Here is a 57671-nt window from a genome sequence, read left to right as displayed (position 1 = left end):
TATAAATAAACATAAAGAAAATAGTGCGACAAGTCCGACAAATCAGCAATCCGCTTTAAAAAAAGACGACAAATCGAAGAAAGAATTTGTCGCCTTTTTTATGAGAAGGTAGAACTAACTTTTGGAATAGGGATCTACTAGGGCTTCCTAATTCATTCAGTCAGAAACTTCTATCTCTAGTTTCAATTTCGTGTTTATAAGTCTTCCATTTGTCCTAATTCAATAATGACTTGGGTGTAGAGTCGGAGCAAGTCTTCTAAATTACCTAAATCAATCCATTCATTGGCTTGGTGGGCAACCGTCGGATCATCAGCCATAGCTGCCCCAAAGCCCACACAATTAGGGATAAATTTACTGTAAGTCACCCCGCCACTGACAGCTGGTTCTTGGCCTTCTGAGGGGAAGACCTCTTCAAATTGTTTGAGTAAGGCTTGAATAGCGGGACGCTTAGCATCGACCAAGGTCCACGGCACATCAAAAGTGGTCTCAAACTGAGCTTCTGGAAAATGAGTCTTAACTTGATCATAGAGTTGGTCACTGGTCCAGGCATCAGGATAGCGGATATCAACTTCCATCTGGTAAGTCCCCTTGCCATCAAGGACTAAGGTCCCTAAGTTAAAGGTTAAGGCCCCCATTTTTTCTGTTGCTGAGTCAATCCCTAAGCCAGAGCCATCACTTGACCCAATGCAGTCAAGAAGCTGGCTAGCGTAGTGGTCGCCGTAGGCATTAGCTGCAATATCTAAGGCCCGGACAATGGCATTGGCCCCTAATTCAGGTACCGAAGAATGGGCCGCCTTGCCTTTGACCTGGATAACGACCAATTCGCTGTCGCTAACCACCTTGGCTGGCCAGCCCTTGGCTTGGCAATAAGCTTCAGCCGCTTCAGGATTATTGGCCTTAAGGGCTATTTGGCAGGAAGAAGCCACCACATTAGCTCCTTCTCCGCCCTTTAGGCTATGGACCAAAGAATCTGCTGGCCATTGCCCGCTAATGGTCCAAGTGAGCGCCCCCTTTTCCCCAATAGACAGGGGAAAATTTCCATCAGGGGTAAAGGCAAAGCTCGGCTCAGGAGCCAGTTGGCGGAAGTATTTCATATCATCCATATTACATTCTTCATCCGTCCCGTAAACCCATACCAATTGATTTTTGAGCGGAATTTGATAGTCACGGATAATCTTTAAAGCATAGTAAACCAGCATGTCGGCCCGTTTCATGTCATCACTACCCCGCCCGTAAAGACGGTTATCCACAATTTTACCGGAGAAAGGGTCATCCTCCCAGCCGGCAGCCACGTCAACTACATCCAAGTGACAGGCGATTTCCACCCGCTGACCTTGACCATTATTTTTAGGCTCAATGGTTAGGACATGGCCCTGGTGGTTTTCCGTCTGAAACCCATCTACCTGGGCCTTTTCCTCTAACCATTCCACCGCTTGAGCGATAGCGGGGCCATAAGGGCCCCCTTCACTGGCCTGGTCCAAATTTCTGACCGAAGGAATTTGGACTAAGTTTTGAATATCTTTTATTAATGCGTCAACATATTGTTCATAATCTATTTTTACCATGATTTTCACTTCCTAATTAGCGCTAAGCTAGGTCTTTTGAAACGCTTACTTTTAATTCCCAGTTTAGCACATCTTACTGACTTTGAATACCTGTAAAGACCAGACTAATTTATGCTATAATAAGCCAAATAGTCTGACAACGGAGGCTCTTTTCAGACCTTAAAGTCTTTAGTTAAGGGCTCATTGTCAAGCACAAAAGGAGGAAAAAAATGACTAATCATAGCTACCGACGTTTAGACATTTTACAAGACAATATCAAATCTCAAGGCATTAGTCGCTTAATCATTAGTGACCCCTATGCCATTTCTTATTATTATAATATTGAATTTGATCCCAATGAAAGATTCTGGTTAATGATCGCCCAGGCTGACCAAGAGCCGGTTTTAATTGCCAATGAACTCTTTGTCTTTGAAGAACCTGATAAGGGCCAGGTAGTTTGGATTAAAGACGGCGATAGTATTGTCGAAGCCTTTGAAAAAACCCAGGTATTTAAGGAGCTAGCAGAAGGTGCAAAAGTTGGCGTCGATAAACACCTGATTGCAGGATGGTTACTGCCCTTGATGGAAGCCTATCCAGCCTTTAACTGGTTACTGACTAGTGATATCGTTGACCAACAGCGGGCCATCAAATCAGAAGCAGAAATGGAAACCATGCGTGAAGTTTCTGCCATTACCGACCGGGCGATGAAGCGCGTGATTGAAGAAGTCATTCCCTATGGCTATAGTGAGATTGAGGCTTGCGAACAGTTGAAGAAAATCTTTGTCGAAGAAGGGGCTAACCAGGGCCTGAGCTTTGAACCTATTATTGCCTATGGGCCTAATGGAGCCGACCCCCACCATGTGCCTGATCACTCTAAACCAGAATTAGGGGACTCTGTGGTGATTGACATCGGCTGCCGCCATAACTATTACTGTTCCGATATGACTCGGACCGTCTACTATGGCCAGCCCTCTGAGGAAGCCCTAAAAATCCACCAAATTGTTGAAGAAGCCCAAGCTCGTGGGATTAAGGCGGCCCAAGTGGGAGAAGCCTTGGCCGAAGTTGACCTAGCAGGACGAAACCATATCGACCAAGCCGGTTATGGTCCTTACTTTACCCACCGGATTGGCCACTTTATCGGCCGAGAATGCCACGAAAAAGGTGACGTTTCAAAAGTCAACCAGACCCCTATCCAGGCTGGGAATATCTTCTCCGTCGAACCAGGGATCTATCTAACCGGTAATACCGCAGTCAGAATCGAAGACTTGGTCATCGCCCATGAAGATGGCCCTGAAGTCATCAACCACTACCCCCGTCAAGCACAAATCCTTGACCCTAGATAAAAGGATGTGAGAACGCCGCCAAAGGCTTGAATTGCTGGAGGAAAATACCATAAGCACAGGAATCTGTGCGTTGGTATTTTCTGAAGCAACTTCAAGACTGGCGTTCGAACTCGACTGAAAAGGATGTGAGAAAAAAGGAGACTGGAACATTTATTCCAGTCTCCTTTTTGCTTGGTATTTATTTTAATGTTGTTGGCTTACTAAATAAAAGTAACCACCTGGCGGAAAAAGTTGACCAAAATGGGCATCACTAAAACAGCCACAATAATCGCTAGGATAGCTAAGAGTAAAACAATGAAACGGGAAGCTCCCTTGTTAGGTGACGACCATTGCCATTGGCGGCGTTTTTGTTTTTCAAAGAAAATTTCATTAGTATCTTGGTCGTGGAGTTCTTGGTCATCAAAAGCTAAGTCACGAAAGTCATCACTATTAAACTCGGTGGTTGCTTGGTTATACAAAGGATCATTCGCTTCACTTTTGCCCTTTGCTTGGTTTTGTTTTTCTTTTTCATAAGCTTTTTTTGCTTGTCTGTAATCCCGGCGTTTCATCCACACACCACCCTTAAATAAAAGCTGTGACTTTAAACATTAGTATAGATTAGTTTACCTTTAATTTCTTGGAAATTCAACACAGGCCCTATCAAGGCAGACAGAAAAATTCTCTACTTGACTCCAAGCGTGAAATCACTTTCTTAGATACAAATTGACCCTTGTATGCTATGATACTAGAGAAATCAAGAGAACTAGGAGGTTCCTATGTCTAAAGAAAAAAGATTATTTACTAGTGAAAGTGTCACAGAAGGACATCCTGACAAGGTAGCCGACCAAATTAGTGATGCTATTCTGGACGCCGCTATCGCCCAAGATCCTAACAGTCGGGTAGCATGTGAAACCATCGTAAATACTGGCTTAGTTTTTATTTTTGGAGAGATCTCTACTAAGGCCGTCCTTAATTATCAAGAAATTGTTCGTAATACCGTTACCAAAATTGGTTACCGGCGCGGTAAGTTTGGCTTTGACGCTGAGAACTTATCCGTGATGGTAGCCATTGACCAACAATCTCCTGATATCGCCCAAGGGGTTGACATTTCCCTAGAAGCCCGGGAAGAAGACGATAGTTTGGCAGCAGAAGAAGCCATTGAGTCCCTAGGCGCTGGCGACCAAGGCTTGATGTTTGGTTACGCTTGTGATGAAACCGAGGAATATATGCCGCTTGCCATCACCCTAGCCCACCGTCTGACTGAACGTTTGGCCTATGCCCGCCACAGTGGCTTACTGCCTTACCTACGTCCCGACGGCAAAACCCAAGTGACGGTTGAACTGGATGATGAAGGCAGACCCTTCCGTGTGGACACGATCGTGCTTTCTACCCAACATGCAGAAGAAATTACCCAAAAACAAATTCACCAAGATGTTAAGGAATACATCATTAACCCGGTGATTCCAGCTTCCCTATTGGACCAAAATACCAAGTACTACATCAATCCGACTGGCCGTTTTGTCATTGGTGGACCTAAGGGGGATTCCGGCTTAACTGGACGCAAGATTATTGTGGATACCTACGGTGGTGCATCCCGTCATGGTGGTGGGGCCTTTTCTGGAAAGGATGCCACTAAGGTAGACCGATCAGCCTCCTACATGGCCCGCTATATTGCTAAAAATATTGTTGCTGCAGGCCTAGCCAAGGCTTGTGAAGTCCAACTCGCCTACGCCATTGGAGTGAGCGAACCGGTATCTATCGCTGTCGATACTTTTGAAACCGGGACTGTTTCCAAAGACCGCTTATTAGAAGCTATTCGTGAGATCTTCCCCCTATCACCATCAGGTATCATCAACAGCTTAGATCTACGTCGGCCCATCTACCAACCAACTGCCACTTATGGCCACTTTGGGCGCCCTAGTGACAATGGCTACTTCCCTTGGGAAAAAACCGACCGGGTCCAAGCCCTATTAAAGGCTGTCCAATAAAAATTCATTGAATATTTACGCCAAGCGAAAAGGCTCCATCTCGACCACTCGAGGGGAGCCTTTTTATCACTTTAAAACTTATTGTCAAAACGATTGATTTAATTGCTGGGGATAATTCTCCTTGAGATAGTCACAGAGGCCTTGGATGCCTTGGCTGACTTTCTCGAAAGTTAATTCAAATTTTCCGGTATACCAGGGGTCATCAATAATGCCGCCTTGGTCAGTGAAATCCATGAGGCGAAAGACCTTTTCGGGGTCGGCGCCTAGCCGCTTGATATCGGCAATATTTTGGTCGTCCATCCCAATTAATAAATCAGCCTCTTGAATGATTTTTTCAGTTAAGGGGGAAGAAATCAAATCTTCCCATGGAATGCCTTTCCGCTCCAAGATTGCGCGGCTGCCTGGGTGGACGCCGTTGCCTATTTCCCAGTCAGAAATAGCTGCAGATTCAACCTGAACCACATTCTTCCAGTGGTTCTCTTTGACTGCTTCACGCATCAAGGCTTCGGCCATGGGTGAGCGACAAATATTTCCTAAACAGACAAAACAAATTCTAATCATATAGCCTCCCTCTACGCCTCGACAAATCTAATGCTCCTAACCCGATTTATGCTAAAATATAGCTACGATGAAAAGTCTTTGAAAGGAGAATTTTTATGATTTGTGGCGAACATCGCCCTACTCGGGTTGTTGTTTCAATTCCAAATATTGTTGATAACTACCTACTATTTAAACATGCCTTTAGCCCTAAAGCCAAGACATATGCAGTCATTAAAGCGGATGCCTATGGTCACGGCTCTATTCCTATTGCTAAAGCCCTCACCGAAGCAGGGGCAGAGGGCTTCTGTGTCGCTGTCACTGATGAAGCTCTGGCCCTCAGAGAAGCCGGTATCCAGGCTCCTATCCTCATTTTAGGGATCACCGAGGTTGAAGATGCCTGGCTTCATGCCCAACACGATATCAGTCTGACCATCTCTTCGTTAGATTGGTTAAAGGCGGCTTACGCCCAACGCCCTACAGACCGGGAATTAGCGCCTTTAAAACTACATTTAAAGGTGGATTCAGGAATGGGTCGGATTGGTTTACGGGATAGTCAGGTAGGCCAGGAAATTATCGACTATATCAGTGACCACCAAGAGGCCTTTGCATTGGAAGGGGTCTTTACCCATTATGCCACGGCAGATAGTGATCGCGTTCAGGATCAAGACTATGTTGCTAAGCAATCCCAACGCTTTGAAGACTTTATCCAAGACCTAGATTTTTCTCGTCTTGACCATAAACCGCTCATCCACCGGTCCAACACGGCACTGGCCCTCTGGTATCCAGAAAAAACTATGGACATCGTTCGCCTAGGGATTGGTTTATATGGGGAAAGCCCAGCCGGTCCCGATTTTGACCTTCCAGATGATATGCCACTAAAACCGGCCTTCACCCTAGAAAGTGAATTAGTCTATGTCAAAAAATTACAAGCTGGTGAATCGATTAGCTATGGAGCGACCTATACCACTGAATCCGATCAATGGATCGGCACCCTTCCGATTGGCTATGCTGACGGGCTGCCTAGGTCTTCCTCTGGCTTTGAAGTCTTGATTGCTGGTTACAAGTGCCCCATTGTGGGGCGGGTATGTATGGACCAATGCATGGTCGCTCTACCTAAAGAACTCCCCCTCCACGAAAAGGTCACCTTGATTGGTAGCGATGATTACGGCAATCACATTTCGGCCTGGGACTTGGCTTTGTATAACCATACTATTGCTTATGAAATTACCTGTGGGATTAGCGAACGGGTTCCCCGCACCTATGTCTACTCATAAAGACAATTGACAAAGCCCTAATGGCGTGCTAAATTAATTGTTAATAATATTCCACACAATTATAAAATATAATAAATATACGGAGGGGTTAGATATGTCAATTTATACTGGTTCAGGCGTTGCTTTGGTGACACCCTATGAGGATACCGCAGAAAAAAAGGTTAATTTTGATGTATTCAAAGAATTAATCGACTTTCAAATTGACGCTGGTACTGACGCCCTCATTATTGACGGCACAACTGGTGAAGCTTCCACTCAAACCGACGAAGAACAAGTTGAAGTCATTAAGTTTGCGGTGGATTATGTTAATGGACGTGTTCCTGTTATTGCCGGTGCGGGCTCTAACGATACCCGCCACGGGGTGCAATTAACCAAAGACTGTGAAGCAGTTGGTGCGGATGCCATTCTTTCCGTGACGCCCTACTATTTAAAAACCAGCCAACAAGGCCTCATCGAACACTACCACGCCATTGCTGGAGCGGTAGACATTCCTGTTATCCTCTATGACGTACCAGGAAGAACAGGAATGACCATTCAACCGGAAAGCCTTAAAGAATTAGCTAAGGTAGATAATATTGTCGCTTTAAAAGATGCTACCGGTAACTTTAACCATTCTGTCGATAACTTACATGCTGTCGGTGAAGCCATCGATTTCTATTCAGGCAACGATGATACTATCGTGCCATTAATGAGTTTAGGCGCAAAAGGGGTTATTTCTGTTTTAGCCAATATTGCTCCCAAAGCCGTTAACCAAATGACCCATGCGGCACTAAAGAGTGACTTCAAAACCGCAAGAAAGATTCAAGCCGACTACAAACCATTAATCGACTTGCTCTTTGCTGAACCAAATCCTATTCCAATCAAGGCAGCGGTAGCCTTACTTGGTTTTAATGTGGGACCTACCCGCCTACCTTTAACGGCTCCAGCTACGGAATTAGTCGAAAAAATTAAAGCTGAAATGCATTCCCTAGGCATCATTTAATGTAATGCCTTCAAATTATACGAAGGGGCTGAGGCAAAAGTCTCAGCCCTTTTATTATCAATTTACTTGACTCGGTATTTATATTAAAATACTTTATTAATAATAGAACACAAAAAGGAGTCTCTCTTTATGTCACTCTTATCAGTTCCCTACCGGATCAAAGTCACTGCCTTAAAAAAAGACAATTTGCTGACCTATAATCGTTCCCTTTATCACCGTCAGGAGATGCTCTTTAGCCAAAAAGCTTTAGAAATCCAAACGCCCAACCAAAGCTTAACTCTCCAAAGCCAGCAGGTCGTTTCCCTCCCTGCCAATATCCGGGTCAACTTTAAGACTGATAAGATCGACAAGGACCAGGAACATCTGGGCTTTCTTTTAGCTATCGGTGACCCCTACTTGGAAGCGGTCAGTGATAGCTTTATCGCTACTCCTGAAATTAATCAACTATTTTCTAAAATGCAGATTTTAAGTGTTGACCGTCACGATTGGAAATACCTCAACCAGGTACTTACTGAAATGAACCAAACCCAATCCTATGCCAAGACCCAGCTCCAACAAAAGCGACTTTTCGCCTTAACCTGCCAATTACTGGTGGACTGCTGTCACTTATTTGAGCAAAAACACCTCCACCCCCATATTCGTGACCAACGCTATGAATTAGCCACAGCCATTGCTCAATTTATTGACAGCCACTTGGCTGAAGACTTACCCTTATCGCTCATTTCCAAGCGCTTTGGTTATAGTAGTTCCACCCTCAATCGTTTGTTTGAAGAATTTTACCATTCTACTCTCCACCAATACATCATCAACAAAAGATTGAACCGCGCTCAGGAATTAATTAGTCAAGGGGAGTCGATCCAAAACACTTGGCAAAAGGTGGGCTTTAATGACTACTCCTCTTTTTATCGCGCATTCAAAAAGCACTACCACTACCCACCCCACGATCTTCGCAAACATTAAGAAACTAGGACTCAATTTCCATATTTAAAAGCAAAATAAAAGTGCTCCAAGCTAATCCAACTTCCCTATTGGAAAATCAGGCTAGCTTGAAGCACTTTTTATTATCTATTAATTGACATTCACTGGTCCATGGTCCTATTCACAATCCTAGTCACCTTTCAAACGGTAATCCAGTTCGCGTATCATCTTAACAATATAGTCTTCGGGTGAATCGACCAAGTCCATGTAGAGGCCGTAATAAACATAGGCGGTTTCATAGGAATGCAGGGCCATAGCCCGACTGGCTGCGGCCTTGAGTCCATTCAGCATTTCTGCATTCGGATAGTTGTTAATACGGTAATCTTTCTTGAATTTTTGAAGGTCTTCACCTTCAAGGGCGGGGTCTAAGTGACCCAATTCTTCTTCAATAACTGCCAAACGTTCTTTAGCCCGGGAATTATCCGACCAAGCCAAACTCAGGTAGTATAACTGAGTCGCAGTTTTTAGGTCATCTTTTTTCTCATAGAAATACGCCAGATAGGCATAGCCCCGGGAGAAGTCTTCCCGTCTTACTGCGTAGCGAAAACCATTCAAAATCGTTGCAAAGCTCATCCCATATTGTTCCATCAATTGGTAAACCCCTGCCAGATTAAAAATAGTTTTGGCATTATAGGGATTCCAAAGCAGGGCTTGCTTATAGGCTTCGGCGGCCTCCTGCCATTCATTGGCAGCCATCAGCACTTCAGCGTAGGAAGTATAGATTTTGGAATAATCACGTTTGGTGGGACGCAATTCGAGTGTTTGAGGTTCATACCAAGTAAAAATAAATAAGTCGATCCAGTCATTGATCGAATAATATTTTACATTCGGCTTAGGCTTATATTCGATAAAGTCAGCTTCCATGGCATTGATAAAGAGATTCATCTCAAACTGGGCATCAGTGGCCTTCCCTTCATCAATTAATTCTTTCATATGTTGGATGAAATCATCATCAGAACGATCCGTCAAATCTGTCCATAAACGTAAAATCGGTTCCTCTTCTTCAGGATAAGCATCCAGGAGGACTTTCTCAATTCGCTGACGTAATTCCTCATCCTCTTGTAAATCACGGAAATGATCCTTGACCTTGCTAACAATATAGGTCATATCATCTTTAAAGTTTCCCGTAAAGTTTTTACTTAAATCATTTAACAGACTTTGCTGTTGTTCGTCCATACTAATCTCCTCAATTTTTCCCATTTTCAGCATTTATCACTGTGCTATTTCCTTATTTTTGGTTCTGTCATGCTCTAGCTTAGAATTTAATGTGGTCATTATTCCCTATTCATCGTCATGGGGATAACGTCCCTCTAAATGTTCAATCATTTCTTCATAAGGACGTACTTTAACAAAAGAATCCGGTGTAAAGCGGGGTTGATAATCCTTAGGGAAGTCTTCAAACTCTGCCGTATTAAAAAGATAGGCATTGAGTTGTTCATCGTTTAGGGTGCGAAAGTAAGCCATCGGAATCATTTCATCGGTTAAGCGGCCATTGCTCAAGCGTTTAATATAATGAGAAATGTTATTCAAATCATTATAATAGGCAAAATATAATTCACTCTGTCGCCGGTTAACGGGTGTAGAGGCGAATTCAACTAAGATTTTGAGTAGGGCTTGCTTTTCTAAAGGATTTCTGGCATCAAAACCACCATAGCTGGTTCTTAACATGTAAGGTTTATCAATATAGATCTCAGCTAATTTAAATTCATCATCATAGATTTTGAGCACACGTTCCGTTTCTGGTTCATCATTATGCTTCTTATTGACGACATAATAATTTTCGATAAAACCTAGTTCATTGAGTTTGGTATATAGTTCATCAATTCGCATGATAGAGCCCCCTTCAAAGTCGATTACTTTAATTATAACATAGCTACCTGCAAAGCTATGTCGAAATTATCGATCACGCTTAGTCTTTACCCTTTCTCAAGTCAAGTTTACAGATTTATTATACCATTAATCTTTTTCCCTTAAAGCTAGGTTCCCTTGGCTAACTAGTGTATGATAGGCATAAGCAAAGGGACCTCGTGTCCTAACTTTTCACCTTGAAAGGAGACTCCTCATGCCTCAACTTGCCCCCAAAAATTGGGAACCCCAGCTCTACCATAGACTTGACCAGCTGATTAAAACTCACCAACAGCCAAGGGATACTCCCCTAGCTCAAAAAAACTATGTCGTTTTTGACTTTGACCATACCAGCATCTTTAACGATATTGAAGACCATAGCATGGTCTATACTGCAGCCCACCTAGCCTATCAATTAAGCCCTAGTGAAATGAGAAACTGCTTAAGCCAAAATAAAGCGGCTCTTGACCAAGCTTTAAGTGACCAAGAACCGCAAATCAGCTTTCAAGAGCTCATCGATGATATTATTGCTGACTACCAAAAACTCTATCCCGAACGAGATGACTATCAGAAAAGCCAAAAGTCTCTAGAAGAGCGACTTGAGGCTGACCCCTTATTCTTCAATTTTTTCTGTAAGATACGGACCTTTTACTTGGCTTATAACCAGCACTTCCCTAAGCAAGCAGGTGCTTCCTGTCCAAGTTTTCTTTATCACAACTTCACTGAAATCGACTTTGTCGACCTCGGTAAAAAAGCCCTAGCTTATGGCTTAAGGGCTCCAATTAAAGACTTCACTTGGACCTACTCCTTGTCAGGAGACCCAAGACAGTGTCTCAGCACTCACTTTAGCCAGGGACTACGGATTCCCAATGAATTGATTAAGCTCTACCAGAGCTTGCATACGGCTGGGATCGCCACTTATATTGTGAGCGCTAGTCCCCAAAGTCTGGTTGAAACGGCCGTCAAATATTTCTATCCGATTGACCTGCCCGAGATTATTGGCATGTCCTATAAACGGGATGAAGCCGGCATCTACCAAGCCCAATTAAAAAGCGATGCTCCTATTACTAAGGCGGCGGGTAAGGTTCAGGCTATTCAAAAGCTCATCCAGCCCCGTCATCAAGGCAGAGACCCTTTGGCAGTCTTTGGCGATAATATGGGGGACTATCAGATGTTTCAAGCCTTTTCTCCCTCCACTACCCGGGTACTTTTCAACCGTTTATTAAGGGACAAGACCCAAGATTTTGTCAGCCAGGCCCAAAAAGAATACGCCAAGCCTAACCAGGTGTATTTTATCCAAGGACGGGACAATAATGTAGGAGCTTTGCGTCCTTTCCAAGAAACCATCCCCTTTGGTCAAGACCAGGCCTACCTCATTCCAAGTCGAACACTTAATCAGTAGGCAAGGAGGGATCGACTTGGTAAGTCAGTTTTTGCCCCTGGCGGGCGGCTAATAAGACTAAATATTCTTCTAAAGTGAGCTGGTATTTCTTAATGTATTGGGCTGTGGAAACCCCCACATAGCGGTAATGCCAAGGCTCAAAATCATAACCCGTGACAGCTTCCTTGCCTTCTAAGTAGCGGAGGATAAAGCCATAATCTTGCGCATGGTCCCTAAGCCATTGGGCTGAAGCCTCTTTGGCATAGTCAGTTTCCAACCCCCGCTTAGCTTGAACCCAATCGGTCCCCAAGAGGTCTAGGGCTAAACCGGTGCTGTGTTCTGAGGCATGGGTTGGGGCAACGTAGGCATCAGTTTTAGCTTTAGCTTCCTCTAAACTTGCACCCCCTGCCTGATACATCTGAATCATGCTTTGCCGGTTCTTTTCCTGGCTATTGACATCCCGATAAGCGGAAACAATAGTCAAGGGGTAGCCGGCTTTTTGAGCAGCTTCCATTAAATGGTTGAGAGGGTCTTCGATACGCTTATCATAAAGCTGACCGTTGGAGGCAGTGGCGGTCTGAATATCCACTGGCTCAGTCAAGGGAAAAAGCGGATTAACCACTTTTAGCCGCCAATCCCCCGGCTGGTCTTCGGTCGGGATAGCTTGGATAAGCTCTGTGAGTGAGTATTGGGGGTGGTGGGCTTGGACATCTGCTAGGGTCACGCCCTGCATACGTTGGTCCTTTAAATCAGCCACTCCTAGCTCTTTCTCAGTTAATTTTTGTTTCAATTGGGCCAATTCAACGTCTGGGCTAGCTTTATCCTCCTGCTGGGCTTCGTTAGCAGCTTGGAAACTGGGATAATAAATATCTACTCCAAGTAAGATGATTGCATAAAGTAAAATAAGTGCCAAAATATAGGCTTTAGGGTGGTTTTTTAACCAATCTTTCATTTTTTACCCTCCCTTTTTTGATTATGCCTAGTATACCACCATGCCAGCTAAATATTAGCGCCTAATTGTAGGAAATTATGCTACAATTATTGGCAATGAGTTAAGAAAGTAGGTAAAGATCTTGCACCGTGATTCTCTTAAAGACGCTAAGCGAATTGTTATCAAAGTGGGTACCAATTCCCTGATGACGTCGACCAATAATATTCGCTACCAACGCATTGACCGCCTAGCTTATGTGATCTCTTCCCTGACTCAAATGGGAAAAGAAGTCATCTTAGTCTCTTCCGGGGCCATGGGGGTGGGGTGTGCCCAACTCAACCTCCCCAAGCGCCCCAAAAATATTCCCGACCAACAAGCGGTTGCCGCTGTCGGTCAAGTGGCTCTAATGAATACCTACGCCCGTTTTTTCTCTTATTATCATAAATCAGTCGCCCAAATTCTCATGACTAGAGACGTGATTGATTTCCATGATTCCCTAGCCAATTTGAAAAATAATTTTGCCAGTTTACTCAAGCACCAAATTATCCCTATCGTGAATGAAAATGACGCCATTGCTGTCGATGAAATGGACCATAAAGTCCGTTTTGGAGATAATGATAACCTCTCCGCCTTGGTGGCTTCCATTGTTGAAGCTGACCTGCTTATCTTATTAACCGACGTGGACGGCTTTTATGATGCTAACCCGAATACTGACCCCCAAGCCCAACGCTTCTCTACCATCCATGAAGTTAATGCAGACTACCTGGCCATGGCTGGTGATAAGGGATCGACCTTCTCTACCGGTGGTATGCATAGTAAGCTGAAAGCAGCTGCTAAAACCCTAGAAGAAGGTCGTCGCTTAGTCATTATGTCTTCCGAAGAGCCCAGTCAAATCTTTGATGTCTTAAAAGGCGCCGATATCGGCACTGCTTTTATTCCTAAAAACTAATAAGATCATTAACTAAGGAGTGAAAAACCATGATTAATTCAGCTGATTTAGTGCAAATGGGCCAAGAGGCCAAAGCAGCAGCCCGTCAACTCAGTAATCTACCTCGGGCTAAAAAAGACCAAGCCCTGGTCCAAATGGCCGAGTCGCTAAGAAATGCCTCAGAAAATATTCTCCAAACCAACCAGACAGAGTGTCAAAAAGCCCAAGAACAAGGACTTAAGAGTGCTTTTGTGGAACGGATGACCTTAAATCCAGACCGCATTGAGGCCATGGCCCAAGGTCTAGAAAAAGTCGCCCAATTAGACGACCCCATCAACCATGTCGATGAAATGTGGGTCAATGAAAATGGTCTAAAAATTGGTAAGCGCCGGGTGCCTTTAGGGGTTATTGGTATTATTTATGAATCTCGTCCTAATGTCAGTTCGGATGCCGCTGGGCTTTGCTTTAAAACAGGTAATGCCGTGATTCTACGTGGGGGTAAGGAAACCATTCAAACCAACCAGGCCATCGTCCATGCCTTACAAGAAGGCCTGGAAGCAGTCGACTTACCTAAAGCTGCCATCCAGTTTATCGACAACCCCAGCCACGACTTAGCCGGGGAAATGATGACCATGAATGACTCCATCGATTGCCTCATCCCCCGGGGAAGTAAGAACTTAATCCAAAGAGTCGTCCAAACAGCCACCATCCCAACCATTGAAACCGGAGTGGGAAACTGCCATCTCTATGTCCATGAAGCCTGCGATTTTGATATGGCTTTAAAAATCCTAATCAATGGAAAAGCACAAAGAGTTTCTGTCTGCAATGCCCTAGAAACTCTCCTGGTCGACCAAGCTATTGCCAAAGATTTTCTACCCCTAGCTGGCCAAGCACTTAAGGACCACCAGGTGAAAATCCATGGTGACCAAGTCACCGCCGACTATATCGATGGCGTTATCCCAGCCACTGCAGCCGACTATGACGAGGAATACTTGGACTATGAAATTGCCATTAAGGTGGTTAAGGATTACCAAGAGGCCGTTGACCATATTGCTGAACACTCTAGTCACCATTCCGAAGCCATTGTAACCAATGATTATGCCATCGCTAACCGCTTTATGGATGACGTGGACTCGGCCTGTGTCTACGTTAATGCCTCGACCCGCTTTACCGACGGTGAGGTCTTTGGCTTTGGTGGTGAAATCGGAATTTCCACCCAAAAACTCCACGCCCGAGGCCCCATGGGCTTAGAAGCACTCACCTCCTATAAATACACCATCTTCGGCCAAGGCCAAATCAGGGAATAACAGAGTGTGACGAGTGCACTAAAGATCGATAGCACTGGAACTAAAGCGCAAAAATTCTTAAAAAGAATTTCTTGCACTTTAGTGAAGTGGAGATCGATCTGCACTCGGAGCAAATTTAAAGAGTGCGACAAGCGCGTCAGAGAGCAAGACCGCTACGCATACTATATCTGTAACTTGCTGACGCTTCGAACAGCTATAGCAATTGGAAGAAGTGCGCAGTAAATCCTCATAGAGGATTTACAAGGACCTCTGAAATGGAGCTCACCTCGCGCTTGGAACACGTTTAGGAGTGTGCGACAGTCACAACAAAGGACGAAGCCTAGCAAACGCTCAAAAAATTAAACAAACAAAAACGGAGTTGCCCACAGTCAGGCTACTCCGTTTTTTCTAATAGATAAGAATTCGTCCAGACTTATAGCCACCCTTATCCATTAACTACTGTAACATTGGTTACTGATAGTTCAATGTCATCAAGAAGATAGCTCGCCTTGGTCGGTTGCCCTTGCATAGGGATGTCATCGACTACCATAATGGCATAGTTAGGCGCCCAACTCCCTAGAAAATCACTTGGAATTTCCCAGTCTACCGGCTCGAATTGAAGGTCAAAGTCATCAATTTTAAACTCTAAATGCGCATTCATTTCTGTAATGGTCTTGCCAGTTAAATTAATCATGACAAAGGCCGTACGAGCAGTATGATTCCGTAAATTAGGTTGGGCCTCAATGGCGAACATATTAATTTGCCCATCCATAAAGTATTCTTGATAGTTATTAATAAATTCTTGGATTGTTTTTAACACTTGGCTGACATCATTCTTGGCATATTGGGTATTCAAGCGTTTTAATTCTTCGTTCTGCGCATAAGTTAAAGCAGCATGTATCGATTTAGCCACGTTATCTACCTCCATTGGTTAAATTTTTCTTACTAGATTCTTTGCCTTTACTATAGTCCATTTTTTCTTGGTCACTTAGGCAAGGAGCCTTAACTTGGGAATGACGCCAGTCCCAAAGCTGCAGTCCAGCTAAGCTCAGTAAAGTTAAAGCTAATTTATTCATCTTATCGATCTCTCCCAATTGATTAAGAGCTAGGATTGTAAATCCTCACTATCAATATCTTCATCGCGGTAACCATAGCCATAATAGGCATTCATCCCTTGGCCATCGGCTCCATTATAGATGGCCCCAATCACATTAGCATCAACGCTTTCCAAGAGGCGCTTGGATTTTTGAATATCCTGGTAACTGGCCACACCCTCCCGCAAGACGAAGACACTGGCATCTGTTCGGCTGGCAATAATTTGGGCATCAGTCACTGGTAAGAGTGGAGGCGCATCAATGATAACTAAGTCAAAGACAGCCGTCACATCTTCCAATAAGTCACTCATCCGTTGGGAACTCAAGAGCTCAGCCGGATTAGGCGGGATAGGACCAGCTGGTATCACATAGGTGTTCACTTCAGCCACATATTGGGCGACATCCATGTAATCGACGTCGCAGTCAGTAAGATAAGTTGTCAAACCCTTGCGGCTATGAATATCAAAGGTTTTATGCACTGTAGGCTTACGTAAATCGCAATCAATCATCAACACGCGTACCCCATCCAAATGTGCCATGGTCGTCGCCACATTGGCTGCAATGGTAGACTTTCCTTCCCAAGGGCCTGATGAAGTAAACATTAGGGTCTTCAAATGATAAGCATCAATAGCAAATTGGATATTGGTACGAATCGTGCGAAACTGTTCTGAAATCACGTGGTTAGGATCGGACGCTGTGATTAGGCTCACGCCACGCCGTTGTTCCTTATTTTTCTTGTCAATTTTTCGTTGTTTGAAATTAAACATAAAACTTGATCACCTTTACTAAATTCGCCGTTTGGTCTCATCAGTGTCATCCTGGCTTCTGTAACGACGTTTAAAACGGGTCACCTCAATGGACTCCTCACTCATTTGCGGTAAGACGCCAATTAAGGACCAACCCATTTCTTCAACCACAGCTTGACTCCGTACCGTATCATCGTTAAGCACCCGAATCGCTTGGATGACTAGACTGACTAAGCCCCCGAGTAGAGCTCCTAAGAGGAGATTCAACCAGTAATTGGGACTAACCGGTTTCTCATTATAGCTGGCTGGGCTTAATAAGGTCACTTTTTCAACAGCGAGGACTTGGGGCAGTTGTTGGATAAATTCTTTACTGATATCGGAGGCCAAGCTTTGCGCTTGACTAGCATTTCCGTCTGTCACAATCACATTGAAGACTGCCGATTTTTGATCGGCTTCTAAATGGGTATTCTCACTCAAAGTTTCAACGTCCCTTTGATGAGCTTGGGCCACTGGTTGTAAGATAAGTGGCGTATGGAGCAGGTCGTCGTAGGTTTTTAAGCCCGCTTTCTTTTCGTCCGCCTTGTCCTTATCACTGTCCTTAGGGGTGACCACGATTTGAGTTTGTGAGGCGTATTCTGCCTCTGCCCATAAGAAATTATAAGCACTGGCCACCACGATCCCAAGCAGGACCCCTAAGAAGATAAACAGCCACTGCCGCTTAAGCCCCCGGAAAAAAGAAGCCAATGATCGTCCTTTGTACTGCTTCATGGTTAACTGTCACATCCTCATTTCTTTAAAATAATTATAGCAGCCTTTCTAATTGATTAAGAAAAGGCCCGTTTTAACTTTCTAGAAGAACCAGAAACGCTTTTTCTTTTTAATTTGAAAATGATCGATTAAAGGATCCCCATTAATTAAAGCCCTAGCGTTCTGCTGGATATCAAAGCTAATGCTCTGTCCATAGCGGTTTTCCAAGGCAGCATAAGCCTGGCGTAATTGGTAATCGTCACTGCTAGTGGAAAAACTCCCCAGCAAGTGGGCTAAACCGGCTTCCAATAAGTAATGGCATTGCTTCTTTACCTGTTTGCCCTGGCGGCCTAGTAGATTTCCCGCCGTCAAGGCCGTGTAGCAGCCTTGGTCAACCCACTGATAAACTTGGTCAATATCGCGCATGAGGGCCTGGTTCTCCTCAATTTGGACTAAGACTGGGCGGATATCATGCTTCAACCATTCGAAAAGTAAGGGTTCAAAGTAGCGCTGGGGATCCTCTTGATTTAATTTAACTAGAACATAACGCTGGTTGAGATCAGCATAGAGAATATCTTGGGATAAGTCATCCCAGGAAATCGCCTGGGCTAAGTCAATAATCTGACCCGGGTAGACCATTAAGGCAATTCCCCGCCGGTCTAGGTCCTCTTGAAAAGCTTCGGCGGCCTGTACTAAGTCCCCCCCAGTAGCTGCTGGATCAGTCGGATAAGAAGCAGTGGCTAGGACATGGGTCACACCACTTTGCCAAATGGTATTAGCCATGGCTAATTGCTCTTTATTAGAGTCTGTATGATCCACTTTGGCAATGTGACAGGCCATATCCACTAACATCTAGCATCCTCCTTTTTATTGACGGTTATCCTCATAAGCCAGTAGCTGACTGTTTTCATCGTATACTACCTTAATATCAAACAGGTCATTGCTAGTCATTAAGGGCTCTAAGAATAAGCGGTCGCCTTCCCAAAGCGGGAGGTCTAAGACTTCATCTTTAGGGATCCAAGCCATAACCCCTTCATCATTCTCCCTGACCTCATCACTAGCTAGGGTTCCCGTATAAACAAAAATATACATGGGCTCATCATCGGCATAGATAAAGGTAACGACACCGCGAAATTCTGCTGCTTCAAGTTCCCAGCCGGTCTCTTCTTTTACTTCCCGCTTAGCACATTCTAGGGGAGCTTCTCCTAGTTCGAACTTTCCCCCAATACCAACCCATTTACCCTGGTTAATATCATGTGCCTTCTTGATACGGTGTAACATTAAAAAGCGCTCATCACGCTCCAAATAGACTAAACTGGTTAATTGCATCCTTCCACCCCTTCTGTCTTACTTATTATAGCGTGTTAAGCCCTATTTTAACAGTTATCCACTAAGATATCTTCAAAGAGATCTTAAATTTAGGCAACCAAGTACTTTTTTCAGCAGAGTGTTTAATAAAAAAAGTCTCCCAACTTGATGGTTAAGAGACTTGATAATTGATGCTTATTTAGTGAGTAAATAATTCTTTAAACTTGGTAATACGGCTGTAGCTAGGGTACCTGTCCCCCCGTGAGTCCCCACTACTGGGGTTAACCAATCAAATTCGATTTCAATGTCTGGTAATTTCTCGCGGATTAAATCTGCCAGCTCTTTGGCCCCTGATTCATCATCAGCATGGGCAATGGTCCCTTTATAGCCCTGAGAATATTTCTTGGCTTCTTCGATAAAGGCATCGGCCAGCTTCATTAAGGCCTTACGTTTGGTCCGCACCTTGGCTAAGACGGAAATATTTCCTTCTTGGTCAAATTCAATCAAGGGAACGATTTTTAATAAGGACCCCAGTAAACCTTGAGCCCGTGAAGCCCGGCCGCCCTTAACTAAGTTATTAATATCCCCTACTAAAGCCCAGATGGTCGTGTGTGCATTTAACCATTTAATCTTAGTCACCACTTCTTCAGGCTCAGCCCCAGCTTCCACTAAATCTAAAGCCTGACTCACCAGGTAACGGAGAGGCGTTGCTGCCCGACCAGTATCAATCACATAAGTTTTAATTTGGTCTTCAAATTCACTAGCTACCGATTGTCCGGTCTGGCTAGTCCCACTTAACACAGCGCTCAAGGGGATAAAGAAGACGGTATCATAACCTTTGTCCACTAATTCTTCATAAATGGCATAGAAGTCTTGGGGGCGGGGTTGAGAAGTCTTAGGTAGCTCTTTGGCATTTTTTAAGCGATGATAAAATTCCGGTAGGATGCTACGATCTTCACTCTCAATAAAAGTCTCTCCTGAGGAAAAATGGAGCTGTAAAGAAACATAATAAATATCAGGATGATTAAGCAAACGATCATTGAGTGTCGCCGTAGAATCGGTTAAAATTGCTGCTTTCATTTAAACAACCTCCTTATTTAAGCTTTGCTTATATTATAACTTAAAATTTTCAACTTTGGGGAGTACACAAAAAGCGACACTATTACAGCCCAAGTGGGTGCCAATTACCGGGGGAATCAAGCCTTGACGGATAGGATATTGACTTTCATCCTTAGCAATCATTTGCTCAAACTCCTCGGCTAAAGGGCTATCTGGAGTGGTGATAAGAGCTAATTCCAAGCCTTCTGGATAAGCCGTCATCTCTTTTTCCATTAATTCTTCCATCCGTTTGAGGGCCTTCTTTTGGGTGCGAACTTTTTCGACCATTTCCAAGGCCCCATTGCGTTCGATTCGGACAATGGGAAATATCTTCAATAAATTACCTAAGAGCGCCATTCCCTTACTTGCTCGGCCCCCTTTAACAAGATTATCAAGATTGCCAACGATGACATAGATCACCATCGCCTCATCCAAGTGGTTCAAAAGGTCAACAATCTCAGCTAGCGATAATTTCCCAGCCTCGATCAAGTGTAAAGCGACTTCAACCAAGTAGGCTAGGGGAATGGAGGTTTGCCGAGTGTCCATCAAATAAACGGATAGACGGTCTTGGTAATTTTGGGCCACGCTTTGACAATTTTGAAAGGTGCCACTCAAGGCCGAAGGAAAAGTCATGATTAAAACCTCATCATAACCCTTGGCTACTAAGTCATCCATCACTTGGACCACTTCTCCCATGCTGGGTTGGGAGGTTCTTGGTAAAGTGTTCATACTTGCCAGACTATGATAGTAGGCAGTCACTTGGTCTCTATCACTGGTGTCAGTCATAGTCGACCCATCAGCTAAATTAATTTGTAAATAGACTTGGTAAACATCGGGATGTTTGGCTAAAGATTCCGGTAAGGCCGCTGTACTATCGGTAATAATTGCAGTTTTCATAAGGTTTTCCTCCTTAATTAGATAAAGCTTCTCATGTGCCTCTCATTGCTAGTGCAGCAGAAGAATAGCGTCCGCGTACTTTTGACAAAATAACGATCTCTCCTGGTAATAAGCTCATCATTAGGCTGATTAAGCAATAAAAAAGGGCCGAAGTTTTCCTCCAGCCCTCAATTTCAATACCGTATTAATCTCCATTATAGATGCTTGGAATGACCACATAGTCAACTGTGCGTAATGCACCTAAATCCCTACCACCTGCGTAAGAAATACTACTTTGTAAGTCTTCTTGCATTTCTTTCAAGGTTTTGAAGATGCTGCCGCGGCTTTCAATTAAAATTTTCTTGCCTTCAACATTCTTATATTCGCCCTTTTGAAATTCAGAAGCAGAGCCAAAATATTCCTTATATTTTTGTCCATTTTGAATGACTTCTTCACCTGGTGATTCTTCATGGGCTGCGAGTAAGGAACCAATCATCACCATGGAAGCGCCAAAGCGGAAGCTCTTAGCAATGTCACCATGGGTACGGATGCCCCCGTCAGCAATAATTGGCTTACGGGCTGCTTTAGCACACAGGCGAATGGCCGCTAATTGCCAGCCTGCGGTCCCAAAACCCGTTTTAATCTTAGTAATACATACCCGACCTGGCCCTACACCAACTTTGGTAGCGTCAGCGCCGGCGTTTTCTAAGTCACGGACGGCTTCTGGAGTGGCGATATTACCTGCAATGACAAAGGTATCAGGTAGTTGTTTCTTGATATATTTAATCATATCAATAACCGTATGGGAATGACCATGGGCAATATCAATGGTGATATAGTCTACTTTTTCACCAGACTCTTTCACTTCATCGATAAAGTCATATTCTTCAGGCTTCACCCCAACACTAATCGAAGTATAAAGTCCTTTTTGATTCATACGACGGATAAAATCTAAACGTTTTTCCGGTTCAAAGCGGTGCATAATGTAGAAATAGCCATTAGCAGCTAATTTTTCGGCTAAGGATTCATTAAGGACCGTTTGCATGTTAGCAGGGACAACCGGAATCTTGAACTTATGAGGTCCAAATTGAATACCCGTATCACATTCCGACCGGCTCTGTACAATACACTTAGCAGGGATTAACTGGACTTGCTCATAATCAAAAGTTTGCATTTATTCTCTCCTAATTTCACTAAATTATTCAAACTATTAAAATAAACCTTTAACATTGTAACACCACGCCATTAAAAATCAAGGCTAATCGGCTATTTTAGAGAAAAATATTCGTTTTATAGAGAAATTTAAGGAAATAACCCTTGATTATAATCACTAATTCCGAACATTAATCTTTTCCGTGTGTTTTCTTGAACTTAGCAATAATGGCCTGATTGACACATTCAGGCACTAAGGCAGACACATCCCCACCGAAATAGGCGGTCTCTTTGATAAGGCTAGAAGAAACGAAGCGGTATTTTTCATCCGACAGCATGAGTAAGGTTTCGACATCATCCGCTTGCAGTTTATTCATCAAGGCAATGTTAGTCTCATACTCAAAGTCTTTGACATTGCGAACGCCACGAATGAGGGCACAGCAATTCAGAGATTTGGCTAAGTCAATAGTCAACCCCCCCGTAAGACGCATGACTTCCACATTATCCAGCCCAGCTAAGGCTTCTTTAGCCAGGGCTAATTTCTCTTCATTGCTAAAGAGGGCTTGTTTAGTGGTATTCACTGCTACAGCAACATAGAGGGTATCAAAAATACGGCTAGCGCGCTCAATCATATCAACATGTCCCTTAGTCATTGGATCAAAACTACCAGCATATAGTGCATTTCTAATGCCCATGATCGACTTCCTTTCTTTTATCGGTTTTCAATTTTTCATTCAATTAATAGCTTCCCGGAGCTGGTTGAGCGGGCACTGTGTTTTCTGGTGCCACTGCTTCTCCTCCCCCTGCCGGTTGTTGGGCTCGGTTGGCTCCTAGACCTGGAGCTTGGGGAGCCGGAGCTTGAGGGAGAGGTGCGGGAGCTTGAGGCTGGGGGGCGGGAGTCGGACTAACCGGTGCTTGAGGCTGATAGGCAGGCTGTTGACTTTCAGCTTGAGGCAAACCATTTTCGCTTGGTCTCACCGTGTCCCCTGAAGCATCGTCAACTTGCGGTTGATTTTGGGCCTCATAATTTAAACCTTCTTCTCCAAATTCTTTTTCAATCAGACGGTCGAGTTTATCTTTCTCATAAACGCCCGGTTTAATGGCCATTTCTTCGTCTTCAAGAATGCCATTACCATTTAAATCCGAAACAGGGAAATAGACTGGTGGAATATTAAAACTTACCGGGTAAACAATGGCCGACTGGGTCGGTTCTAATTCCAATAAGGCCCGAATCCGATTAGACATGCGGATGCGGTCTTCTTCCTCTATCGCCAAATACCAACCAAAAGTTAAATTCAAATCTAACCAGTCATCAAAGACTAAGTGGGTAGGATTCTTAAGGGCTTGTAAATAATTTTGTTGGAGAGCCAGCATGTCATTGGGCCGTAAATCAGTCCGCAAATTATCACCGAGAGTATTTAAAATTTCTTCATAATTAAAGACCGTATCCATGGATAAGAGTCGGTCAATAACCGCTTGAACCAATTGTTGTTGGCGTTTTTGACGGCCAATATCCCCCTCAGGATCCATTTTACGCATCCGTACATACATCATGGCTTCCTTACCAGATAAGGTCCGTGTTTCTCCTTCAGTAAAACTGACCCCATCTTGTTCAAAAGTCATGGGTGACGTAATCTCAATACCGCCCATGCCATCAATAATATCAATGAAGCCTTGCATATTGACTTCAACATAATGGTCAATAGGAACATCAAGAAAACGTTGGATGGAATTAATGGAGTCCTCCATGCCCCCGTTCATATAAGCATGGTTCAATTTATTGAAGTCATTAGTCTTTCCTTGGGGAGCCAGGGTGTCGCGAGGGAGGCTTAGGATGGTTGATTTGCCTTCTTTGGGGTTGATGGTAATCACCATCATGACATCCGAACGGCCATCCTTAACATTTTCATACATTAAAGCACCATTATCGATCCCCTCGAGTAAAATATTGACCGGGTCGCCATTCTTGAGCGATATCCGACTATCACGCATATTTTCCCGGTCAACATTCTGATAGATGGCCCCGGAAAAATTAAAGAAATTAAAGGCTAAGCGAATAATAAAGACGACTACAATAATTCCTAAAACCAGGCCCAGTCCCTTAAAAATTTTCCTTGCTTTACCTTTATTCTTATCATCATCCGGTTGATGGTGGCGGTAGCTCCGTCGATTTTCTTGAATTGACGATTGCTTCATATTTTCACTTCCTTAGCTGTTAATTTCCTCGATTAAAATCAATTTGCAAGGAGTCGATGCCTAAATCTTCGTCACCAGCTTCTGCTTGTTGCATGGTCAAAATCTTGGGTTTATTTGCAGTGACAACTAGAGTATGCTCATATTGGGCACACCAGGAGCCATCCACTGTGCGTGCCGTCCAACCGTTACTATCCACCTTGGCTTGATAGCCACCCATAGTAATCATAGGTTCGATACAAATCGTCATGCCCTCACGAAGACGTTGACCACGTCCAGGACGACCATAATGAGGGATTTGTGGATCTTCGTGCATGGTGGGTTGGATGCCATGACCGACAAAATCTCTGACCACACCAAAGCCTTCTGCTTCTGCATAGCTTTGAATGGCATGGCCAATGTCTCCAATCCGGTTACCAGCCACAGCTTGTTCAATTCCCAAGTAAAGACTCTTCTTAGTGACATCTAAGAGGTGTTGAACTTCAGGATCAACCTCTCCAATCTTAAAGGTATGGCAAGTATCGGTAAAGAATCCATCCAGAGAGAGGACGGTATCCACCGAACAAATATCGCCCGCTTTTAAAATGGTCTTTTTATCCGGGAAGGCGTGGCAAATTTCATCGTTGGTTGAGGTACATGATGCATAAGGGTAGCCCTCAAAACCAATTTCTTCAGGAATAGCTCCTGCTTGACGAGTACGTTTTTCAATGAAATCATTAATATCCATGGTAGAAATACCAGGTTCGATAATATCGCGTAATTCTTCCATAATGCTTGCCACTAAACGGCCAGCTTCTGCCATAGCTTGAATTTCGCGTTCAGATTTGATGGTAATCATTGATTTCTTCCTTTCATAAATTATCATAGCTAAGTATACAATAAAAGCCTTAAAATAGATGCTTATTTCTCGGCCTTAAGGGATTTATTAACAATTTATGAAATAAATTAGTTTTTTTCAAGTTTTTCTGGTCTTTTTTAAACAAATCATATACAATATCTTAAGCAAGATATGATTAGCTATGTCAATATAGTAATATTTTCTACTGATACTTTATATCCTGCAATCAAACTTTTTTTTGAATACCATAGATGGGGAGATGAATTATGGGAAAACAACAAAAGCTTGAGCAAATCGCCTACCTATATATGAAAGACCAAATTATCCAAGGCAATTGGCCAAATGATCATCATATTGTGGAAGCAGCTATTTCAGAAAAATTAGATATGAGCCGTAGCCCAATCCGTGCTGCCCTAGCCATATTAGCGGATGAAGAGATTGTAGAAATGCGGCCCTACCGAGGATTTTTTGTCAAAACCAGTTTAGAGGATGTCGACTTGGTCGCTTTCCGTTTGCGTTATTTTGCAATTTGCTATTTCCGCTTAATGGACCGTGCTTTAAAGCACAAAGCTAGCGCCAAAGACTTGCCAGCTGACCTTGACCAAAACTTAAATAATTTAATCGCTGCCTTTGATAGTGATAATTATTTAGACTGCATCCAATGGGAATGCGCGATTATTAAGAGCTTGCTCAATTTATCCCAACATGACTTCTTAGTGGAAGAAGCCATTAAATGTTATGCTTCTGTTTTGGAAAGAGTCCATAACCACTTACAAGCTGGTGATAACAAAACACATTGCGCTTACCAAGCTAGAAATATTATTTACATTCAAGATATTATTTTCCTAGCCAAACGTAATGAATTTGACGAAACACGTACCTTAATTGAGTTATTAACCCTACACCAATATCAATATTTCAATGACCAAGAAAAAGCGGTCTTTGACCAAGCTTCGCCTTACGCCATGAAATAATGTCAACCAACCAATAACCTCTTTTAACAAGGAGTTATTGGTTTTTCTTTCATCTGATAAGCTTAAACTAGCGCTGCTTAGTCGTTTTTGCTATACTTGGTGGGATTATTAGTCAAATGAATAAATTAAAGGAGAATAAGAATGAAAGCCTTAATTGCTTATGCCAGTATGACTGGTAACACAGAAGAAGCCTGTGACGTTATGGCTGAAGCTTTGGAAGATTTAGGGGTAGAAGTTGATATGGATTCCTCCTTAAACCTATTTGGCGAAGACTTTCTCGATGTGGATATCTGTGTTGTAGGCACCTATACTTACGGCTCAGAACTCCCAGACGATGTCGTCGACCTCTATGAAGATTTAGAAGATTTAGATTTAACTGGCAAAGTTTTTATCAGCTTAGGCTCCGGAGACCACGATTACCCGGATTATTGCCAATCCGTCGATGACTTCTATGACCAATTCCTACAAACAGGGGCTCAGGCAGCTTATCCAGCCATTAAAATTGAAATTGATTGCAATGCTGAAGACATTGAAACCATTGAAGCCGGTGCTCAGGCAGCGGTCAACTTAGTTAAGCAAAAACCACATTAAATCAGTGCCCCCCTAGACCGTAAGACAGCTAGCGAGTTTATTGAAGGGCGGAAAGGAGCACTATGAATAAAGTACCCAAAAAGAATCGTTCAAAATTTATTGATGATATCGAAAACCTTAATATTGATGAAACCTTGGAGAACTTAGATAAGGGATCTCCTCACTTGAATTGGGGCTACCTATTAATCGGCCTAATCGTTCTCTTTCTCTTAGTTTGGGGTGTCTTGGAGATCTTCTCGCCTAATGAGACAGAAGCCCACTTTCAAAGCCAAACTGAGCAAATTAAGGAACTCGAAAATAGAGTCAACCACTTAGAATATCGCATCAAACAACTCGAAGATAAGGAATAAGGCTGGGAGTGAAAACCCAGTCTTTTTTATGCTTTTTAAGCTTTCCTTAAACCGGGAGAAATTGCGAGTGCATCTTAGTCATGCTAGAATATGAACATCATGGAATAAAGAGGTATATTATGCAAAAGAAAATCATTCCCTTACTCCTCCTAGGAGGCTCACTAGTTCTGGTGGGCGGTTGTGATCAAATCCGCTTCACTGACCCTAAAAAGCCGGAAACAAGGACCGAGGAAAAAGTGGAACCACAAGCCCAACATCCCCGTGAAGCCTTGGGACTTACGACTACTCATAAATTAAAATCCCTTAACCCCAATAAGCTGCAAACGGCCTATGAACTCAGTGCCATGAATATGGTGGGTGAAGGGCTCTTCCGCTTAGAAAAAGATGGTTCTATCCGTCCAGGGGTAAGTAACGGAGAGATTGAGCGTAATGATAGGGATGTCATTATTCATTTAAAAACAGAGGCCCAATGGAGTGATAATGATCCTGTAACTGCCAGCGATTTCGTCTATTCCTGGCAAGAATTAGTTAATCCTGACCACCATAATTTTTATGCCTATAAATTGCTAGCCTTAATTGATAATGCCTCCGCCGTACTAAGTGGCCAAATAGGTATCGATCAACTCCATGTTCAGGCTTTAGATGACCACCGGCTAAAAATCACCTTAAAAGATCCGGACATGGATGATAACAGTCTCAAGCAGGCTCTAGCCTTTCCAGCGCTCTTTCCCCTGCCGAAAAACTTTATTGGTCAAATTAACTATGACCTCTACGGGCAAAAATCAATCAATACTTTGAGTAATGGCCCCTACAATTTAAGCGCTTGGGAGAGCGGTTGGGATACTTGGACCTATGACCGCAACGAAGAATACCACAATTGGACGGACTATCCCACTGAAAAACTCAGTGTCCAATATGTCAAAAATACTGAAACAGCTAAAAAATCCTACCAACAACGCTTAACCGATATTTTGATTAGTCGTACACCAGAAGAAGATTGGACCGCATTAAAACGGCCCTTTAACCAAAATCTCCTCTACCATATTAATCAAGCCGATAAGAAAAACATTCTCAATGACCAGCGGCTAAGAGATCTCCTGGCACAAAATATCGATCGGCAGGCCCTAACTGATACTGTGCCTAGTTTACAAAGCAGTTACTCCTTAGATCCCCAAAGTGAGGGCCAAGGCCAAGAAAAAACTGAGGTTGATAATGAAAAAAGTATGCAGGCGCTCTTAGACGATTATCAATTTGAGGCCATTGAGCTGGACTTGATTACCGATGACAATGCTCTGTCGCAAAAAATAGCTAAGGAATTACAAAGTCAGTGGGAAAGTAAAATCCCTCACCTGGTTATTAATATCTTGCCCTTGTCGGAAAAAGTCTTGATGGAGCGGTTCCAAAAAGGAGATTTTGATCTTTACCTCAGTCAACAACAAGCCTATGATAATTATTCTAATAGTGAGCTCTACCTCCCCTATACGGCTCCAAACTACCAAGCAGCCTGGGGAGATGACCTGGAAGCTTTCCAAGAGTTAATGAAGCAGAACGCTAGTGGCAAATTATCTGATGAAGACAGAAGTCTAGCTGATCAATTAATCCAAAAACATCAGCTTGCCACACCTATCCTTAAAGGCGATTACAGCTATCTCTCAAGAGAAGAAGTCATCAACCAAGCCCCTTACTCAGATAAAGGTTTTCTCTTTGACTTTAAAAATATGGCCTACGAGAAGAGTTCCCAAACCATTCCAATCAAAGCAGATAAGAAAAAAGTCAAACAATAGTAATGTAAATACCGACTTGACGGCGAACTTAGCTTTTCACAGCTGAGTTCGCTTTTTTAATATTTTTTGCCTTATTTTTCATAATTTTTTCATATTTTTTAACGGGATATGGTTATAATATAAAGCATTAATTAAAAAGGAATAGTGTATCATGAAAGCTAAATCAAAAGTTCTTATCCTGGTTTTACTTAGTATTATTTTATTAACCTTAGGCCTGTTTTCCTATCATCACCACCTAATCAATAAAAAGCACCAAGCCCAAAGTACTATCACTATGGATGCCCTCTTTATTGATGACGATCACGCCTATTTAAACCCTGAGATTGATGAGGATATGATTCAAGCGGCCAAAGATAATGCCAATAAATTAGCACCCGAGAAGAAAGAGAAGGCTCTTAAAGAAATTGCCTTTGTCGAACAGAAGCAAGCGGCTATCCAAGCCGTTGACCAAATCTACCAACATGACGATTCAGAAGCTTTTGTGGTTGGCGATAAAGTGAATCCTCGTGATATTTTAAATAATAGCGTTAGCCTGGCTGATCTCAAAAAGCTAGCTCCCAACTTTGATTTCGCAGTTGGGGATGCCCTATCCGATGAATTAAAAATTCATTATAAAAACGCCTTAGAAATTGTCCAATTAGATGATAAACTCCAATCAATTCTTAATGACCTGCCCACCAGTTTTCAAGCTGATCAAATCATCGCTAATTTAAAGAAATTTAACGAAATTAGTCAACTCCTTGAAGATACTGCGATAAATATCGAAGGCCAACCCCGCCTCAAGAATAGCCTCCAAGCAATCACTAATAAAACAAAAATCTACGCCAAGAGCCTGATTCAATCCAATCCGCCTCTCAAAGATGACGTCTTAAATCAACTATTAAACCAACCCCTGCTAGGCCAATACCTGACCGGTAGTTCGATTGACCACCGTAAGTTGATCGCCCTGACCTTTGATGATGGCCCTTCCGAAAACACTGGAGCTATCCTAGATATTCTTGACCAATACGGAATCAAAGCCATGTTCTTCCAACAAGGCAACCATGTTAAGGAGTACCCTCAAGTAAGTCAACGAATTTTAGCTGAAGGTCATAAACTCGGCAACCATACCTACGATCATCCTTACTTCTCTAATTTAAGAGATAAAGAAGTTGTTGACGAAATTAGCCAAGGCGAAGCGGCCATTAAAGAAGCCACCGGCATCAGTCCTAAATATATCCGTAACCCCCACGGCGCTCAAAGAAGGCGCATTGCTCGCTTAAGACCAGACTTAACCGGTATCTATTGGGATATCGATTCGGAAGACTGGAAGTCCATGGATACTAAGCAAATCACCCAACGTGTCTTAAGTCAAGCCCATAACCATGCCGTTATCCTCCATCACGACACCATCAAAGCGACTGCCGAAGCCATGAAAAAATATATCCCTGAACTAAAAAAACAAGGCTATACCTTTGTCTTTGCTGATCAAATTCCAGAAGTCAAGAATTGGATTAACAACTAAAATAACCGCGACCAGAAGAATACCTGGTCGCGGTTATTTTTTAATAAACTTGTATGCCAGCGCTTTTCTAAGGACTCTCCCTTTTCTTGTGCTTGTCGCACTCTACCTTATTTACTTTTAAAGATAAAGTGTTTTTGAATGAAGTAGCTTAATAGGAAAAGCATGGAGTCAACAAATACCTTAATAAAGGTCGTGGCTTGAGATTGCATAATGGTGCTTATTAGAGACACCAAGCCTCCGGATAAGAACATCTGCACGATGACCAAGCTGACATATTTGATAAAGCTTTGTTTGGATTCTTGCTTGAAAACGAGAAAACGATTCAAGGTGTAGTTAAAGACCGATGAAATGGTCCGGGCAATGATTGTCGCTAAGTAAATGGTCAGAGTACTTGCAGCATGCGGCAAGAGTACAGAAAAGAGATGGAATAAAAGAATATCTACCACAAAGGAAGAGACTGAAGACAGGATATATTTCCAAAAATAGGTCTGATTAGCCATGTATTCTAAAAAAACGCTATAAATAGCAATGGAATCCTTTATCGGGTTAAAATGACTCCCCTTATTATCATCATGGTAGATGGTCTCAATCGCCACTTCCTTAATTGGAATTCTTTGCTTAGCCGCATCAATGATCATCTTTAATTCATATTCAAAGCGGTCGCCTGAAATCTCCAACAGTCTGGCCAAATAAGTTTTAGGAATCACCCTTAACCCCGTTTGGGTGTCGGTTAAGGAAATACCGGTAACCATTTTTAATATATAGCGGGTTAAGCGATTACCGAATTGACTCTTCCACGGCACTTCATTTTGAAAATCTCTAACTCCTAAAACTAAGGCATCGGGATCTTGCTCAAAGGCACCGATACATTTCATCATATCGGCATAGGTGTGCTGTCCATCTGAATCAATGGTAATGACCCCCTGGCAGTCAGGCAGATGGTGCAGGATATAGTCAAAAGCCGTTCTCAGCGCGCGCCCTTTGCCATAGTTCTTCTCATGTTTTAAGACAATGGCACCAAAGTCTTCATGCGCTTGCTTAAAATAAGAATCATAGTCAGAAGAAGACCCATCATTAACGATAATAATTGTAAAATTATCTGAATCTTGGCTGCGAATGGACTCTAAGAGTGCTATTAACTTCTCATTCGGTTCTAAAGCAGGAATAATAATTGTAATATCACTGGTTGACACGTTCTAATCTCCTTATTAACTACCTATAGCAGATAACAATGACCTTTTTGCCTATAATAAAACACCCCCGAGAAGAATCGAACTTCCGACACATCGTTTAGGAAACGATTGCTCTATCCACTGAGCTACGAGGGCAAATTGAATCAATCATATCAAGTGGCTACTTAGAAAATTACTTTCCTAAGTACCACTGATACATTCTAGCATAAAGTTTGGGATTTAGGCGGAATAATTGCCAAGCTAAGCGCTTTTTCCAGTCAATTTCTTCATTTCCTTCAAAATAGGGACGGTAATGGTTGACGATTTCTAGTATGTCCTGATAAGAACTGCCTACTTGCTTAAAGGGACTGACTTGGGCCATTTTATAGGCTGTGGATAGGAGGCCATCAAATAGGCGCGCCCCCGCCTTAGCAGTAAGATCTGGGAAGTTGACCTGGACATCATCTAACATGTGCGCCCTTTCCGTCACATTGTCCATTTGCTTGGGATTAAATGACTGAGCCACAATACTTTCCTCGTTCTCATAATAATTAATCCCTACATATGAAGTCGTCATAATCCTGGTAGCCCTTTTCATGGTCGCATAGGATACCGCTGTATCTTCATATAATTTACCTTCAGGAAAACGGACATCACGGAAAAGCTGTCTCGCGTATACCTTATTCCAAGCATAAAAATCGATCCCGGAATAATCGAGCATGGCTTCGATCCCTGCTTGGCTAGAGGTCAAAAGCATCTCTTTTGACTCTTTTACCGTTTGGGATTTTACTCCAATGCGTTTGACATTAAAAATAAATAAATCGGGGCGTTCTTCCTGATAACTAGCCATAAAGTGTTCAAATAGGTCAAGCTCATAGCAATCATCACTATCCAAAAATGCCAAATAGTCTCCGCTAGCTACTGCGATACCGGTATTTCTTGCTCCCGATAAGCCTCGGTTAGATTGGTGGATAACCTGGATCCGGGGGTCTTTTTTAGCTAACTGGTCAGCAATATCCCCACTCTTGTCAGGAGACCCATCATCCACCAGAATAATTTCCAAGTGAGGATAAGTTTGGTCTAAGACACTGTTTACCGCTCTCTCCAGCGTTTTTTCAACTTTATAAACCGGAATAATGACCGAGATTAACATCAGAAACCTACTTTCTTAGTATTTTCTTGTAAAGATTTTGGCGTAGGGAATTAGGGACTAAATTAAATACAGCCTGTCCGCCCATACGAATTAGCCAATCAAGCGGACTAGCCAGGCCAACCTGGTAGATTTTTTGGTAGGCCTTAGAGCCATCGACAAAATAGTCCCAGCCTCCCCGTCTTTTAAACATATTCTGGTCTGCACGCGCATAAACTAGGGTATCGGCTAAATTGGTAGCCTTAACCCCATTTTTTAACATTCTTACCCATAAATAATAATCTTCATAACCTTTTAACGGCTGATAATTGCCTGCTTTTAGGACAGCTGATTTTTTATATATCACTGTCATATGGTTGAAGGGATTACGCCGCTTAGCATAAGCTAGGATATCCTGGTAGCTATGGGGAACGACTTTTCTAGCACTTGGCTGCTCTGGTGACTGGTCAAATTCAAAGACATCGCTACCCAATAACTCGACTTCGGGATGTTCTTTAAGATAATTGATTTGTTTTTCGAAACGATCCGCCCGGCAAATATCATCGGTATCCATCCGGGCAATCCATTCATTACGGGCCAATTGAACGCCATCTTGTAAGGCCAAACCCAGGCCGCGGTTTTTGGGATAAGCTTGAATGGTGGTTTGCTTGGGATATTGCTTTTGAAAGTCGTCGAGAATAGCGTCGAGTTCCTCAGTTAGGGGGCCATCCTTAATAATTAATATTTCTTCAGCTGGCAGGCTTTGCTTGACCAGGCTATCCAAGCATTGCCGTAAATAAGTCGGGTTTTCCTTATGATATAAAGACATCAGCACTGTAAAATTCACTGCTTCTTCCTCCCTTAACTTAAATACATCCGATATAAATAGCTATACAGACTTGGTGATACTTGATAGAGCGACCAGGCCAGTCTTTTTTGCCAGGAGATTTCCTCATTGTCTTTAAAATAGGACTGGTATTGCTTAAGGAGCTCAAGCAAGCGGCCGTGGTATTTTTTCTTCATTTCCTTATCTTCACATTGGGAAAGTTGGTAGGCCATAATTAGGAAGCTATCAAATAAGCGTCGGGCTGCGCTCTTAGCTAATTCTGGGAAATGAATGAGTGCATCATCCAGGATCTTTACCCTTTCAGTGACATTATCAAACTGTCCCGGAGAAAAGGCCTGGGCAGTGATCCCTAAAGGATTGTCATAATATCTTAAGCCAACCTTATCCGTGGTAATTACACAGTTGGCTTGCTTAGCCCCTAAATAGCTGACATACATGTCTTCATAGAGAGTATCCAGAGGGTATCTCATCTCATCAAAGAGGGAATGGTGCCAAATCTTATTCCAAGCATAGAAATCTAAACCATTATATTGGTGAAGGACCCTCACCGCTTCTTGGCTCTTAAATATTTGCTGACGGATGGCATTCTTAGGGGTGACTTGGTCACCAGAAACCCGTTCAAAATTAAATATGAACAAGTCCATTTGGTATTCTTGATATGCCCGATAAAATAAGGAAAATACATCATTAACATATTCATCATCAGAATCAAGAAAGGCCAAATACTCGCCTTGGGCTTGGCTAATTCCCGTATTTCTCGCTGCAGATAGGCCCCCGTTGACTTGGTGTATGACTCTGATCCTTTGATCTTGGGATTCGATAGCGTCACAAAGTGGACCGGTTCCGTCAGTAGACCCGTCATCCACAATGATCACTTCAAAATCCTTCATGCTTTGTCTTAAGACACTATCGACCGCACGTTGCAAGGTACTTTCGACATTATAAGCTGGAATAATTACACTTAATAACATAATTTTCTATTACTCCATTTCCTGACGCTTTAGTAACAGATGAATTATATCATATCTGATCAAGAGAAAAGCTGATTTTATAGGAATTTGACTGATTCTTACAATAACTTTAAAAGTTAATTGCCATTAAGGAAACGATCAACGGTATACAGACCAACAGGCCATTCTTTCTTAGTCAGTTCTTTCTCCCACTTTTTAGTTTGCGGGAGTTCATCAAGAACCAATACTTGATCATAATCTTTCAGCATGGCTGGGTCTCCGTTATAAATCTTGGTGTTTGGCGTATATAAATAATAACGACCGGCAAAATCTGTTTTCCAGCCTCCCGAGGTAAAAACAAGGATCCGTGAATCGTTTAAGCTCATCTGCTCTAAGCCCAGTTTTTCATACTGATAAGGAATCGAACGCTCTTTAAAGGCAATGGTCTCGTGTTCAGCAATTAACCAATCAGAACCCAGTCCTGCCAGATAGATCACTATTAAGAATAAGGTCACTATATTAATGAAATGAGAGTCACTCGCTCCCCTTTGAAAAACCTTATCAAAATAGTAAACCCCTACAAAAAAAACGGTTCCGAGTAAGACATAAGCGATGGTCATGGCATAACGGTCAAATTGAGCGAGACGCAGGGCTTCATCTTTGGGCATGGAGCTCACGTACATAAAAAAGACTCCCAGGAAATAAATGATATAAGTAAGCCCCATGGCTAAACACAGTCTTCTCATGCTAAGGAGGTGCTTTTTAGTCAAAAGACCATATAAGCTAAAAATAAGCAGGATGGTAAAGGCTAATATAATCCCAGCAGTTGCTGGAATTAATGGATCTAATAGCTTGATTAAATAGCTTTTTCCAATTTGCTTGACTAATTCAAGGCTCTCTTGGTTAAAATGGCTACTATGTTTAAAGCCCGATAGGTCATAATTAAATTTTACATAGAGAGACCAGCCTAACTTCGATAAAAAGGCACCAGGAAATAGGATAGCAAAGGCCTTGAGCTTATCTTTTTTGATTAAATTCTGATTCTTAATGATTAAGTAAGTCACATATAAAACAATAAGCAAACTGAAGAATAAACCGCTATCCTTAGTCAGGTTGATCATGCTAGTAAACAATAGAGTCCCGGTGATTAAATAGCCTAGCTGCTTTCGATAGCGAAAAGCATAAATACCAGCCGCTAAGGTTAAATAGGCCAAGAGATTGTCGACTAATAAATTATTCATCTTGACTGAATTGTCTAAGATAAAAAATATTCCCCACAATAAAGCAATTAAGGCCGCATTTAAGCGCTCGGCAGGTTTGTTCAGAATGCCAAAAAAAGAATACAGACAAGCCATATTAAAGAGAAAGAAACCCATGATCATCTTGGCTTGGCTATAGCCACAGAAATAAATAAAATAACTGATATAAAGGGAAGTAGCTGGTGGATAAGACCGATAATAAATCAGCTGGTCAATATCTGTCGGTAAATGGAGCTCCGTAAACAAGTATTTGACCACCAAGCCCCAATGCGAATAATTATCAAAATGAATCAGGGGCATCCCCTTCATAACAACAAACCAACCTAAAATCGCCACTAAGACAATAATTTCAGGAAAGGCGATCCCTTGTCTGACCCACAAAAAAAACAGCCTTAGAAAATTTCCCTTTCCACAAGAATTTTTCCAATACTCAATGCTTATAAAAATTAGCAATAAAAAACCTAATAAATAGGTCGCCCACAGAGCAGGTAATAATAAGTTTGCCAAGGCCGCTAAATATAAGAAAAGACTTTGGGAGATCATGACCAAAATCCATGAAAAATATTTATTAAGCTTTAAAAATCGGATAGACCACGTAACGTAACCAAAAGTTGATAGTGTAAATAAAATTAATTGAATCATACTTTTCCTCTATTAACAAAAAACCTAAAGTCATGCCTTAGCATAAACCCTAGGTTATCAATCAACATGTATACTATTTTTCTAACATATCTTCCATTAAAGTCGTGTCTTCGGCAAGGTCTTGATTGACTTTTCTACCAATCACTTTCTGCACTTTTCCAGGGGCAATTCCCGTACCAGGACGTTTAAAGGTTAGCATGTCTTCAGTTAAGATTGTTCCGGCTTTGACATCTTGGGTAAGAACGATTGAGCGTCGTGCGTTCTTCCGAGCAGCTGCTTGAGCCTCTAAGTCAGCAACCGCCTGGCCTCTTACCTTCATTTGAAACTCAAGGCCTTCTTTCAGAACTTTCATGTCTTCAGGGTCCATGGCATGGTAATGGTCATTACCTGGCAAGGTCTTATCTAAAGTATAGTGCTTCTCGATAACTTTAGCCCCTAAGGCCACAGCAGTCTTGACAACATCCATTTGTGGATCCGGACGGGTATGGTCAGAGTAGCCGATAACATAGTCAGGAAATTCCTTAATCAGACTGGAAATAACATTGAGGTTAGCATCTTCAAATGGCGTTGGGTATTCTAAGACACAGTGCATAATCACAATATCCTTATTGCCAGTGGATTCGATAGTCTCAACCGCTTGGTGAATTTCTTCTATACTTGAAGCCCCGGTTGATAAAAGGATCGTTTTTCCTTTTTCGGCTTGGTACTTAATAAAAGGCAAGTTAGATAAATCCGATGAAGAAATCTTATAAATATTCATCAGGTCATATAAGTAATCCGCTGATTCAAAGTCAAAAGCCGTCGAGAAAAATTCAACGCCCACTTGATGGCAGTAGTCAGCTAATTCCTTATATTCATCATAGCCAAAGGAATCGAATTTCTTGAAGAGCTCATATTGTGAGGTTGTTGCTTCTTCACTGGTATCCCAATAGGAAGGCGAGAATTTGGAGGCAATAGTTTCGGCCTTATAGGTTTGGAACTTGACGGCATCCATGCCGGATTCTTTGGCCTTATCAATCATTAACTTTGCGGCTTCCATGGGAGTCGTGCCGTTTTCTTTGGCAATATCATAATAATTGACTCCGATTTCTCCGATGACATAATAACCCTGTTCTTTTAATACTTCATGAATCCCCATTTTAATCTCCTTACTCTAAAATAATTTTTAATACACGATCTAAACCATGGCGTAAATCATTGGCTAACATTTGTTGGTGCATTTGTTGACGGATTTGTGGTGTTTCAATCAACCAATTCAAAGTGCGCCCAATGGATTGGCTGTCAATGGCCTGGCCTAACCCTAAGTTCATAAAGCCATTGGATAGATAACCAAATTCATGGGTCAATTCCCGCTCATTTTGAGCCAAGAGAATCGTTGGTACTCCCATAGCCGCTAACTCTAACATGGTTCGTCCTTGGGAAGAAACAGCGATGTCCGATTTATTCATATAATCAGACATGACTTTGACATTTTGAATCACATCAATAGCATATGGCATACTTTCTGCCTGGTCCTTCACTTGTTCAAAGTAAGGATAGCCAGGGCCAACAACAATGGTAAATTGAATGTCTTTGGCATTTTCGACAAAGGGAATAGCCTCCAATACTTTTTGAGTTAGGTTATTAGGATCCACCCCACCAAAAATAACAAAAATATTATTAACTTCTTCATGGAAATCACTAGGAGAATTAATTAAGAATTCATCCCGAATGATATAATAAAGGCTTCCCCAATAATATTGGCTACCTTTTTTCTGAGGAGCATAGAGGTCGTTAATGACTGCATCCGCGAGGTCAGCTCCTGGGCCAATATCTTCAAAATTGATAAGGCGCAACTCACGCTCTTTGAGCATTTGCATATAGTCAATCGACGTATCTAAAATATCATTAATTAAAATGTCAGCATCATAGTCGTCGATTACATCAAGAATTTCATCTTCAGAATCGATAACCGTGTAGGGAAAATGACTGGCCTTTAATTTTTCCTGGGCCAGATTCGATTGCTGACTAGTCACAAAGTGGACCTTATGATGGATCAAGCCGTAAGCTAGGGCTAACCCACGATACACATGTCCTAAACCAATTTCGGCATAACCCTCTACACGAATAAGAATATTTTTCTTATTCAGTTCATTTTCAACCACCCACCAATCCTGAGCCGTATCGATATCGGTCGACTCCGCTTCGGGAACCTGAAAAACAGCTAAGTGTTGGCCTATCCTTGAATTTTCTTCTATGGCATGGTCACGAGTAATCAGGAAAGCGCCAGTTTCAGAATAGTTAGCTGGTAAATATTGGCGATTGAGTCGCTCCTTGTAATTAGGAATAATCTTGCCTGAATCATCCTCTGTCCAAGATAAATGCGGGTGGTTAACCACACTGATCAAAGTGTCGATAGCTGGATCATTGATCAATTTTCCAATGGCTTGGTCCAGGGTTTGGGTTTGTAAGAGCGGTGAAGTCGCTTGCAGGGTAATAATTAGGTCATATTGAACCCCCTTCTTAGCCTCCATCTTCTGATAAGCATCATAAATTACTGGGTCTAAGGTGACTGCATCACTTGATAAATTTTCTCCTCGCCATACCACTTCAGCTTGGTAAGTTTCAGCAACGCGGGCGATTTCTTCATCATCCGTTGAGACACAGACATCCATCTGATATTGGCTATTTTGAGCATTCATAATGGCATAAGCGATTAACGGATGCCCATTAAGTATTCTCACGTTCTTGCGTGGAATTCCTTTAGAGCCTCCACGTGCTGGTATAACAGCTAATATATTCATCACTTGACTCCTTTATATAATGGATCTTTATAGGATTAATTATAGCATATCAATCAATCAGCAATCACTTGTCAACATGGTCTTAATAATATTTTAGACCTATTTTTGAATAAGTTTTTCATTGAAAACATCCTTCACGTCGTAGAAACCCGGAGCTAATTGTTGACCAGTCAATTCCTTGACCCAGGTCTGGGTCGCTTTCTTATTATCTAAAACCAGGATCTGGTCATAATTTTTAACCACGTCTGGATTGCCCTTATAGAGATGAGTATTGGGGGTGTAGAGGTACAAATTACCGGCATTATCGGTATTCCACTTGCCACTGGCCAATACTAAGATCTTTTTATTGTTTAAATTATGGTTATCAATGCCCATTTTTTGATATTCATAGGGAATAGACTCACTGATGAAGTTTCTCTTTTCAATAGCGGCATCAACTAAATCATAGGCCAGACTGATAAAATAAATACCAATAAGTCCGCTATAGATGAGCTTCTTGCCATAAAGTGAATGATCACTCCTGTCCTCGACTCGACTCTCAAAATATTTAATCGCCACTAGACTAATACTTCCTAGTCCCACAAAAACCCCTGTCAGGGTATAACGGTCAAATTGAGCCAATTTTATCGCTTCATCCATTGGCATAGCGGTCAAGTACATGGCCATGGTACTCAAATAGTAAACAAACAACACAGTAAAAAGAATTCCAGAAAAAGTCATTAGCTGCTTCTGCAAATTCTTCTCTCTGGCAGTCACTAAAAGCATCACTAAAACCAAGACTACTATCAAAACCAGTCCCCAAGTTGATGGCGTCCAGGGGTCCAAACTTTGAAGGATAAATTTAGCCACAATTTTGGCCTTAAGATGTAGTTGGCTCCAATCAAAGTGGACACTATGGCGAAATTGTGAGGTATCATACATTAACCTTACATAGAGTTTCCACATAGCAAAGGGCAGCAGGCTCAGTAAAACGGGTAAGTATCTTTTGAGGAGAAGAGGCTTGTTAGACTTGAAGTACTTAGTCAAATAGTAGCAATAAACAGCAATAACTAAGACAGCAAAGAAAATTCCGCTCCCCTTAACCAGGCCTAAGAAGCCGGCTAGAAGAATAACAATTAGCGAACTAACCTTTCTATTCTCCCGATAGTGATATAAACCAACAAAGCCAGCCAAGGTCAGATAAGCCAGCAAGTTATCCACTAGCAAATTATACATTTTAACGTGGTCATCCATTAAATAAAAGATTGCGATTAAAATGAGTACCAAAAAGCCGGTTATTTTATTTTTCTTGATATTAAAGGGGGTAAAAAAAGCATAGAGGGCAGCTAAATTGACCATGAAATTGCCGATAATCATATGGCCTTCGCTATAACCTAGGAAATTAACCACATAATTGATGTATAGAGAAACTGCCGGTGGGTATGACCGATAGTAGATAATCTTGTCTAGATCAGTCGCTAAGCGCTGTTCATTGAAGAAGAATTTAACAATCAGCCCCCAATGGGAAAAGTTATCCCAAAAAATAAGAGGCATCTCCTTCATAAAAATCACCCAAATTAAAAAGGTTAACAAGAAAATAAAGCTAATCCAGGAAAATTTTCTTTTAAAAAGGTCAAGGAAACTTTGCTGGCTAGAGCGACTTTGCTGAAATAAATAAACAGCTAAAAGAACAAAACCCAAGTAATAAATAAGATACAAGGCCGGTTGCAATAGGTTCAACAAGGCAAAAGAAAAAATTGTCAAACTTTGACCAGCAATTACTAAGATCCAAGACAGATAAGGCGAAACGGCTAAGCGCTTCTCTAAGCAGGAGACATAGCCATAGGTCGACAAGATAAATAAAAATAGATTAAACATAGGAATCCCTTTCTAATCCAAACGCTATGGTAGATATAAAAATGTCTGCTTATTTCCCAATTAAAATAAGCAGACATTCCGATTAAGTTATCTTTCTTTAGTTATGATTCCAAGTTTTGATGTCAGGGATTTGCTCAGGAAAGACAAAAACATAGCCCCGCTTCTTCAGTTCCGGAATCACTTTCTTCAAGGCATCGGTTGTCGCCGTATACCTAGAATGCTGTAAAATAACAGAATGGTGTTGCATATTTTTCATGATCATATCATAGATATCATCGGGGTCCGTTAATTGCCAGTCTCTGGACGTGGTATTCCAATAACAAGGTTTTAAGGGGGCAACTAATTGAGTCGTCCGCGCTCGATCTTGGCCATAGGGCGTTCTAAATAATGTCGGCGTTACTCCCGTTGCTTGTTTAATGATATCTTGGGTACGATTAATTTGGTCTAAAATTTGCTTATCTGTTAATTTAGCAAAATCAGGGTGATCATAAGAGTGGTTTGCCACATGGTGGCCACGTTTAACGATCTCGCGGGCTAATTCTGGTTTCTTTTCGGTATTATTTCCTTGTAAGAAGAAGGTTGCCTTGATGCCGTATTGTTCACAGATATCCATGGCATTTTCGACATTATCATCAGGACCATCATCGAAGGTAATAGCCACTAAAGGCCGATAATCCACTGGCGACCCTGTCAGCACACTGGCTAATTCATCCTGCTTAAGTAATTTTTCTAGGGACTTGCTATAGCCATCCTGGTTAGCCGTCTGTTCTTTTACTGATAAAGCATAGTCCATTAAGCGCTTTTTAAAGAGGTCAGCTTGACCTTCCTTATTGGTATGATCAATATAATTGGATATTTCCTTAGCAACCTGGTTAAAAGCATCAAGGTCTTTATCTAAGCTTTCAATCATGAACTTCTCTGGCAAATGATCAATTTTATTTTCAATCGTCTCATTCGATTGGGCCACCTGCTGTAAAAGTCCATAATTAGCTTTTAAATCTTCCACTAACTTGTCTGAGTAGTCGAAATTAAAGCGATCTTTTTTCTTATCAACCTCTTCAGCAGAAACTCCATCTTCAATGACCCAATCCTTGTTGACCTGGTTGCCTTCAATAATCGGCTTATCATCAAGAACAGAGTCATTCAGGAATTGAATGGCCTTCCGCTTGTCAATCGCCCGATCAATGAGCTCTTGTAATTCCTTAGCATGGTCACCATAGATGTGGCGACTATCATATTTAACCTTCTCTAAATCCTCCAAAGAATAATTCGGATTGATATAGTCATGCTTATTATTAAAATAAATTTCATTAACTTCTTTTTCAACTTTGGCCACCGTAATATGGTGGTTATAGTATAAAATTCCAGCCAAGCCTAAAAGCAAAACCGTTAAAATACTGGTTATAAATAAAGCTTTTTTGTTCATTATATTACCCTTCTTCACCTAGAGTTTGATCCTGTTATGTGCTTAGTCTAAAGAAATTATTACTATTATAATTTTTTTAGTCTTTAGCTTCAATAAGGCGAAATAATATTTATAAATTTACTTTTTAGATCTTTGTTGATTGCTTGGCTTTTTTTGCTTGTAATTGGGAACGGTGGACATTAAGGAACCCGGCATAGGTCCAAAAAATTAAGCCAATGGTATCGCGGTTGGCTAACAAGATATGATTTTCCACCATATCTTCAGCCAGCAAGGCGATAATGGTAACTAAGATTAAGGCATATAATTGATTGTTGGCATCACTGAAATCAACCCTTGCTGTCAAGAGATAGCCTACATGATAAATTAAATAGAATAGCGCAAAGGCTGCAATAATAATTAAGCCGACAAAACCAGCCTTAGTAAAGACTGCAATATAGGTATTATGCATGTTTCCTCTAGCACGTTTGATCTCGCTTCTATCCAAGGTGGTAAGCTTGGTCATATCCACCTGGGCGGTAGCTTCTTGGTCTTTAATATTGCGGTATAAGTCAATATCACTTAAACCGAACAAGAAATTTTGTGCCGCCGCCTTAATCCCGGCTTGCCAAATGGTAAAACGTCCTGCTGAAACTTCAGCGTCCCCTTCATCATGCTGGATACTTACGGGAGCGATAACCGTACTTTTATTTCCTCCAGTCTTGCTCTCACCATGTCTCAAATCACTCCAACTGATTTCCCCAGTAACTAAGCGGGCAGCTGTTTGGGTCGTTGCTGGAATATAAGCTAAAATGCTTTCCGCTTGATGTTCCACAGCGACAAACAGAAAGAGCCCCAGCCCTGCTCCTAGGATAAGCTTGCCAAGGCTTTTAAAGTTGGCTTGGTGTCTAACAAAGAGACGATAAATGGCATAGCAGGTGATGACTAAGCCAGCAGTCAACAGGGTCAAGGTGGTTCCTCGCGAACTGGCTAGAACAAAATATAAATATTGAATAATGGCGTTAAAAACATAGAAAGGCTGGAAACTCTTCCAACTTGATCGTTTCAAGATATTATTCATTAAACTAGCTACAACACTTAACACACCAATAATCGACCCCATGTTAGGACTGGTGTAAAGGCCAAATAAGCGATTTTCAGTGAAACCTTGCCGCATCCAATTAATCCCAGTGCCATCTAAAACCCAGTAGCGAATATGAAAGGCAAAGAGCAATAGGGAAACAAAACCCAAAAAGCAAACGATACCGATAAAGATGTCGTTAAATCTTGCCATCCAATTTTTACTTGTTTGGTAATCTTCACTAGGATTAAAGGCATAGATCAGGAAGAAAGTTTGGGCCACATAGAACCAGTTAATCGCTGAATCGGGAAATTGATAGGTTAAATTCAAGAGGACCGAAATCGCAAAAGAGATTAAAAAGGCAAATAAAAAAGGCCAAAACTTTTGCTTAAACATTATTCGCCTGGTCAAAAAGTCCTTAGCCAATAAGTAAATCCCCCAGACAAAAACAATCTTCATGGGAACGTTCTCGATATCAAAACTGCTAGGAACTGCATATATAAGATTAATAATCAAAGTAATTATTTTAAATAAATGAACATTATTAATTATTGAAAAGATTTTATTAGCATATTCTTTCATTGAGCTATTGATCTCCTTTAATTTTAATCTCATATAATAAGTCTTCTAACTGCTTGCTGTTTTCAGGCACCTGTAACAAAGGTCCATAAATTTCCTTGAAATTTTTAGCCATGGACAAGCTGTTGGTTAAAATCATTTTAGTCGGCTCATCCACCTTTTCCCCAATCGCATGATCAACCAGGCCGGCCAACATAATAATCGGCATCCTTTGTTGATAGAGTAAGTAAGGGGAAAATACCGCAGTTGAATTCATTGCTGCTAAAGTCAGGTCGGAATGGTCTACAAACAAGAGAAAGATTTCCCAGGGCATGGTAGTTTGTAAATAATTCACCTGCCCATATTTATTTTCTTCCGAGCGAGGGTGTAACTTCACGTAGATCCTAATATTTAAGGAATCACATATTGCTTTTAAGTGGTTAAACAAGGCCAATTCATCGATTTGTGCCCCATCTTTTTTGAAGGGCTGGTCAAAATAAATTAAACTCCCCTCGGCGACTTGACTTATTTCCTCATTATAGGCTTGAGAAAAAATTGCCTTGACCAAGGAAAAGGCGGGATTACTTTGGTCAAGAACAGGAATTTTTATCAAGTCTCCTGAGAAATCATGCCACTGAACCAAGTCTGGTTGGTAGGTATAACAATTTTCCCATTGACCGTGAAAAATGGAATGCTTATTCAATTTCTTTTGCAAGGCATCATTGGCATTTTTGATTTCTATGGGTTTGGCGCCCAGATAAATCCCCATACCGTCTTCATAATAGTGCAAGTGAAAATCATGACCTTTAGCAGCGAGGCTGCTATAAAGAAGGCGGCCAAAATAATTATCCCCCGGTAAATAAATATGGTCAAAATCATCTAGAGGGATCAAGTTCTTATTCCAATAAAGACGAGAAATTTTCGCCAATTTTCCGCCTAAGTTCTGATGGTTGATTTTAACCACTTCTAAGCCCTGGCCTAGCTTCCTGCTTATATCAATTAATAAATCAGCGTTAGCGAATTCGTTATAGATAAAGAGGGTCAGCTCTTCCCCAGATAAGCAATTCTTCCAGATATTAAGGCTATTGATAATATGAAGCGGTGTCCAAGCAACAATTGCATGTTTCATTAATCTAATCTCCTGAATTTAATTTTTTGCCAATAAAATCAGTGAACAAGGCCTTTATGGTAGGAATTTCTCTATAGACGAGTACGATAGTAGTCACTAGGTAGAGAACGATCTTATAGAGAAGATTTTGCCAAATCAGTGGTCCAGTTGGGTGGGCAATATCATAAAACAAGCCCACTCCGCTTACCAGAACTAATATAGCAATATAAAGCAACATCTTTTTGATTTTGAAATTGACCGGTTCAATTTTTCTAGAAAGGACATAAATAATGATTGCGATCACGGTCCATTGGATTAAAAGCACGATGGCTGGGGTTAAGAGTCCTAGGTACTGGGTCAGTGTTGCGGTTAAAAAGACACTCAGTAAACTCCCTGACAGGGTAGCAATGAAAATATACCGGGTAGCCTTGGTATTATAGAAGAGCGTATTGACGTAGAAGAGGTAGACTGAGCGAATTTGATAAGCCACCAGGATGATAGGCACCAAAGTCCAAGCCAGTAAATAGCCATCGGCAATAAAAATTTGGATAACCTCCTTAATAAATAAGGACATTCCCAAACTAATGATTAAATAAATCCGACTCAGAACATCTGCAAATTGAATGGCTTTTTTCTTGTGCTGACCACCCAAATCCATCAAGCTATAGAACCACGGCACATAGGCTGAATTGACACTATATTGCATAGTATCGATAATTAACATAAATTGCGAGGCCGTCGTATAGAGTCCCGCACTGGCGGTCGACACCTGGTTATTAAGAAATAGTCGTGAGACAAAATCAGCAATTTGGGTAGACATCAAGTGCGGCAGGAGCGGAATCGAATAGGAAAGCGCCTCTTTCAGGTAGTTCCATTGGAAGTTAAAGCGGATGATACCCCGCTGATATAAACTAATCAAGGCATAAAGGCCAAAAGTAAAGCCGGTTATTAAGTAACTTAATAGTTGCCCAGTAGCTCCCCATTGGAAAACGACAATAAAGAGAATATTGCAAGCCACCATCATGGCAAAATTGAGCAAGCTGTTAATGGCATAGGCCTTGGCTTGTTCCATAGTTTGCAATAAGGTTTGATAAATATTATAAATTGGATTAACAATGACGGTAATGATCCCCATAAAAATATAGGGATAGAAGGCGATCCCATCAACAAAGGGTTCAACAAGGATATCCTTAAATAGGATAATTAAGCCCCCTAAAAAGAGGCTATTACCCATAATAAAGAGCATAATGGTCCCGTAAAAGGATTGTAATTGGGGCCAATTTTCCCGATAGCGGTAAAAATAACGTTGGACTGCACTATTTAGAGAAAAAGTGAACAATAAGGTTAATACCTGGGTCAATGAATTAACCACACCAACAATCCCATAGTCTTCAGGAGTAAGGTATAAAGTATATAAAGGAAGTAAAATAAATCCAATCGCTTTTTGCAAAATCGAGGTGATCGAATAAATTCCAGAATTTATTAATACACTCTTTGCTGAAGAGGGTTGCTTCTTTGACATCACTTCGTCTCCTTTTTCTTCATCAAGTCACTATTATACCCTATATTAGAAGTAAAATAAAAAAGGGACAAGACTTTCTAATTGTTTTAAATAAAACTTTAGAAAGCTTTGTCCTAACAGTACATTGCTAATTATTCTCCCTAGTCAAACAAGGACCCTAATTCAATCCCCGCTACATCTAAATTATCAGCCGTCTTTTTAACCTTGATGAGGGACTTATAGGGATAATCGATATAGTTTTTTTGATTATCCGCTTCCCCAAAGACCACCGCTCCGATGGTATGGCAGTCAAATTCTTCAACTAAACTGAGCATCCCATTCATGGTGCCGCCCCCATTCATAAAGTCATCGACAATTAAAATATTTTGGTCGGCCGAGAGATTATTTTTGGTCAAGGCCATTTTTTTCACTTCGTCATTCCCCGTCACATAGGTCACTGAAACAGTAGACCCTTCTGTTAATTGGGCTTCCCGTTGAACGATGACAAAGGGAACATTCAAAAAATTGGCGACTGCTTGGGCCATGGAAATCCCCTTGGTTGCCATGGTCATGATCACATCGATCGACTGTCCGTAATAAGCGGAAGCGATGATGTTACCAATATGACGTAAATCATAGGGATTGCCTAAAACGTCAGAAAAATAGAAATAACCGCCCGGTAGAATACGTTGCTTATCAGTCAACTTAGCGGTTAATTGATTCATATACTCCATGGCCTTGTCTTTTTCCACTTTAGGGCGGAAAATAACACCACCACTGGCTCCAGCAATAGTTTCAACAATACCAATATTAGATAACTTAAATTGTTCAGCAATAATGCCGACATCTTCAGAAATGGATGACTTGGCTGCTTGATAGCGGTCAACAAAGAAGGGTAAGGAAATCGTTCGATAAGGGTTATTCAACAAATAATGGGTCATATCGACTAAACGATGACTACGCTTCATTTTCATACTTGTACTCCTTTACTTGCTAGCTTATTACATTATAAGCAAAATCAGAACAAATTCAAGAAATTTCCGTCGAAAGTCTGTTTTTTACTATAATTGTTTTTATATAATAGGAAAACGCCCATCACTTAACAATGGGCGTTTTATTATTGGACTAATCATAGAAATCGTTTTCTCTATTTTTTAACCAAGCGTAAGAGGATACTTTCCAAGGCAAAAAGGCAGACAAAGATAAAGGCAATGGTCGCTCCTGGAGGGGTGTCTAAGCCATAGGAAATCAGTAGACCCGAAAACATCCCGGCTAAGGCAATGATAATAGCTAAGATAATCACACTATCAAAACTCTTCATCAAGCGCATAGCAATAGCCGCTGGCATGATCAGGATGGAAGACACCAACAAGGTCCCAGCAATCGGCATCATGATGGAAATAGCTACCCCGGTCACGATGGAAAGCACCATGGAAATTAAACGAGTCGGTAAGCCCGAAGTATAGGCAATGCTCTCATCAAAGGCTTCCACATAAAGGACCCGCTTAAAGACAAAATAAGCAATAAGGACAATGACTGCTAAGGCAATTAATAAGCGGACTTGAACCGACGATATGGTAACAATCGACCCGAATAAGTAGGCCTCAATGCTGCTGGCTGATTCGACCCGGGACATTAATAGTAAGGCCAGGGCCATACCACCCGACATTAACATAGCAATAGAAATATCCGAATAGTTTTTGTAAACCCGGCGTAGGTATTCTAAGGCCATAGCCGCAATAACGACCACTAAGATGGTGGTATAGATCGGCTCAACCCCTAATAAGAAGCCTAAAGCCACCCCGGCCAAGGAAACATGGGCCAGGGTATCCGACATTAGGGACTGCTTTCTCAAAATCAGCAATAGCCCCAATACCGGAGCGAAACAGGCTATGGCTCCGCAGGCGATGAAGGCTCGGACCATGAAGTCATACTGAAACAGCGCCATGGGGACCCCTCCTCTCTAGTCAAATGAATGTGTTTATCGAAATAATCTTGCAGGTGGATATCTTCATGGGTCACCATAAGGATGGCTTTACCATGGCGGCGGGTATTGTGTTTCAATAAGGTGTAAAACTCTTCCCGAGAGGCCTTATCCATACCTGTCGTTGGTTCATCGAGGACAAATAGGTCAGGATCGGTAGCAAAAACCCGGGCCAAGACAATCCTTTGCTTCTGCCCGCCGGATAATTCCCCCACTTTTTCTTGGGCTTGTTCCCACATGCCGACTGAATTAAGGGCCCGCTTAACATGCTCATGGTCTTCATCGGTCAAACGTTTAAACCAGCGATCCTGTTGGTAACGGCCTGAGAGAACAAACTCATAGACCGTGCTGGGAAAGCCCGCATTGAAGCTAGCCACCATCTGGGGCACATAGCCAATTTGTAATTTATTACCATAAATATTGTTTTTACTAATCGTCACTTTTCCCTTGTCAGGTTGTAATAGACCCAGGATATTTTTTAACAGGGTTGACTTGGCAGCCCCATTCTCCCCGGTCAAAATCACAAATTCACCGGGATCAACGGTAAAGCTGATATTATTGAGGACAGGCTCACTATCATAAGAAAAGCGCAAGTCTTCTACTTGGATATAATGCATGCTAGCCTCCTATCTAATTAATGGTTAATTTTAAATGGTCGAGATTCTCCCGCATCAAATCAATGTAGGTATCTCCTGAAATTGGCCGGTCAGAAGTCGCTGATTCTAGGGCATTGAGACTAGATACCTTAACCCCAGTTTCTGCCGCCAAAGTATCCGCCAGCTTGGAAGAAGTATTTTCTTGGAAATAAATTACGGGAAGATTATTTTCTTTAATATAATCAATCACCGCTGCCATGGCTTGGGGCGAAGGTTCTGCGTTATCACTCACTCCCGTTAGGGCAATTTGTTTCAAATTATATTCATCAGCCAAATACCCAAAAGCTGCATGGGCAGTCACGAAGGATTGGTCGGGATGATTAGAAAAGGCAGTTTGATAGTCATGGTCAAGTGCTTCCAACTTTTCCAAGAAGGCATCGGTATTCTTTTGGTAAAGTTCAGCCCGGTCAGGGTCAACTTCTTTCATAGTGTCACAAATAGCTTGGGTCTGAATCATGGCGTTTTTAGGACTGAGCCAAGTATGGGGATCATATTCATGGACATGGAGGTCGCCTTCTTCATGATCATGGTCGCCTTCATGGTCATGATCATGATCGTGGTCATCTTCAGCCGTCAGAACCTCGCCCTCAATCGTCTCTACCGCTCCGGAAATGGGTTCAATATTGTCAGCGGACTCGACTACTTTTACCCGGTCGGTATCAATGCTATTTAAACTACTCTCTACCCAGGCTTCCATATCATCGCTATTATAAACAAAGACATCCGCCTCTTGTAAGCGGGCCATATCCTTGGCACTGGGTTCAAAGTGATGGGCCTCTTGCTGTCCCGATATCATCACCTGCACATCAGCTAAGTCCCCGACCACCGCTTGGGTTAATAGCTGCATGGGATAAAAACTCGTCATCACAGTGAGCTTGTCCTTACTGGTTTTTTCTGCTTCTTCTTTGCCTTGGCTACAGCCAAAACTGACCAATAAAGTCAGCAGACTTAGGCAAAAGCCTATCTTTTTAATCATCTTTTTCATGATAAATCCCCCTTACAAATCGTAACTCTTACGATTTAATATAGCACACATCCTCCTAAGCCGCAAGATAATCTCCCTTATTTAAAATAAAAAAGCTGGGGTTTTTGCCCCAGGTGATTCCTAATAAAAGTATCTCTATCTTAACTAATATTTCTGAGATTTTGATTCATTCTTACCACATAAACCTCTTCGCAAAACCCTTTTAAGCCATTATAAATCCGCTTAGCCTGTTGTTGCTGGCGGGTAAAGCCTATAACGGTCGACCCGCTCCCGGTCATGGTTACCCCTTGGGCACCGAAGCTTTGCATCCGGTCTTTTAAGTCTTTTAATTTCGGATAATTACTAAAAGTAATGGCCTCTAAGGAGTTGCCAACTTCTGCCATTACTTGTTGATAATCTCCGGCCTTAATGGCATCCGACACGGCCTCAGCATGGTAGGAAAGCTTTTTGGGATAGTCTTTTAAAGCAGCCAACATTTTTGGCGTAGAAATGGAAAAAGCGGGTTTAGCTAGAACCAGCCAGCTTGAAGGTAAGGACTGTAGGACTTCATAATCTCTCCCCGAACCGGTCATCCGACACAATCCCCCTCTTAAGCAATAAGGAGCATCACTATCAATGGTCACGGCAATATCCATGAGTTGGTCAAGGGACCAATCTAAGTTCCAGAGGCGGTTTAAGCCTCGAATGACCGCCGCTGCATCACTAGAACCGCCCCCAAGTCCGGCTGAAACCGGAATATATTTACGGATAGAAATGGTTAAGCCCCGGTCAAGTCCGGCAAGTTCCCTCATTTTTACCGCGGCCTGGTAGGCATGGTTACGTTGGTCCCGGGGCAGAAAATGTTGGTTGGAACGGATAAAAATCTCCCCACTATCGTTTTCCTCAATGACCAGGTAATCAGCCAGGTCAACTGAGGCCATGACCATATCAAAATAAAAGCGGTCTTCCTCTGCTTGATAGTAGATATCTTGGGCGAGATTAATCTTAGCCAGAGCTTTTTCGCGAATAGCCATTTTGCTTCTCCCCCTTTCCTTGACTGATCTAATTATTCTTATTTTAACATGACTACTTGATTCCTCAACTAAGAAGGCAAGGGATAAAGAAAAGAGGTGTAAGTAGCATGGTTTTGCATGCTGCTTACACCTCTTCTCAATCACTAATCACGCACAAAATTAGGGAAACTCAATTTCGATGCTTTCAGTTAATAAGTCGGTATAGCTATAGCATACCCGCTCAAACTGATTTTCATCTTGATCGAGTTCAACAACAAATACAGCTGGAAAAGTATCACTTAAGATACCATTACGGATAGTAATCCGTTTTCTCCCCGTTTGTTGCGTTACTTGGATCGGTTTACCAATATTTTCCTCTAAGCCTGCCTTAATATTTTGTAAATTACTTGGCATGCCATCACCCCTTGATAGACCAATTATAACACAAAGGCAAACATTTTACAATAGCACAATAAAAGCTTCATTGTCAAGACCTATAAAGCATTTTCTAAAAGGATTTATAAGGGCAATTTACCGGGCAATTTTCCAAGAAAATATTATTAAAAGCTTCAAGATTCAAACACTTCTGGGGGAGCTCTTTAGCCCACCATCAGATCTTTCTTTACTCGCTTTAAAAGCCAGACATTTAAAGCGAAAACGATGAGGAGGTAGAACAAGACTAATAAAGCCCTTGACTCTCCCTGGTAAATTCCCAGGACCACTTGACCATAAGGAAAGACATAGCTAGCCGCCTTAAAGAATGGTGGGTAGGCAGTGATAGGGGCAACCACACCGGCCAGGAGCGGCAAGATGGCGGTAAAAAGATTGGTAAAGAGATAGATATTATCACGGTGGACACTTAACAGGTAGCCAGCGATCCCTAAACCGGCACTAAAGAATAAGGAAAGCGGTAAGGCCGCTAAGCTAGACCAAAAATAGCTAGTATCTACTCCAACCATGACTAGGAGTCCACCATTAATCAAGAACATGATTAGACTTAAAAAGAGACTAGTTCCAATCTTCCTGCCCCAATAAGTTAAAGACCAGGGCTTACGGACGAGAACTTCCCGGAAAATTTGGCTCAAGTAATCAACCACCAAGAGATAAGCCATGGTGGACAAACAGAAAGAATTGGCCGACAAATAAACCGAGGCCATGGCCACTTGGGGATTAAGCGCCTTAGCATACTGTTGATTGAGGAGAAGGATAACTAGGATCTGAATAATGGGTAGGATCAGAAAATGGATCAGGATCAATTTCTTATTCTGCAAAAAAGGTAAGGATTTCATTTGAATTCGCATTAAAACCGCCTCCCTAAACCTTGCTTACGGGCTGATCTTAAGAGATAAGACCCCAAAGTGACTGCTAAGAAGAGCCAAACTAATAAAGAAAAGCCATAGGCCACTAGGGATAAATGATCGCCACGGCCTAAGAGAGCTTGAATAGGATAAATAATCGGAATCAGCCACTGAGTCCAAGTGACCCAATGACTGGCTAGGGCAAAGGTCCCCAGTAAGCCGGAAAGCAACATAACAGGTAAGTGGAGCAATTCTTCATAAATAATGGCGTTAGGGGTTAAGACAAAAAAGCCAGCAATCAATAAATCCATCACCACAGCGCCCAGAAAGAGCATGAAGACCTGAATCGCCATAGCCAGGCTAAGGGCTTGTATTCCCGTATTAAAAATAAGGGCTAATAAATAAGCCAAGGGAAAACTCAATAAACCAAAGGAAGCCGCTGGCAATAACAAAGTGAATAAAGAATAGGCATCCCCCACTTGGGTATTAATTAAATAAGGTAAAGTGCCTAAGTGACGTTGGTAACCGATCGATCCTGTGGCTGTAGTTGCCGAGGTCCACAGGCCAAAAACACCACTTCTCAGCCATAAATCGGGGTCAGCAGACGTCCCAGAGGCATAGAGAGCAATATACTGCAAGCAAAAGAAAGTCAGGGTGCTGGTAATGGGCAGCCAGAAAAAATAAGAGTTTTTCATATAAACTTTTAAATGAAAGCCATATAAACGTAAAAAGCGACCCATAAGCTCACCTCAATCGCGGCGCTAAGGCCAAATAAGATTCTTCCAGGGTAGCAGGTCGGTCAATGTGCTCCACACCCGACAGTTTAACAATGTCCGCTACCGTTCCCTGGTATTGGATCTCGCCTCGACCTAGGAGGATAATCCGTTTGGCTAAACTCTCTACTTCTCCCATCATATGGCTAGTCAATAAGACCGCTAAGCCTTCCTGACTGGCCAAGTCCCGAATGGTCTGGTGGATTTCTTGAGAAATTTCCACATCAATCCCATTGGTCGGTTCGTCAAGCAAGAGTAAGGCGGGTTGCCCCAATAGGGCCCGGGCAATATGGAGGCGCTGCTTCATCCCCTTAGAAAAATGTTCTACCGTCTTATTTCTTTGGTCGGTCAGCTTAACGATAGCGAGCACCCGGTCGACCTCTTTTTTTCGCTCCTTTGAGGGAATATCGGTCAAATCAGCAAAGAAAGACAGGTTATCTTGAGCAGAGACCTTATCATAAAAACCTAAGTCCCCGCCAAAGGAGACCCCGATCAAACCCTGGTGGGGATCGGCCAAGACATCCACTCCTTTAACAAGAATCGATCCTGAACTGGGTAATAAGTAGCCACCCAACATGGATAAGAGGGTCGTCTTCCCTGCCCCATTAGGCCCAATAATCGACAGAATCTCACCTTCATCAATGGTCAAAGACACATCTTTAACAGCCTGGAAGCTTTCCTTTTTACTATGGAAAACCTTATTTAAGTGGCTAACTTCTAATACTTTGGGCAAATAACCATCTCGTTTCTCTTGTTATAACTTTTTAAGTTTTAATTGTTATTCATTTTATCATAAGTTAACCGGAATGATCGCTTTTTTATAAGATATAAGACCTATTCTTCAACAAAAACACCATCTCCTCCCCTTTTCAAGGCAGAAGCTGGTGTCCTTATAAGCTTTATTTAAAATTAGCTTCATTCAAGGCGTCACTTAAGCGGCAAAAATCTTCCATGGTCAATTGTTCAGCCCGAAGCTTGGGATCGATCCCCGCAGCTTCAATAGCCGCTTCCAAATCACTTGGTTCTTGGAATTGTCCCGCAAAGAGAGTTTTTAAATTATTCCACAGGGTTTTACGCCGGTGGGCAAAGGCACCCTTGACCACTTTAAAGAACAAAGCCTCATTTTGAGGCTTGACTGGGGGAACTTGCCGGCGTTTCAGATGCAGGACAGCGGAATCGACTTTGGGTCGGGGCTTAAAGACGGTCTTAGGCACCTTAACGGCAATCTCAGACTGGCAGTAATAATCTAAAACAATGGTTAAGGCACTATAGGCCTTGGTTCCAGGCTGAGCAGTCAGGCGTTCAGCAACTTCATACTGCATCATTAGGGCAAAGTCAGAAACCTCCAAGTCACTTTCCAAAAAGTGAAAGATAATGGGGGTGGTAATGTAATAAGGAAGATTAGCGACCACCGCTAGGCGTTTAGAATCAGGAAAATACTGGGCCACACTGGCCTTTAAATCAGCCTCCAAAATATCTTGGTGGAGGACGGTCAAATTGTCATAGTGGCCCAGTTCCTCTTCTAAGACTGGTAGGAGCCGGTCATCGACCTCAAAAGCCAGGACCCGGCCAGCACTTTCACAGAGAAATTCTGTTAGGGCACCAATCCCTGGACCAATTTCAATGACGTCCGTGTCTTGGCCGATAGCCGCTGCTTCCACCATTTTTTCTAGAATTTGAGGTTCCATAAGGAAGTTTTGCCCCAGACTCTTTTTAGCGTCTAAGTGGTAGCGGTTCAAAATGGCATTGGTCCGACTTGGGGTAGCAATCCAGGCTTTAGTCATAGTGGTTCTCCTTCTTCTCTTTTTGATTGTATTCTGCGACAACTTCTAAAACAGCTGCTGGAGGAATTTGAAACAAGGCTAGGCGTTTGGCTAATTGTTTCCCATTACTATGGCCAATTTTTAAGCGTTGGGTCAAATAATCTCGTCTAGCACTGGCACCTTGTCCTCCCAAGAGACCCAGTTGCATGAGTTCAGCCCGAGTAAAAGGCGGTTGATTTTCTTCAGCAGTCGTCACCGTATAGACGGCACTCAGGGCTTGGTCGATGGCCGCAAAAGAGGCATGTTCCACTCCCAAGCTGCCCTTGTGCTTGGGCTTGGCATCCTGCCTTTCCAAGAAGGCATGTTGGACTTCGGGAACGTCACGCATAATGGTGCGACGAATTTTTTCCCCAGAAACATCAGGGTCAGTGAAAACAATGACTCCATATAAGTCCTGGGCTTGCTTAATTTTATCCATGGTTTCTTGGTTGATGGCTGAACCATTGGTTTCGATGGTTTTGACTTGGTAGAACTGTTTTAAGCGTTGGCTATCGTCCCTGCCTTCAACGACAATAACCTCTTTTAGTCTTTTCTTCATTAAACTTTTTTCCAACCAGCTTCCGTCCATTCAATGCCAAATAAGCGACAAGCATTGTCATAGGTAATCTTAGCCATGGCCTCATAAGAAGTTTGTCTGAGGTCGGCTAAGCGATTGTTGACAAAGGAGATATTGGCGGACTCATTCCGTTGCCCCCGTTTAGGTTCTGGGGTCAGGTAGGGAGAATCGGTTTCGATCAAGAGCCGATCTTGGGGACATTCTGCTGCCACTTGGCGGACTTCCTTGGTTTTCTTGAAGGTCATCACCCCAGAAAAGGACAGGTGCATGCCTAAGTCTAAGAAGCGCTTAGCATCCTCCCGACTTTCTCCGAAGGTATGCATGATCCCACCAATTTCCCAAATTTTTTCATCTTTGAGAATCCGGTAGACATCCTCCGAAGCATCGCGGTTATGGATAATTACCGGCAAGTGGGCTTCTCTAGCAATGGCAATTTGACGGCGGAAAACTTTTTCTTGAACTTCCAAGGGATCTTCATCCCAGTAGAAGTCAAGTCCCATCTCCCCTACCCCAACTGCCTTGTCAGTATCTAGGGCAGATAGGAGTAAGTTTTCAATTTCTTGCTTATACTTACCTGCCTCAGTGGGGTGCCAGCCATAAATACCGACCATATCTGGGTGTTCGGCGACTAGGGGAAGCCCCCGTTCAATACTATCTTGGTCAAAACCAACAATCCCCATGCCTGAAACACCAGCTTGACGGGCACGGTTAATGGCTTGGTCCCGGTCCTCATCAAAGTCAGCTGTATTAAAGTGGGTATGTGTATCAAAGAGCATGATTAAACTCCTCTCTTGTCAATGAGAAAGCTGAATAGCAATCTTTCTCAGTGATTGTTTATCCAGACTTCTCTTAGTTTTCATGGAAAAGAGACTGTGGTCTAGTCACAGTCTCTTCACTCTCATTAGCCCAGGAGACTCCCATTTGGTAAAGACTCATCAACAAAAATCACGCGCAAATCGTCGCCATCTTCTGCAGAAAGAATCATCCCTTGGGAGACTTCTCCTTTCATTTTACGGGCTTTTAAATTAGCTACAATAATGACCTTCTTACCAATGAGGTCTTTAGGCTCTGGGTAGAATTCACGAATTCCAGATAGAATTTGCCGGTCTTGTTGGTCTCCGGCATCTAGGCGGAATTTCAAGAGCTTGTCAGCGCCTTCAACAAAGTCACAGTCTTTGACTTCAGCAACCTTGAGTTCAACATCATCAAATTTTTCGAATTTAATGGTCTTATCCTTAGCGTTAACTAATTCGGTTTCCTCAGGATCCCAGTCTTCATCATCAGCTGCTGGGGTAGACATTTGTGAGCGGATATAGTCAACCTCTTCTTCCTTATCTAAACGTGGGAAGATGGGCTCTCCTTTAGCAATCACTTGGGCAGCTGCTGGGTAAAGACCAATTTCTAAGGAAGCGAAGGAATGGTCACTATCAGAAATTCCCAACTGTTCAAAGATCAACTTAGGAGTTTGGGTCATGACTGGTTGGATCAGAATAGCAATAATCCGCAGCGCATCAACTAAGTGATAAAGAACTGATTGTAAGTCTGCTTGCTTACTGTCATCTTTAGCAAGTACCCAAGGCATGGTTTCGTCAATATACTTATTGGCCCGCGAAATAATCTTCCAAGTATTATCTAGGGCTAAGGAGAAGTGGAAGTTATCCATATTACCAAAGTAGTCTCTGACATTGTCTTCGATAACGGCTTCCAAGTCAGCATCATAGTCAGTCACTTGGCCAGAATAAGCACCAGCGCGTCCCTCTTGGTACTTATTCAACATGGAAATGGTCCGGTTCAATAAGTTCCCCAAGTCATTGGCCAAGTCAAAATTGATCCGGTTGACAAAATTATCAGGAGTAAATACCCCATCCGAACCAAATTGCACTTCCCGCATCAAGTAGTAGCGTAAGGCATCGAGTCCGTAACGCTCAATCAGCATTTCAGGATAAACCACATTCCCCTTAGACTTAGACATCTTACCGTCTTGCATCAATAACCAGCCGTGACCAAAGACTTGTTTTGGTAGGGGCAGGTCAAGAGCCATTAACATAATTGGCCAATAGA

General features: G+C 42.2%; 55 protein-coding genes, 1 tRNA gene and 1 pseudogene (1 of these 57 only partly in view). 13 read left to right on the top strand and 44 right to left on the bottom strand.

Annotated elements, in window-relative coordinates:
* Positions 1-194 precede the first annotated feature (194 nt).
* Positions 195-1565 (bottom strand): Sapep family Mn(2+)-dependent dipeptidase, encoded by a 1371-nt coding sequence (locus AWM73_RS01810; RefSeq protein ID WP_060777820.1) that lies wholly within the window; start codon positions 1563-1565, stop codon positions 195-197.
* Positions 1566-1774: 209 nt separating this feature from the next.
* Here AWM73_RS01810 and AWM73_RS01805 point away from each other — a divergent pair, with 209 nt between their 5' ends.
* Entirely contained in the window at positions 1775-2887 is a 1113-nt protein-coding gene (locus AWM73_RS01805) for a M24 family metallopeptidase (RefSeq protein WP_060777819.1), read from the top strand.
* A 200-nt stretch (positions 2888-3087) separates the two neighbouring features.
* Here AWM73_RS01805 and AWM73_RS01800 read toward each other — a convergent pair whose 3' ends face one another.
* Positions 3088-3435, bottom strand: coding sequence for a hypothetical protein (locus AWM73_RS01800; RefSeq protein ID WP_060777818.1), 348 nt, complete (start codon positions 3433-3435; stop codon positions 3088-3090).
* Between the two features lie 207 nt (positions 3436-3642).
* On the opposite strand from AWM73_RS01800, the gene metK reads away from it, so the two are divergent.
* Positions 3643-4854, top strand: coding sequence for a methionine adenosyltransferase (metK, locus tag AWM73_RS01795; RefSeq protein ID WP_060777817.1), 1212 nt, complete (start codon positions 3643-3645; stop codon positions 4852-4854).
* Positions 4855-4938: 84 nt separating this feature from the next.
* On the opposite strand, the gene AWM73_RS01790 is transcribed toward metK, so the two are convergent.
* Positions 4939-5415: a low molecular weight protein-tyrosine-phosphatase gene (locus AWM73_RS01790; protein WP_060777816.1), complete on the bottom strand. Its 477-nt coding sequence runs from the start codon at positions 5413-5415 to the stop codon at positions 4939-4941.
* Positions 5416-5510: 95 nt separating this feature from the next.
* On the opposite strand from AWM73_RS01790, the gene alr reads away from it, so the two are divergent.
* The 3 genes from alr (at position 5511) to AWM73_RS01775 (ending at position 8610) form a co-directional block, all read left to right on the top strand.
* The gene (gene alr / locus AWM73_RS01785) at positions 5511-6668 is read left to right on the top strand and encodes an alanine racemase (RefSeq protein WP_060777815.1); all 1158 of its coding nucleotides are present in this window, start codon (positions 5511-5513) and stop codon (positions 6666-6668) included.
* Positions 6669-6762: 94 nt separating this feature from the next.
* Positions 6763-7650, top strand: a complete 888-nt coding sequence (dapA, locus tag AWM73_RS01780; RefSeq protein ID WP_060777814.1) for a 4-hydroxy-tetrahydrodipicolinate synthase — start codon at positions 6763-6765, stop codon at positions 7648-7650.
* A 129-nt stretch (positions 7651-7779) separates the two neighbouring features.
* A complete protein-coding gene (locus tag AWM73_RS01775; protein ID WP_060777813.1) occupies positions 7780-8610 on the top strand; it encodes a helix-turn-helix domain-containing protein in 831 nt (276 codons plus the stop codon).
* A gap of 147 nt (positions 8611-8757) precedes the next feature.
* Here AWM73_RS01775 and AWM73_RS01770 read toward each other — a convergent pair whose 3' ends face one another.
* Entirely contained in the window at positions 8758-9804 is a 1047-nt protein-coding gene (locus tag AWM73_RS01770; protein ID WP_060777812.1) for a tetratricopeptide repeat protein, read from the bottom strand.
* A gap of 105 nt (positions 9805-9909) precedes the next feature.
* Positions 9910-10458, bottom strand: a complete 549-nt coding sequence (locus tag AWM73_RS01765) for a hypothetical protein (protein ID WP_013669536.1) — start codon at positions 10456-10458, stop codon at positions 9910-9912.
* Positions 10459-10690: 232 nt separating this feature from the next.
* Here AWM73_RS01765 and AWM73_RS01760 point away from each other — a divergent pair, with 232 nt between their 5' ends.
* Positions 10691-11875 (top strand): haloacid dehalogenase-like hydrolase, encoded by a 1185-nt coding sequence (locus tag AWM73_RS01760; protein WP_060777811.1) that lies wholly within the window; start codon positions 10691-10693, stop codon positions 11873-11875.
* On the opposite strand, the gene AWM73_RS01755 is transcribed toward AWM73_RS01760, so the two are convergent.
* Positions 11865-12806 carry a M15 family metallopeptidase gene (locus AWM73_RS01755; RefSeq protein WP_060777810.1) on the bottom strand — a complete coding sequence of 314 codons (942 nt, stop codon included), beginning with the start codon at positions 12804-12806 and terminating at the stop codon, positions 11865-11867. The two genes, AWM73_RS01760 and AWM73_RS01755, sit on opposite strands and share 11 nt — an antisense overlap.
* 121 nt (positions 12807-12927) lie before the next feature.
* On the opposite strand from AWM73_RS01755, the gene proB reads away from it, so the two are divergent.
* Both proB and AWM73_RS01745 read left to right on the top strand, forming a co-directional pair.
* The gene (gene proB, locus AWM73_RS01750; RefSeq protein ID WP_060777809.1) at positions 12928-13734 is read left to right on the top strand and encodes a glutamate 5-kinase; all 807 of its coding nucleotides are present in this window, start codon (positions 12928-12930) and stop codon (positions 13732-13734) included.
* 29 nt (positions 13735-13763) lie between these two features.
* On the top strand, positions 13764-15020 hold the full coding sequence (locus AWM73_RS01745; protein WP_060777808.1) for a glutamate-5-semialdehyde dehydrogenase: 1257 nt from the start codon (positions 13764-13766) through the stop codon (positions 15018-15020).
* A gap of 424 nt (positions 15021-15444) precedes the next feature.
* Here the strand turns inward: AWM73_RS01745 and AWM73_RS01740 are convergent, their stop codons facing one another.
* The 12 genes from AWM73_RS01740 to map all read right to left on the bottom strand — a co-directional run bounded on the left by AWM73_RS01740 (position 15445) and on the right by map (position 25051).
* On the bottom strand, positions 15445-15912 hold the full coding sequence (locus tag AWM73_RS01740; protein ID WP_060777807.1) for a hypothetical protein: 468 nt from the start codon (positions 15910-15912) through the stop codon (positions 15445-15447).
* Between the two features lies 1 nt (position 15913).
* Positions 15914-16075: a hypothetical protein gene (locus AWM73_RS09050; protein ID WP_013669122.1), complete on the bottom strand. Its 162-nt coding sequence runs from the start codon at positions 16073-16075 to the stop codon at positions 15914-15916.
* A 29-nt stretch (positions 16076-16104) separates the two neighbouring features.
* A complete protein-coding gene (locus AWM73_RS01735) occupies positions 16105-16860 on the bottom strand; it encodes a CpsD/CapB family tyrosine-protein kinase (protein WP_060777806.1) in 756 nt (251 codons plus the stop codon).
* An 18-nt stretch (positions 16861-16878) separates the two neighbouring features.
* Positions 16879-17607, bottom strand: a complete 729-nt coding sequence (locus tag AWM73_RS01730) for a YveK family protein (RefSeq protein ID WP_060777805.1) — start codon at positions 17605-17607, stop codon at positions 16879-16881.
* An 81-nt stretch (positions 17608-17688) separates the two neighbouring features.
* Positions 17689-18438, bottom strand: coding sequence for a CpsB/CapC family capsule biosynthesis tyrosine phosphatase (locus AWM73_RS01725; RefSeq protein WP_060777804.1), 750 nt, complete (start codon positions 18436-18438; stop codon positions 17689-17691).
* A 15-nt stretch (positions 18439-18453) separates the two neighbouring features.
* The gene (locus AWM73_RS01720) at positions 18454-18915 is read right to left on the bottom strand and encodes an NUDIX hydrolase (protein WP_060777803.1); all 462 of its coding nucleotides are present in this window, start codon (positions 18913-18915) and stop codon (positions 18454-18456) included.
* A gap of 174 nt (positions 18916-19089) precedes the next feature.
* Entirely contained in the window at positions 19090-19974 is an 885-nt protein-coding gene (locus AWM73_RS01715) for a DegV family protein (RefSeq protein WP_060777802.1), read from the bottom strand.
* 33 nt (positions 19975-20007) lie between these two features.
* Complete coding sequence (locus tag AWM73_RS01710; RefSeq protein ID WP_060777801.1) at positions 20008-20889, bottom strand: DegV family protein; 882 nt, start codon at positions 20887-20889, stop codon at positions 20008-20010.
* 184 nt (positions 20890-21073) lie between these two features.
* The gene (locus AWM73_RS01705; protein WP_060777800.1) at positions 21074-22042 is read right to left on the bottom strand and encodes a GMP reductase; all 969 of its coding nucleotides are present in this window, start codon (positions 22040-22042) and stop codon (positions 21074-21076) included.
* A gap of 169 nt (positions 22043-22211) precedes the next feature.
* Positions 22212-22715, bottom strand: a complete 504-nt coding sequence (coaD, locus tag AWM73_RS01700; RefSeq protein ID WP_060777799.1) for a pantetheine-phosphate adenylyltransferase — start codon at positions 22713-22715, stop codon at positions 22212-22214.
* A gap of 43 nt (positions 22716-22758) precedes the next feature.
* Positions 22759-24216 (bottom strand): LCP family glycopolymer transferase, encoded by a 1458-nt coding sequence (locus AWM73_RS01695; protein ID WP_060777798.1) that lies wholly within the window; start codon positions 24214-24216, stop codon positions 22759-22761.
* Positions 24217-24235: 19 nt separating this feature from the next.
* Positions 24236-25051: a type I methionyl aminopeptidase gene (map, locus tag AWM73_RS01690; protein WP_060777797.1), complete on the bottom strand. Its 816-nt coding sequence runs from the start codon at positions 25049-25051 to the stop codon at positions 24236-24238.
* Positions 25052-25317: 266 nt separating this feature from the next.
* Between map and AWM73_RS01685 the strand changes: the two genes are divergently transcribed.
* The 5 genes from AWM73_RS01685 to AWM73_RS01665 all read left to right on the top strand — a co-directional run bounded on the left by AWM73_RS01685 (position 25318) and on the right by AWM73_RS01665 (position 30254).
* Positions 25318-26025 (top strand): GntR family transcriptional regulator, encoded by a 708-nt coding sequence (locus tag AWM73_RS01685; RefSeq protein ID WP_060777796.1) that lies wholly within the window; start codon positions 25318-25320, stop codon positions 26023-26025.
* 141 nt (positions 26026-26166) lie between these two features.
* A complete protein-coding gene (locus AWM73_RS01680) occupies positions 26167-26616 on the top strand; it encodes a flavodoxin (protein ID WP_060777795.1) in 450 nt (149 codons plus the stop codon).
* A 62-nt stretch (positions 26617-26678) separates the two neighbouring features.
* The gene (locus tag AWM73_RS01675) at positions 26679-26966 is read left to right on the top strand and encodes a hypothetical protein (RefSeq protein ID WP_013668686.1); all 288 of its coding nucleotides are present in this window, start codon (positions 26679-26681) and stop codon (positions 26964-26966) included.
* A 119-nt stretch (positions 26967-27085) separates the two neighbouring features.
* Positions 27086-28750 carry an ABC transporter substrate-binding protein gene (locus AWM73_RS01670; RefSeq protein ID WP_060777794.1) on the top strand — a complete coding sequence of 555 codons (1665 nt, stop codon included), beginning with the start codon at positions 27086-27088 and terminating at the stop codon, positions 28748-28750.
* A gap of 151 nt (positions 28751-28901) precedes the next feature.
* Complete coding sequence (locus AWM73_RS01665) at positions 28902-30254, top strand: polysaccharide deacetylase family protein (protein ID WP_060777793.1); 1353 nt, start codon at positions 28902-28904, stop codon at positions 30252-30254.
* Between the two features lie 107 nt (positions 30255-30361).
* Here the strand turns inward: AWM73_RS01665 and AWM73_RS01660 are convergent, their stop codons facing one another.
* The 26 genes and pseudogenes from AWM73_RS01660 to metG form a co-directional block, all read right to left on the bottom strand.
* Entirely contained in the window at positions 30362-31447 is a 1086-nt protein-coding gene (locus AWM73_RS01660; protein WP_060777792.1) for a bifunctional glycosyltransferase family 2/GtrA family protein, read from the bottom strand.
* 62 nt (positions 31448-31509) lie between these two features.
* Positions 31510-31582 (bottom strand) — tRNA-Arg (locus AWM73_RS01655).
* Positions 31583-31619: 37 nt separating this feature from the next.
* Positions 31620-32579, bottom strand: coding sequence for a glycosyltransferase family 2 protein (locus tag AWM73_RS01650; RefSeq protein WP_060777791.1), 960 nt, complete (start codon positions 32577-32579; stop codon positions 31620-31622).
* A 7-nt stretch (positions 32580-32586) separates the two neighbouring features.
* Positions 32587-33402, bottom strand: coding sequence for a glycosyltransferase (locus AWM73_RS01645; protein ID WP_060777790.1), 816 nt, complete (start codon positions 33400-33402; stop codon positions 32587-32589).
* A gap of 14 nt (positions 33403-33416) precedes the next feature.
* Positions 33417-34373, bottom strand: coding sequence for a glycosyltransferase family 2 protein (locus tag AWM73_RS01640; RefSeq protein ID WP_060777789.1), 957 nt, complete (start codon positions 34371-34373; stop codon positions 33417-33419).
* 116 nt (positions 34374-34489) lie between these two features.
* Positions 34490-35992 (bottom strand): type 2 periplasmic-binding domain-containing protein, encoded by a 1503-nt coding sequence (locus AWM73_RS01635; RefSeq protein ID WP_143238439.1) that lies wholly within the window; start codon positions 35990-35992, stop codon positions 34490-34492.
* 334 nt (positions 35993-36326) lie between these two features.
* Positions 36327-37391 carry an N-acetylneuraminate synthase family protein gene (locus tag AWM73_RS01630; protein ID WP_060777787.1) on the bottom strand — a complete coding sequence of 355 codons (1065 nt, stop codon included), beginning with the start codon at positions 37389-37391 and terminating at the stop codon, positions 36327-36329.
* Positions 37392-37401: 10 nt separating this feature from the next.
* On the bottom strand, positions 37402-39036 hold the full coding sequence (locus AWM73_RS01625) for a cytidylyltransferase domain-containing protein (RefSeq protein ID WP_060777786.1): 1635 nt from the start codon (positions 39034-39036) through the stop codon (positions 37402-37404).
* A gap of 99 nt (positions 39037-39135) precedes the next feature.
* The gene (locus tag AWM73_RS01620) at positions 39136-40893 is read right to left on the bottom strand and encodes a hypothetical protein (RefSeq protein WP_060777785.1); all 1758 of its coding nucleotides are present in this window, start codon (positions 40891-40893) and stop codon (positions 39136-39138) included.
* Positions 40894-40990: 97 nt separating this feature from the next.
* A complete protein-coding gene (locus tag AWM73_RS01615; protein ID WP_060777784.1) occupies positions 40991-42319 on the bottom strand; it encodes a polysaccharide deacetylase family protein in 1329 nt (442 codons plus the stop codon).
* Between the two features lie 124 nt (positions 42320-42443).
* Positions 42444-43958 carry an O-antigen ligase family protein gene (locus AWM73_RS01610; RefSeq protein WP_060777783.1) on the bottom strand — a complete coding sequence of 505 codons (1515 nt, stop codon included), beginning with the start codon at positions 43956-43958 and terminating at the stop codon, positions 42444-42446.
* Between the two features lie 4 nt (positions 43959-43962).
* Positions 43963-45063: a polysialyltransferase family glycosyltransferase gene (locus tag AWM73_RS01605; RefSeq protein WP_060777782.1), complete on the bottom strand. Its 1101-nt coding sequence runs from the start codon at positions 45061-45063 to the stop codon at positions 43963-43965.
* Between the two features lie 4 nt (positions 45064-45067).
* A complete protein-coding gene (locus AWM73_RS01600; RefSeq protein WP_060777781.1) occupies positions 45068-46564 on the bottom strand; it encodes a lipopolysaccharide biosynthesis protein in 1497 nt (498 codons plus the stop codon).
* 140 nt (positions 46565-46704) lie between these two features.
* The gene (gene purR / locus AWM73_RS01595) at positions 46705-47517 is read right to left on the bottom strand and encodes a pur operon repressor (RefSeq protein WP_060777780.1); all 813 of its coding nucleotides are present in this window, start codon (positions 47515-47517) and stop codon (positions 46705-46707) included.
* A gap of 173 nt (positions 47518-47690) precedes the next feature.
* A complete protein-coding gene (locus AWM73_RS01590) occupies positions 47691-48491 on the bottom strand; it encodes a metal ABC transporter permease (protein WP_060777779.1) in 801 nt (266 codons plus the stop codon).
* Entirely contained in the window at positions 48434-49144 is a 711-nt protein-coding gene (locus AWM73_RS01585) for a metal ABC transporter ATP-binding protein (protein ID WP_060777778.1), read from the bottom strand. Before AWM73_RS01585 ends, AWM73_RS01590 begins: the two co-directional genes overlap by 58 nt.
* Positions 49145-49157: 13 nt before the next feature.
* Positions 49158-50168 (bottom strand): metal ABC transporter solute-binding protein, Zn/Mn family, encoded by a 1011-nt coding sequence (locus AWM73_RS01580; protein ID WP_060777777.1) that lies wholly within the window; start codon positions 50166-50168, stop codon positions 49158-49160.
* Positions 50169-50308: 140 nt separating this feature from the next.
* Positions 50309-51181, bottom strand: coding sequence for a 4-(cytidine 5'-diphospho)-2-C-methyl-D-erythritol kinase (ispE, locus tag AWM73_RS01575; RefSeq protein WP_060777776.1), 873 nt, complete (start codon positions 51179-51181; stop codon positions 50309-50311).
* Positions 51182-51340: 159 nt separating this feature from the next.
* Positions 51341-51574 (bottom strand): Veg family protein, encoded by a 234-nt coding sequence (locus tag AWM73_RS01570; RefSeq protein ID WP_060777775.1) that lies wholly within the window; start codon positions 51572-51574, stop codon positions 51341-51343.
* Positions 51575-51759: 185 nt separating this feature from the next.
* The gene (locus AWM73_RS01565; protein WP_060777774.1) at positions 51760-52461 is read right to left on the bottom strand and encodes an ABC transporter permease; all 702 of its coding nucleotides are present in this window, start codon (positions 52459-52461) and stop codon (positions 51760-51762) included.
* The gene (locus AWM73_RS01560; RefSeq protein ID WP_060777773.1) at positions 52461-53198 is read right to left on the bottom strand and encodes a hypothetical protein; all 738 of its coding nucleotides are present in this window, start codon (positions 53196-53198) and stop codon (positions 52461-52463) included. The genes AWM73_RS01565 and AWM73_RS01560 overlap by 1 nt, the downstream gene beginning before the upstream one ends.
* Before the next feature lie 4 nt (positions 53199-53202).
* Positions 53203-53883: pseudogene (locus AWM73_RS01555) on the bottom strand (ABC transporter ATP-binding protein); the annotation flags it as partial.
* Positions 53884-54130: 247 nt separating this feature from the next.
* Positions 54131-55015 (bottom strand): 16S rRNA (adenine(1518)-N(6)/adenine(1519)-N(6))-dimethyltransferase RsmA, encoded by an 885-nt coding sequence (rsmA, locus tag AWM73_RS01550; protein WP_060777771.1) that lies wholly within the window; start codon positions 55013-55015, stop codon positions 54131-54133.
* Positions 55008-55592 (bottom strand): ribonuclease M5, encoded by a 585-nt coding sequence (rnmV, locus tag AWM73_RS01545; RefSeq protein WP_060777770.1) that lies wholly within the window; start codon positions 55590-55592, stop codon positions 55008-55010. The genes rsmA and rnmV overlap by 8 nt, the downstream gene beginning before the upstream one ends.
* On the bottom strand, positions 55592-56386 hold the full coding sequence (locus AWM73_RS01540) for a TatD family hydrolase (protein WP_060777769.1): 795 nt from the start codon (positions 56384-56386) through the stop codon (positions 55592-55594). The genes rnmV and AWM73_RS01540 overlap by 1 nt, the downstream gene beginning before the upstream one ends.
* 125 nt (positions 56387-56511) lie before the next feature.
* Positions 56512-57671 carry the 3' portion of a methionine--tRNA ligase gene (gene metG / locus AWM73_RS01535; protein WP_060777768.1) on the bottom strand. The gene runs 841 nt beyond the window's last position, so the window shows 1160 of its 2001 coding nt (coding positions 842-2001); its start codon lies off the right edge, out of view; the stop codon is at positions 56512-56514.

The organism is Aerococcus urinae (assembly GCF_001543175.1).
GTDB classification, from domain to species: domain Bacteria; phylum Bacillota; class Bacilli; order Lactobacillales; family Aerococcaceae; genus Aerococcus; species Aerococcus urinae.
Note: the sequence above shows the minus strand (reverse complement) of the source record. Positions and strands in the feature narration are given on the sequence as shown.

Bases quoted from the DNA above. Each gene is read 5' to 3' on its own strand.
- AWM73_RS01675 (WP_013668686.1), top strand. From the start codon at position 26,679: ATGAATAAAGTACCCAAAAAGAATCGTTCAAAATTTATTGATGATATC.
- AWM73_RS01755 (WP_060777810.1), bottom strand. From the start codon at position 12,806: ATGAAAGATTGGTTAAAAAACCACCCTAAAGCCTATATTTTGGCACTT.
- AWM73_RS01760 (WP_060777811.1), top strand. From the start codon at position 10,691: ATGCCTCAACTTGCCCCCAAAAATTGGGAACCCCAGCTCTACCATAGA.
- AWM73_RS01745 (WP_060777808.1), top strand. From the start codon at position 13,764: ATGATTAATTCAGCTGATTTAGTGCAAATGGGCCAAGAGGCCAAAGCA.
- AWM73_RS01560 (WP_060777773.1), bottom strand. From the start codon at position 53,198: ATGGGTCGCTTTTTACGTTTATATGGCTTTCATTTAAAAGTTTATATG.
- AWM73_RS01710 (WP_060777801.1), bottom strand. From the start codon at position 20,889: ATGAAAACTGCAATTATTACCGATAGTACAGCGGCCTTACCGGAATCT.
- AWM73_RS01720 (WP_060777803.1), bottom strand. From the start codon at position 18,915: ATGCAATTAACCAGTTTAGTCTATTTGGAGCGTGATGAGCGCTTTTTA.
- AWM73_RS01565 (WP_060777774.1), bottom strand. From the start codon at position 52,461: ATGCGAATTCAAATGAAATCCTTACCTTTTTTGCAGAATAAGAAATTG.
- AWM73_RS01800 (WP_060777818.1), bottom strand. From the start codon at position 3,435: ATGAAACGCCGGGATTACAGACAAGCAAAAAAAGCTTATGAAAAAGAA.
- rnmV (WP_060777770.1), bottom strand. From the start codon at position 55,592: ATGAAGAAAAGACTAAAAGAGGTTATTGTCGTTGAAGGCAGGGACGAT.
- AWM73_RS01610 (WP_060777783.1), bottom strand. From the start codon at position 43,958: ATGAAAGAATATGCTAATAAAATCTTTTCAATAATTAATAATGTTCAT.
- AWM73_RS01570 (WP_060777775.1), bottom strand. From the start codon at position 51,574: ATGCCAAGTAATTTACAAAATATTAAGGCAGGCTTAGAGGAAAATATT.
- AWM73_RS01810 (WP_060777820.1), bottom strand. From the start codon at position 1,565: ATGGTAAAAATAGATTATGAACAATATGTTGACGCATTAATAAAAGAT.
- AWM73_RS09050 (WP_013669122.1), bottom strand. From the start codon at position 16,075: ATGAATAAATTAGCTTTAACTTTACTGAGCTTAGCTGGACTGCAGCTT.
- AWM73_RS01735 (WP_060777806.1), bottom strand. From the start codon at position 16,860: ATGTTTAATTTCAAACAACGAAAAATTGACAAGAAAAATAAGGAACAA.
- AWM73_RS01685 (WP_060777796.1), top strand. From the start codon at position 25,318: ATGGGAAAACAACAAAAGCTTGAGCAAATCGCCTACCTATATATGAAA.
- rsmA (WP_060777771.1), bottom strand. From the start codon at position 55,015: ATGACTAAAGCCTGGATTGCTACCCCAAGTCGGACCAATGCCATTTTG.
- AWM73_RS01725 (WP_060777804.1), bottom strand. From the start codon at position 18,438: ATGTTAGTGGATATGGCCTGTCACATTGCCAAAGTGGATCATACAGAC.
- AWM73_RS01625 (WP_060777786.1), bottom strand. From the start codon at position 39,036: ATGAATATATTAGCTGTTATACCAGCACGTGGAGGCTCTAAAGGAATT.
- ispE (WP_060777776.1), bottom strand. From the start codon at position 51,181: ATGGCTATTCGCGAAAAAGCTCTGGCTAAGATTAATCTCGCCCAAGAT.
- AWM73_RS01615 (WP_060777784.1), bottom strand. From the start codon at position 42,319: ATGAACAAAAAAGCTTTATTTATAACCAGTATTTTAACGGTTTTGCTT.
- dapA (WP_060777814.1), top strand. From the start codon at position 6,763: ATGTCAATTTATACTGGTTCAGGCGTTGCTTTGGTGACACCCTATGAG.
- alr (WP_060777815.1), top strand. From the start codon at position 5,511: ATGATTTGTGGCGAACATCGCCCTACTCGGGTTGTTGTTTCAATTCCA.
- AWM73_RS01770 (WP_060777812.1), bottom strand. From the start codon at position 9,804: ATGGACGAACAACAGCAAAGTCTGTTAAATGATTTAAGTAAAAACTTT.
- AWM73_RS01775 (WP_060777813.1), top strand. From the start codon at position 7,780: ATGTCACTCTTATCAGTTCCCTACCGGATCAAAGTCACTGCCTTAAAA.
- AWM73_RS01585 (WP_060777778.1), bottom strand. From the start codon at position 49,144: ATGCATTATATCCAAGTAGAAGACTTGCGCTTTTCTTATGATAGTGAG.
- AWM73_RS01590 (WP_060777779.1), bottom strand. From the start codon at position 48,491: ATGGCGCTGTTTCAGTATGACTTCATGGTCCGAGCCTTCATCGCCTGC.
- AWM73_RS01580 (WP_060777777.1), bottom strand. From the start codon at position 50,168: ATGAAAAAGATGATTAAAAAGATAGGCTTTTGCCTAAGTCTGCTGACT.
- map (WP_060777797.1), bottom strand. From the start codon at position 25,051: ATGATTACCATCAAATCTGAACGCGAAATTCAAGCTATGGCAGAAGCT.
- AWM73_RS01730 (WP_060777805.1), bottom strand. From the start codon at position 17,607: ATGAAGCAGTACAAAGGACGATCATTGGCTTCTTTTTTCCGGGGGCTT.
- AWM73_RS01650 (WP_060777791.1), bottom strand. From the start codon at position 32,579: ATGTTAATCTCGGTCATTATTCCGGTTTATAAAGTTGAAAAAACGCTG.
- AWM73_RS01540 (WP_060777769.1), bottom strand. From the start codon at position 56,386: ATGCTCTTTGATACACATACCCACTTTAATACAGCTGACTTTGATGAG.
- purR (WP_060777780.1), bottom strand. From the start codon at position 47,517: ATGAAAATGAAGCGTAGTCATCGTTTAGTCGATATGACCCATTATTTG.
- AWM73_RS01715 (WP_060777802.1), bottom strand. From the start codon at position 19,974: ATGAAAGCAGCAATTTTAACCGATTCTACGGCGACACTCAATGATCGT.
- AWM73_RS01805 (WP_060777819.1), top strand. From the start codon at position 1,775: ATGACTAATCATAGCTACCGACGTTTAGACATTTTACAAGACAATATC.
- coaD (WP_060777799.1), bottom strand. From the start codon at position 22,715: ATGGGCATTAGAAATGCACTATATGCTGGTAGTTTTGATCCAATGACT.
- AWM73_RS01695 (WP_060777798.1), bottom strand. From the start codon at position 24,216: ATGAAGCAATCGTCAATTCAAGAAAATCGACGGAGCTACCGCCACCAT.
- AWM73_RS01790 (WP_060777816.1), bottom strand. From the start codon at position 5,415: ATGATTAGAATTTGTTTTGTCTGTTTAGGAAATATTTGTCGCTCACCC.
- metK (WP_060777817.1), top strand. From the start codon at position 3,643: ATGTCTAAAGAAAAAAGATTATTTACTAGTGAAAGTGTCACAGAAGGA.
- AWM73_RS01600 (WP_060777781.1), bottom strand. From the start codon at position 46,564: ATGTCAAAGAAGCAACCCTCTTCAGCAAAGAGTGTATTAATAAATTCT.
- AWM73_RS01620 (WP_060777785.1), bottom strand. From the start codon at position 40,893: ATGTTTAATCTATTTTTATTTATCTTGTCGACCTATGGCTATGTCTCC.
- AWM73_RS01680 (WP_060777795.1), top strand. From the start codon at position 26,167: ATGAAAGCCTTAATTGCTTATGCCAGTATGACTGGTAACACAGAAGAA.
- AWM73_RS01605 (WP_060777782.1), bottom strand. From the start codon at position 45,063: ATGAAACATGCAATTGTTGCTTGGACACCGCTTCATATTATCAATAGC.
- AWM73_RS01765 (WP_013669536.1), bottom strand. From the start codon at position 10,458: ATGCGAATTGATGAACTATATACCAAACTCAATGAACTAGGTTTTATC.
- AWM73_RS01640 (WP_060777789.1), bottom strand. From the start codon at position 34,373: ATGTTATTAAGTGTAATTATTCCAGCTTATAATGTCGAAAGTACCTTG.
- AWM73_RS01670 (WP_060777794.1), top strand. From the start codon at position 27,086: ATGCAAAAGAAAATCATTCCCTTACTCCTCCTAGGAGGCTCACTAGTT.
- AWM73_RS01665 (WP_060777793.1), top strand. From the start codon at position 28,902: ATGAAAGCTAAATCAAAAGTTCTTATCCTGGTTTTACTTAGTATTATT.
- AWM73_RS01630 (WP_060777787.1), bottom strand. From the start codon at position 37,391: ATGGGGATTCATGAAGTATTAAAAGAACAGGGTTATTATGTCATCGGA.
- AWM73_RS01705 (WP_060777800.1), bottom strand. From the start codon at position 22,042: ATGCAAACTTTTGATTATGAGCAAGTCCAGTTAATCCCTGCTAAGTGT.